We start from the raw sequence: 57671 nt of genomic DNA, 5'->3' as shown, positions 1-57671 counted from the left end.
AGCGGGCCGCGCTCACCTGGACCGAGGCTCTGACCGAGGTGACGCTCGGGATTTCCGACGACGATTACGAGGACGTTCGCGAGCATTTCTCGGAAGTGCAGCTGGCCCATCTCACCGGCGCCATCGCGCTGATCAACAGCTGGAACCGGATCTCGATCGCCTTCCGCTTCGCTCCCGAGCCGCCGGGGCCTCGGGCCGTGCCGAGCTGACCACGCCTCAGCCCGTCTCGCATGCCGCAGGCGCCCTTCCCGTAGCCCGGCTCAGTCGCTAGAGCGCTCTCCAGCGAATAGCAGCGGAAGTGGGAGGATGCGGATGACCGACGCCAAGCCAGTGACGGCGCTCTCCGTCGAGGACGGCATCGCGGTGCTCACGGTGGACTCGCCGCCGGTGAATGCGCTCTCGGCGGCCGTGCGGGATGGGATCGCGGCCGGCACCCGGCAGGCCTCGGCTGATCCGACTGCGAAGGCGATCGTGCTGATCTGCGCCGGCCGCACCTTCATCGCCGGGGCCGACATCTCCGAATTCGGCAAGCCGCCGAAAGGCGTGCCGCTCCTCGAGATGATCGCCATCATCGAATCGGCGCCGAAGCCGGTCGTGGCCGCGATCCACGGCACGGCGCTCGGCGGCGGGCTCGAGACGGCCCTCGGCTGCCATTACCGGGTCGCCGTGCCGAGCGCCAAGGTCGGGCTCCCCGAGGTGAAGCTCGGCATCGTGCCGGGTGCGGGCGGCACGCAAAGGCTGCCGCGGGTCGTCGGACCGGAACGCGCGCTCGCCATGATCACGTCCGGCGAGCATGTCCCGGCCGGGAAGGCCCATGAGGCCGGTCTGATCGACGAGATCGTCCCGGAGGGAGCGCTGCGGGAGGGCGCCATCGCCTTCGCCCGCAAGGTCGTGGCCGAGAACCGGCCGCTCCGGAAGGTGCGCGACCTCTCCGACAAGGTCGAGGCGGCGCGCGGAAAACCCGAGATCTTCGCCGATTTCCGGAAAGCGAATGCCCGCAAGTTCCGCGGCTTCGAGGCGCCCGAGGGCTGCATCCAGGCCGTCGAGGCGGCCGTGACCCTGCCCTTCGACGACGGCTTGGCGAAGGAGCGGGAAATCTTCCTCGGGCTCGTCAGCGGCACGCAGTCGAAGGCGCAGCGCTACGTCTTCTTCGCCGAACGCGAGGTGCGCAAGATCCCCGACCTGCCGGATTCGACGCCGACCCTGCCGGTCGAGTCGGTCGGCATCATCGGGGCCGGCACGATGGGCGGCGGCATCGCCATGAACTTCCTCAATGCCGGCATCCCGGTGACGATCGTCGAGGCGCAGAAGGACAATCTGGACCGCGGCCTCGGTATCATCCGCAAGAATTACGAAGCCACCGCTGCCAAGGGCCGCCTGAAGCCCGGCGACGTCGAGACGCGCATGTCGCTCCTCACTGGATCCCTGGATCTTGGGAGCCTTGGATCACAGGATCTGGTGATCGAGGCCATCTACGAAAACATGAATGCGAAGAAGGAAACCTTCGCCAAGCTCGACACGATCGCGAAGCCGGGCGCGATCCTGGCCTCGAACACATCCTATCTCGATGTCGACGAGATCGCTTCCGTGACCAGCCGGCCGGAGAGCGTCATCGGCATGCATTTCTTCTCGCCCGCGAACGTGATGCGACTGCTGGAGGTGGTGCGGGCCGAGAAGGCCTCGAAGGAGGTCGTCGCGACCGCGATGAAGCTCGCGCCGAAGATCGGCAAGCTCGGCGTGCTGGTCGGGGTCTGCCACGGCTTCGTCGGCAACCGCATGCTGGCGGAGCGCCAGCGCGAGGCGACCCGGCTCGTCGAGGAGGGCGCCATGCCCTGGGACGTCGACCGCGTCCTCTACGATTTCGGCCTGCCGATGGGGCCTTTCGCGATGAGCGACCTCGCCGGTCTCGATATCGGCTGGTCGCGCGAGACCTCGAAGGGCGAGACGATCAAGGACAAGCTCTGCGAGATGGATCGCCGCGGCCAGAAGACCGGCGCCGGCTTCTACGATTACGACGCGTCCCGCAAAGCGAGCCCCTCGCCGGTCGTCGAGGAGATGGTGCTGGCGCATTCGAAGGCGAAGGGCATCACCCGCCGGGCCATCGGGGACGAGGAGATCCTGCAGCGCCTCGTCTTCCCGATGATCAACGAGGGGGCCAAGATCCTGGAGGAGGGCAAGGCGCTCCGGGCCTCCGACATCGATATGGTCTGGATTGCAGGCTACGGCTGGCCGGTCTATCGCGGAGGCCCGATGTTCTACGCCGACACGGTCGGGCTGAAGACGGTGCTGGCCCGGATGGAGGAATGGGAGCGGAGCCTCGGCTCCGAGTTCAAGCCCTCGGAGCTGCTGCGCCGTAAGGCCGAGGCCGGTGACACGTTCACGGGAGCCGCGTGACGGTGATCCCGTCGTGGGTCTTCCAAAGCCGGCAACGCCTGTCTAGGTGAGTGACTTCGGCCAGGCGTTCCGGCTCGCGCTCGACCTCGTCGTGCGGCTCGACCCGGATTTCGTGGCCATCGTCGGTCTGTCGCTGCAGGTGAGCCTGACGGCAAGCGCGATCGCCTTCCTGGTCGGAACTCCCATCGGCGCGGCGCTGGCCGTCTATCCCTTGCCGGGCCGGGCTGCTGTCGTGGTGGTCGCGAACGCGCTTCTCGGCCTGCCGCCGGTCGTGGTCGGCCTCCTCGTCTACCTTCTCGTCTCGCGAGCGGGACCGCTCGGCGAGTTCGGAATCCTGTTCACCCCGACCGCCATGGTGATGGCCCAGGCGGTGCTGGCCCTCCCCATCGTGATCGCCCTCACGCACCGGGCCTGCGAGGCCCTGTGGGCCGATTACGGCGACGCGCTCGTGGTGGACGGCGCCTCGCGTCCGCGCGCCGTCCTGACGCTGCTGGCCATGGGCCGGACCGCGCTCGTGACGGTGTTCCTGGCCGCCTTCGGGCGCTCCATCGGAGAGGTCGGCGCCATCATCCTGGTCGGCGGCAACATCCGGGGCGTGACCCGCACCATGACGACCGCCATCGCGCTCGAGACGAGCCGGGGCGATCTCGCCCTAGCCCTCGCTCTCGGGCTGGTGCTGGTTGCCCTCACCCTCGCGGTGAGCGTGACCGCTTTCGCCCTGGCTCGTTTGAGCCAGCGCTGACGCGGCTAGTTCGTGACCCGGCCAGGCATCGGATAGAAAAGCTGCTCGCCCGCGATCCGGTAGCCGGCGATGGCGGACGATCCCGCCGGCGAGGTGAGCCATTCGTGCCAGGCGCGAGCGTCAGCTTCCTTGATCCGGCCCTTGGCCGGGTTCACCAGGATCGAGCCGTATGGGTTGAAGAGGGCGGGGTCGCCCTCGACCAGGAGGTCGAGATTCTGCCGGTTCCGGAAAGCGGCCCAAGTCGCCCGGTCGGCGATCGTGTAAGCGTCGAGTCCGGCGGCGGTGTTGAGCGTCGGGCCCATGCCCGATCCGAGTTCGCGGTACCAGCCGGCGGCGCCCGCGAGCTCGATCCCGGCAGCCGTCCAGAAGCGGCGCTCGGTGCGATGCGTGCCGCTGTCGTCACCCCGCGAGGCGAACGGCGCCCGGACGGTGGCTATTCTCGCGAAAGCCGCTTTCGCATCGCGCAACCCTCGGATGCCGGCCGGATCAGCCTTCGGGCCGACGATGACGAAGTCGTTATACATGACGTCCCGCCGGTCGAGCCCGTGCCCCTCGGCCACGAACTTGTCCTCGCCCGGCCGATCATGGACCAGGAGCGCGTCGGCATCGCCGCGCTGCCCGATGGCGATGGCCTGCCCGGTCCCGATCGCGACCACCCGGACCTCGATCCCGGTCGCCTGCCGGAAGATCGGCAGGAGGTGCCCGAAGAGGCCGGATTGCTCGGTCGAGGTGGTCGAGGCCAGCGTGATGAAGCGCTCCTGGGCTCGCGCAGGAAGCAGCGCGACCGCGACGCACATCGCGGCAGTCACCCAGGTTCCGAGCGTCGTGATCCGACCCATCGTGCTTCACCCTTGCACAGCGACCTGCGTGCCAGGATGCCTAGAGGCTCGATCTCGAAATCCCAACCGCGCGAGCGGCTGCCTACGAAAAACCCGTCTGTGGGGGTTAGCGTCAGGCCGCCTGAAGCAGCTTCTCGACCTCGTTGACGAGATCCCTGAGATGGAAGGGCTTCGACAGCACCTTGGCGTCACGCGGTGCGCGCAGGTCCGGGTTGAGCGCCACGGCCGCGAAGCCGGTGATGAACATCACCTTGATGTCCGGATCGAGTTCCGTCGCGCGACGGGCCAGTTCGATCCCGTCCATCTCGGGCATGACGATGTCGGTCAGAAGAAGCTCGAAGGGTTCCTCTCGGAGACGATTGTAGGCGGAGGCGCCGTTGTCGAAGGACGACACGTCGTAGCCGGCGCTTTGCAGCGCCTTGGCCAGGAAGCGACGCATGTCGTTGTCGTCTTCAGCCAGGAGGATCTTCATCGCCGCGCTTGTCCGGGGAAACCGCGAGTTGCGGTTCTCTCATAAAGGCCGGGCAGGGTAAACAAGTGGTGAAGAGCCGCGTCGCGGGCGGGACCGTGCCGGTGGACATGGCCGCCACCGCCCGCCACATTGCGCCATGATCGACCTCTCGCCCTCCCGACGGCGCGACCCTTGACCCTTCCGGATTCCGAGAGCGCCTTCGACCCGCCCTTCGTCGTGGTGGAGCCGGCGCCGCAAACCGCGGCTTTCGTGTTCAACGCCCCGCATGCCGGGGACGTGTACCCGCCCGCCTTCCTGCGCTCATCCCTACTGCAGCCGGCGATGCTGCGTCGCTCGGAGGACGCCTTCGTTGATCGCCTGTTCGCAGGCGTCGTCGCGTCCGGCGCGCCGCTGATGAGCGCCCGCTTTCCCCGCGCCTATCTCGACCTCAATCGCGAGGCCTACGAGCTCGATCCGCGCATGTTCGAGGGTCGCCTTCCGGCCTTCGCCAACACGCGGTCGATGCGGGTCGCGGGCGGGCTCGGCACGATCCCGCGCGTGGTGGCCGACGGGCACGAGATCTATCGCGGCCGGATTTCCGTCGAAGCGGGGCTGCGGCGGATCGATCATCTCTACAAGCCCTATCACCGGGCCTTGCGGGGGCTTCTCGACCGGACGCTGGACCTGTTCGGCCATGTGGTCCTGATCGATTGCCATTCGATGCCGTCCTCGAGCCTCGGCCGCGATCAGGCCGAGAAGGCCGACATCGTGCTGGGCGACCGCTACGGCACGAGCTGCGCGGGCCTTCTCGTGGACCTCGTCGAAGCCGCCCTCCGCAATCGCGGCTACACCGTGATTCGCAACAAGCCCTATGCAGGCGGCTTCATCACGGAGCATTACGGGGCGCCGCTCGCCGCGCGGCATGCGCTGCAGATCGAGGTCAACCGGGCGCTCTACATGAACGAGCGCAGCCTGGCGCCGAATGCCGGCTTCACGCGGCTCGCCGGCGATCTCCTGTCGACCTTTACCGAGGTCATGGGGCAGGTGGATGCCGACCTCGTCCCCCGTCGCATCGCGGCCGAATGAGGGTCCCAAACGAAAAGGAGCCGCCCCGAAGGGCGGCCCAAGTCTAGGGAGGAAACGCCCAACGTGGGCAACAGCGCCGCAAGCGACGCTGCGATGCACAATGTAGATTGCGCCGCACAAAAAGCAAGGGCCTCGCCGTCGCATCCGCCGTAGGCGGGGGCCGCCCCTCCGGAGATCAGGCAAATATGGGTCCGGTCGACCTCTCAGCTTTCGTCCATGAACTCGCGACCGTGTCGGGCCGGGCGATCCTGCCCTTCTTCCGAACCGCGCTCACGGCCGAGAACAAGGCGCGCGGCGGCCTCTTCGACCCGGTGACGGAGGCCGACCGTGCGGCGGAGGTCGCGATGCGTCGGCTCATCCTTCAGTCCTTCCCGGAGCACGGCATCGTCGGCGAGGAATTCGGGACGGAGCGGGGCGATGCCGATCTCGTCTGGGTTCTCGACCCGATCGACGGAACGCGCGCCTTCATGTCCGGCCTCCCGCTCTGGGGCACGCTGATTGGGCTCCTCAGTTCCGGGCGGGCGGCCTACGGGATGATGCATCAGCCCTTCATCGGAGAGCGCTTTTTCGGGGATGGTCACCGGGCCGGCTACGAAGGACCGCATGGCAGTCGCGTGCTCCGGACACGGCGGTGCGACAACCTCGGCCAGGCGACCCTGTCCACGACGAGCCCAAACATCTTCGAGCCGGCGGAGGGGGCAGCCTACGGCCGGGTCGAAGCCGAGGTCCGGCTCACGCGCTATGGCTGCGATTGCTACGCCTATTGCATGCTGGCGGCGGGTCACATCGACCTCGTCGTCGAAGCCGGACTCAAGCCCTACGACATCGTCGCACTCGTCCCGATCATCGAAGGCGCCGGGGGCGTGGTTACGACCTGGGACGGGGGACGGCCGGAGTCAGGCGGCGCGATCGTCGCCTCGGGCGATCCACGCCTTCACGCGACCGTGCTCGACATCCTGCGCGGGTGATCGTCAGCGGTCGCGGTCGCGGTCCCGTCCACCATGAAGGCGTCGAAGGCCCGCCAGAAGGCCGCCCGGAGGGAGTCGGTCTCCATCAGGCTCTCGTGTCGCGAGCCCAGGACGGTGACCAGCGTTCCGTTCGGGAGTTCGCGCGCGAACCGCTCGATGGCCGGCGTGGAGCAGATCGGGTCGTCGCCGCCCGCGACGACGAGGACCGGCATCTGGATCGATGCCGCGACACCCGGCGCCGAGATCCGGTCCATGGCTTCGTTCGCGGCCAGGTACCATCCGACGGTCGGAGCGCCGATCGCGCACCAACCGAGCGCGGTCGCGACGAGCGCGTTCCGCTCGTAGCGGCCGCGATCGGTGCAGAGACGGTTGCCTTCGAAGGGCAGGGTCGAGATCGAGCGGGCCGGCCCGCCGGGCACGAACAGGGTCCCGAACCCGATACCGGCCAGGATGCGGGCCAGCGCACGCGCGAGACGCGGCCGCCGAACGAGGCTGAGCCGGATCATCGGGCTCGTCGCGACCAGGCGGTCGACCGCGAGCCAACCCTCCTGCGCCCCGATCAGCGCGATGCAGCCTCCCATGGAGTGAGCAAGCCCGTAGACAGGCCCGGCCGCCGCGCCGGGCGCGCAACTCTGTCGGACTGCCTCGAAATCCAGGCGGAAATCCTCGAAATGCCGAACATGACCGCGATGGCGGTCCGGCAGCGCGCGATCGGAGCCGCCCTGGCCACGCCAGTCGAAGGCGACGACGGCGAAGCCGCGCGCCCGCAACTCGCCCACCACCTCGAAATACTTCTCGATGAACTCGGCGCGACCCTGGAGGATGATGACCGTACCGCGATCCGGGCCTGCCGGCGCGGCCCAGGACGCGACCCGGAGCGAGACGCCGTCGCGGGTCCGGACAACCGTGACCTCCGCACCGGACGGGATGGGGTTCGAGGCCGTCTCAAGAAGCTGCATGGGACCCGTCGGCAAGGTGGGACGCGAAGGCAAAAACTAATCCGGGGATCTTGAAGGGAAGGTGAAGCAAACTAGATCAGCCCCGCGCCGGCCCATTGCGGCGGCGCAGCTTTCCGGCCTCTTCGGCGGAAGGCGTTCCTGCATGTTGCTTCAAGGAGAATATGCCATGCGCCAGTACGATCTTGCTCCCCTCTATCGCAACACCGTCGGCTTCGACCGTCTGTTCTCGATGCTGGACCAGCTGGGCGGCGTCGAAGCTGCTCCGAGCTACCCGCCCTACAACATCGAACGAACGGGCGAGACGTCCTACCGCATCTCGATCGCGGTCGCGGGATTCACCCAGGATGACCTGAATATCGAGGTGAAGGAAAACGCGCTGACGGTCCGAGGCGACCGGAAGACCGAGGCCAGCGACAACAAGGCCGACGTCCTCTACCAGGGCATCGCCGCCCGCAGCTTCGAGCGCCGCTTCCAGCTTGCCGATTACGTGCAGGTGACGGGGGCCTCCCTCGAGAACGGGCTCCTGCATCTCGACCTGGTTCGCGAGATCCCGGAGGCCAAGAAGGTTCGCCGGATCGAGATTGGCGGCGGTCGCGCGTCGCCGCGGATCGAGTCCAAGCTCGCGGCCTGATCAAGCGCCGCGAACCGGCCGACGGTGAACCCGTCGGCCGCCTCTCGCGCCCCGGCTTGGCCGGGGCGTCTCGCGTACGGTTACTGAGCCTCTGGCGACGGCACCGACGGGGGCTCGGGCAGGTTGTCGAGCTGAGCGACGCCGGAGGACGGGCTCGCGCCCATCGGGGTTACGCCCTCGATGACGCGGACGGGCCGGTTCGGCCTCGGCTTCGCGTCGGCCGTGCTCTGACCCGTCGGCGCATCGGCTTTCGGCGCGGAGTCGACCGGCGCGGCGGGTGATGCCGCAGGCTTCCGAGCCTCGTCCGCGGCGGGGTTCTGCGGCCGGCGTGCCTGCTGTTCGGTCGGCTTGCGCTTCGTCGCCCGATCGGCGCCCTCCGGGTTCGTCCCATAGGGCTTCGTCGGCGTGGGCTCGGTGCGGGCCGCCTCGCGGCCGTTGCAGCTGCCCTCGAACGGCCTGTCCGCGCGGTCGGCCGGACCGGACGGCGCGAGACGCGGATCCGCCGGCGCTGGCAGCGCGCGGCCGGGACGGGCGGAACTATCGGGGGTCCGGGCCGCCTCGCGCCGGCCGCCCCGATAGGCCGGGTCCTCGTCGGGCCCGAACCGGGGCCGTGGCGCGGGGCCACGCTCGCCCGCATAAGGCAAGGCCTCGGATGGCGCGCCACCGAAGCGGCGCCGGAAGGATCGGTCCTCGTCGCGGTCGTCATCGTCGCGGTCACGATAGGCCGGGCCGCCGAGGGCCGTCCGGTTCAGGATCGCGCCCCGCACGGCGTCGACGACCAGACGCTGGCGCGCACCGCCCGGACCCGTCGCGTCGACGGTGTAGAGCGTGCCCGAGAAGTGGGGCCGGCCGATATCGTCGAACCCGAGATCCTCCAGCCGGTCGACGACCGCGCGCGGCGAGATGACCCGGGGTCCCGCATAAGGCCGCCCCTCGTAATAGGGTTCGGGCGGCGGCGGGGCATTGTAATAGCCGTAGGCCGGCGGATAACCGGCCGGCGGGTAGCCGCCATAGAACTGAGCCTGGGCGGCCGTTGCCGCGGACAAGGCCGCAAGACACAGGGCCGGTCGGGCCAGGAATGCGTGAAGGCATAGCATCGTCATGAGCCTGTGGCGTGGACCCGGTGTTGATGAAGACCGAATGGGGCGTCGCTGCGGCGGAGTGATTACGTTTTGTTCATGACTCGTGACATCACGGTCCGGAGGCGACCGTGAGAAGGTCGTCGACCGCCTCCCGTTTCGTGGCGAATGAGGCGACGAGACGGATCAGTTTCTCCCCCGGAGCAACTCCCTCGTCCGCGGACAGGGCGCGCGGCGACCAGGGATGGTAGGCCGCACCGCCCGCCTTCAGCCGGCGGTCGAGGTCGTCCGGGATGATGAGGAAGACCTCGTTCGCCTGGACTTCCCAGGCGAGACGCACGCCGGGCACGGCCGCGAGCCCGTCCGCGAGGCAGCGCGCCATCGCGTTCGCGTGCCGGGCATTCTGCAGCCAATGATCCTGCCCGAGATAGCCGGCGAATTGGGCGGCCAGGAAGCGTCCCTTGGAGAAGGTCTGGCCCGACCGCTTCCGGCGGTAGGTCAGCGTGTCGGCTAGGGAGGGATCGAAGACGACGATCGCCTCGGCCGCGAGGCAGCCATTCTTGGTCGCGCCGAAGGACAGGATGTCGACCCCGGCGCGCCACGTCATGGCGGCGGGAGACACGTCTTGGGCAACGAGGGCATTCGCGAAGCGGGCGCCGTCCATGTGGAGCCGCAACGCCCTCTCGCGGCAGACCTCCGCGATGGCCGCGATCTCGTCCGGCCGATAGACGAGCCCCGATTCCGTCGCCTGCGAGATCGAGACCGCCTGGGCCGGCATCTGCTTCTCGTGGGCCGAGAAGCCGTCGAGCGTCGCCCGCAGGGTCGCCGGATCGATCTTGCAGCCGACGCCCTTCAGGCCATGCAGCTTCGCGCCGTGGGTGAAGAATTCCGGCGCGCCGCATTCCTCGTCGATAACATGCGCCTCCTCGTGGCAGAGGCAGAGGCCCCAGGGCGAGACGAGGGTTGCGAGCGCGAGCGCATTGGCGGCCGTTCCGGTCCCGACCAGGAACACGGCCACCTCCCGTTCGAAGAGGTCGCAGAAGCTGCGCTCGACCTCGACCGTGAGGTCGTCGGCGCCATAGGCCGGCATGGCGCCGACGCTCGCCCGGACGAGCGCCTCGAGCACCGGGGCGCTTGCCCCCATCACGTTGTCGCTGGCGAAGTTCAGGTGCACCGGATCTGGACCCACGAAAATATCGTCCCGGCGGTTCTGCGGTAACGAGCGGACTGAGGCAATCGGCGGCGGCGCCCAGTTACGATCCTCTCGGGACCGGGCGGATAGCAGCCTTGAATGCCTCCAGGCTCCGCTTGTGCGGCCCTGCGAAATCTGGCACGTTTCGAAAGTAGGACAGTGCTGCTGTCCCACCTCCGCCGACCGTGACCGGCGAGCCGGGATGGAAGAGGGGACGACAGTGAATCTGGTGTCCAAGTCGAAACGAGACGTGACCGGTGCCCCGGACGGGGCATCGCGGGTGCGCGCGGCCTGATCTAGGCCACGACCAGCCCGCGAGATGCGGGCGCGACATTCGGATCGCGGCCGCTGGATGAGGCGACGTCGATCCGGCAGATAGCGTGCTTCCGGATCGTTCCGAGCCGTGATGTTGAACCCGCCGGGGCGGGCGCATGCGGGAGGATGTCATGGGCGGAAGCAGGGCCAGGGTCGACAGCGGATCGCAGGATCGTGCCCTCGCGCGCGTCACCGCCCGCGATCCCCTGATGCCCGGCGCCCAGGGCCTCTACGATCCGCGACACGAGCACGATGCCTGCGGTGTCGGCTTCGTGGCCGACATGAAGAACCGCAAGAGCCACGGGATCATCGAGCAGGGCCTCCAGATCCTGGCCAATCTCGACCATCGCGGCGCGGTCGGCGGCGACCCGACCATGGGCGACGGCTGCGGCATCCTCATTCAGATCCCGCACCGCTTCTTCAGCGAGGATTGCGCCGCGCTTGGCATCGCCCTGCCGGAGCCCGGGCAATACGGCGTCGGCCATCTCTTCATGCCCCGCGATCCGGAGAGCTGCCGGATCGTGGCCGAGATCGTCGAACAGGCGATCACGTCCGAGGGCCTCTCGCTCATTGGCTGGCGCGAGGTGCCGGTCCTGTCCGAGGACCTGAGCCCGTCGGTCCGGGCGACCGAGCCGCAGCAGCGCCAGGTCTTCGTTGGCTCGCCGAAGCCGATCGACGACGAAGAAGCCTTCGAGCGCCAGCTCTTCCTGCTCCGAAAGGTGATCTCGAACGCGGTCTACACCCGCCAGGACCCGCAGCTCTCCGAATTCTACCCGGTCTGCCTGTCGTCCCGGACGATCGTCTACAAGGGCATGGTGCTCGTGCATCAGCTCGGCCGCTATTACCGCGACCTTGCCGACCCGCGCGTCGAGAGCGCGCTCGCGCTCGTGCATCAGCGTTTCGCGACCAACACCTTCCCGTCCTGGCGCCTCGCCCACCCATACCGGTTCGTCGCCCATAACGGCGAGATCAACACGCTGCGGGGCAACGTGAACTGGATGGCGGCCCGCCAAGCCTCCGTCGATTCGGATCTGTTCGGCAACGACATCTCGAAGCTCTGGCCGATCTCCTACGAGGGCCAGTCCGACACGGCGTGTTTCGACAACGCGCTCGAATTCCTGGTCCGCGGCGGATACTCGCTGACCCACGCCATGATGATGCTCGTGCCCGAGGCCTGGGCCGGCAACCCGCTCATGGACGAGGACCGGCGCGCCTTCTACGAATACCACGCCGCCCTGATGGAGCCCTGGGACGGCCCGGCCGCGATCGTCTTCACGGACGGACGCCAGATCGGCGCGACGCTCGACCGGAACGGCCTGCGCCCCGCCCGCTTCCTCGTCACCGACGACGGCCTCGTCGTCCTCGCCTCCGAGATGGGCGTCTTGCCGATCCCGGAGGAATCGATCGTCGAGAAGTGGCGGCTGCAGCCCGGCCGCATGCTGCTGATCGACCTCGAACAGTGCCGCATCGTCGAGGACGAGGAGATCAAGCGCGATCTCGCGAATGCCAATCCCTACAAGGACTGGCTGAAGCGCACGCAGATCGTGCTCGAGGATCTTCGCAAGGTCGAGCCGCGGCAGCCGCGGAGCGACGTGGCTTTGCTCGATCGGCAGCAGGCCTTCGGGTACACGCAGGAAGACCTGAAGCTCCTGATGCAGCCCATGGCCGTCACCGGCCAGGAGGCCGTCGGCTCGATGGGCACGGACACGCCGATCTCGGCGATGTCGGACCGCTCGAAGCTGCTCTACACCTACTTCAAGCAGAATTTCGCCCAGGTGACGAACCCGCCGATCGACCCGATCCGCGAAGAGCTCGTCATGAGCCTCGTCTCCTTCATCGGGCCGCGGCCGAACATCCTCGACCTCGAAGGCGCAAGCCGCAAGAAGCGGCTCGAGGTGCGCCAGCCGATCCTGACGAACGAGGACCTGGAGAAGATCCGCTCGATCGGCCATTTCGAGGACCGTTTCGACACGAAGACCCTCGACATCACCTACCCGTCCGAACTCGGGGCGGCGGGGCTGGAGGGCGCGCTTGGACGCCTGTGCGACCGAGCCGACGCGGCCGTCCATGGCGGCTACAACATCATCGTCCTGTCGGACCGCGCGGTCGGACCCGACCGGATCCCGATCCCGGCTTTGCTCGCGACGGCGGCGGTGCACCATCACCTGATCCGGAAGGGCCTGCGGACCTCGGTCGGTCTCGTGCTGGAAACGGGCGAGGCCCGCGAGGTGCACCATTTCGCCTGCCTCGCCGGCTACGGCGCCGAGGCGATCAATCCCTATCTCGCCTTCGAGACGCTGCTCGACATGAAGGACGAGATGCCGCCGGAGGTCTCCGAGAGCGAGATCGTCTATCGCTATATCAAGTCGATCGACAAGGGATTGCTGAAGGTGATGTCCAAGATGGGCATCTCGACCTATCAATCCTATTGCGGCGCGCAGATCTTCGACGCGGTCGGCCTTCGGTCCGACTTCGTCGAGAAGTACTTCTTCGGCACCGCGACCTATATCGAAGGGATCGGGCTCGACGAGGTCGCCGAGGAGACGATGCGTCGCCACCGCGACGCGTTCGGCAACGCGCCCATTTATCTCAATGCGCTTGATGTCGGCGGCGAATACGCCTTTCGGCTGCGCGGCGAGGAGCATGTCTGGACGCCGGAATCGGTTTCGGCCTTGCAGCATGCCGTGCGGCTCAACGCGCAGGATCGCTACGCCGAGTTCGCGCGTCTGCTGAACAAACAGCAGAACCGGCTGAAGACGCTCCGGGGCCTGCTCCGCATCCGCGGTGCCGAGGAACTCGGCCGCGCCCCCGTGCCCCTCGACGAGGTCGAGCCTGCCTCCGTCATCGTGAAGCGCTTCTCGACCGGCGCCATGTCCTTCGGCTCGATCTCGAAGGAGGCGCACGAGACGCTCGCGCTCGCCATGAACCAAATCGGCGGAAAGTCGAATACCGGCGAGGGCGGCGAGACGGCCGAGCGCTACCGGCCGATGGCGGACGGACGCTCCAAGCGGTCGGCCATCAAGCAGGTCGCCTCGGGCCGCTTCGGCGTGACGACGGAATACCTCGTCAATTCCGACATGATGCAGATCAAGATCGCCCAGGGCGCGAAGCCCGGCGAGGGTGGCCAATTGCCCGGCCACAAGGTCGACGCCAAGATCGCTAAGGTCCGGCATTCCACCCCCGGGGTGGGTCTCATCTCGCCGCCGCCGCACCACGATATCTATTCGATCGAGGACATCGCCCAGCTCATCTTCGACCTGAAGAACGTCAATCCGGATGCTTCAGTCTCCGTGAAGCTCGTCTCCGAGGTCGGCGTCGGCACGGTCGCGGCCGGCGTCGCCAAGGCACGGGCGGACCACATCACGATCTCGGGCTTCGAGGGCGGCACGGGTGCGGCGCCCCTAACCTCCATCAAGCATACGGGCAGCCCCTGGGAGATGGGCCTTGCCGAGACCCAGCAGACGCTGGTCCTGAACAAGCTTCGCGGCCGGATCGCGCTGCAGGCGGATGGCGGCATCCGGACCGGTCGCGACGTCATCATCGCCTTCCTGCTCGGCGCCGACGAGATCGGCTTCGCGACCGCGCCGCTGATCGCGGCCGGCTGCATCATGATGCGAAAATGCCACCTGAACACCTGTCCGGTCGGCGTCGCGACCCAGGACCCCGTGCTGCGCAAGCGCTTCGCGGGCCAGCCCGAGCACGTCATCAACTACTTCTTCTTCGTGGCCGAGGAGCTGCGCGAGCTCATGGCATCCGTTGGGGCCCGGACGGTCGACGAGCTCGTCGGCCGCACGGAGCTGCTCGACCAGGGTGCCGCGATCGAACACTGGAAGGCGCGGGGCCTCGACTTCTCAAAGGTGTTCTACAAGCCCGAGGTCGGCCCCGACGTCGCGACGCGCCACGTCGAGTCGCAGCATCATCCGATCAACGACGTTCTCGACCGCTCCCTGATCGAGGGTGCCCGGGCAGCAATCGAGACCGGCACGCCCGTGACGCTGCAGGCAACGGTGAAGAACGAAAACCGGACGGTCGGCGCCATGCTGTCCGGGATGGTGGCAAAGGCCCGCGGCAATGCGGGGCTGCCCGACGATACGATCACGGTCCGGCTCACCGGCACGGCCGGCCAGAGTTTCGGTGCCTGGCTCGCAGCCGGGGTGACTCTCAACCTGACGGGCGACGCGAACGACTATGTCGGCAAGGGCCTGTCGGGCGGGAAGCTGATCATCCGGCCCTCGCCGAATTCGAGGGCGGTCGCCGAGAACTCGATCATCGTCGGCAACACTGTCCTGTACGGGGCGATCGCCGGCGAATGCTACTTCCGGGGTGTCGCGGGCGAGCGTTTCGCGGTGCGGAATTCCGGGGCGATCGCGGTGGTGGAAGGCGCCGGCGATCACGGCTGCGAATACATGACCGGCGGCGTCGTCGTCGTGATCGGCCCGACCGGCCGCAACTTCGCGGCTGGCATGTCGGGCGGCATCGCCTATGTGCTCGATGAGGACGGCAACTTCGCCAGGCGCTGCAACCTCTCCATGGTCGATCTCGAGCCGGTCGAGGAGGAGGAGGACCTGATGCAGCGGATCCACCATTCCGGCGGCGATCTCGAATTCAAGGGCCGGATCGACGTGCTGGCCGACATGACCGGCGGCGACGAGGAGCGGCTCCTCGCCCTCCTCCAGAAGCACCTCGCCTATACCGACTCGGCCCGCGCCAAGGCGATCCTCGACAATTGGGCGGAGTACCGGCCGAAATTCGTGAAGGTCATGCCCGTCGAGTATCGCCGCGCCATCCGGGAAATGGGACGTGACCGCCTGCCCCAGGCAGCGGAGTGAGCATGTATCGCCAGAACGCGGGTAGGACACGGATCGATGGGTAAGGTCACCGGGTTCCTGGAGATCGATCGGCGTGACCGGAAGTATCTTCCGGCGTCGGATCGCATCCGGAATTATCGCGAATTCGTCATCCCGCTGGGCGAGGAGGGGACGCGCGACCAGGCGGCCCGCTGCATGGATTGCGGGATCCCGTTCTGCCATTCGAGCTGCCCGGTCAACAACCAGATCCCGGACTGGAACGACCTCGTCTACAATGCCGATTGGCGCGAGGCGCTCCGCAATCTCCAGTCGACCAACAACTTCCCGGAATTCACGGGCCGCATCTGCCCCGCGCCCTGCGAGGCCTCCTGCACGCTGAACCTGGAAGACACGCCCGTCACCATCAAGACGATCGAGAATGCGATTGCGGATCGCGGCTGGCAGGAAGGCTGGATCATTCCCGAGCCGCCGTCGCAACGGACCGGCAAGCGCGTCGCCGTGGTCGGGTCGGGGCCGGCCGGTTTGGCGGCCGCCCAGCAGCTCGCCCGTACCGGGCACGAGGTGCATGTGTTCGAGAAGCAGGCCCGGGCCGGCGGCCTTCTTCGCTATGGCATCCCCGATTTCAAGATGGAGAAGCACCACGTCGACCGGCGGGTCCGGCAGATGGAGGCAGAGGGCGTCACCTTCCATTACGGCGCCCATGTCGGCGAGACGATGCCGGCGGCCGAGCTCGTCGAGGAGTACGACGCCGTGCTGCTGACGGGCGGGGCGGAGAAGCCGCGCGACCTGCCGATCGAGGGCCGCGATCTCGACGGCGTCCATTTTGCGATGGATTTCCTGCCGCAGCAGAACCGCCGCGTCAGCGGCGAGAATACCGGCATCCCGAAGCCCATCCTGGCTGCCGGCAAGCATGTCGTCGTCATCGGCGGCGGCGATACCGGGTCCGATTGCATCGGAACTTCGGTTCGACAGGGCGCACTCTCGGTGAAGCAGTTCGAGATCATGCCGCTGCCGCCGACCCGCGAGGACAAGCTCGCGACCTGGCCGAACTGGCCCCTGAAGCTCCGCACCTCGTCCAGCCACGAGGAAGGCGCCGAGCGGGAATTCTCGGTCCTGACCACGCGCTTCGAAGGCGCGGGCGGCAAGGTCGTGCGCCTGCACGGCGTCCAGGTGGATGGCAGCTTCAAGCCGGTTCCGGGCACCGAATTCGAGATGCCGGCCGATCTCGTGCTCCTCGCCATGGGCTTCGTCGCGCCGGTCCAGGAGGGGTTGCTCACGGAACTCGGCATCTCGCTCGACAAGCGCGGCAATGTCGCAGCCGACACCGACAGCTACCGGACCTCGCAGGACAAGGTTTTCGCGGCCGGCGACATGCGGCGCGGCCAGTCGCTCGTCGTCTGGGCGATCCGCGAGGGGCGGCAGGCCGCCCGGGCGATCGACGAGGCCCTGATGGGCGCCTCCGTCCTGCCCCGATGACGGACACCGTCTTCGGGCCGGAAATCAAACCCCGCCTGCGCGCCGTCGCCGAAAACCAGCCGGCCTTTTCGGAGCTGATCGGCTTCCGACTGGTCAGCGTAGCGCTGGACAAGGTCGTGGCGGAGTTCCGGGTCGCGGAGGAACTCGGCAACCGGAACGGCGTCCTGCATGGGGGCGCCATCATGGCCTTCGCCGACAATCTCGGCGGCACGGCGGCGACGATCAATCTGCCGGAAGGCGCCTCGACGACCACGATCGAGAGCAAGACGAACTTCTTCGCCAGCATCGCGATCGGCGAGATCGCACGCGGGGAATGCACGCCGCTTCATCGCGGCCGCACCACCATGGTCTGGGAATCGCGGATCATCCGGGCGGATGGCAGGCTCGCCGCACTCGTGACCCAGACGCAACTCGTGATGGCGAAGCGCTGACGAGCTACTTGTCCCTGAGCGCCCTCAGGACGGCGACATCCGCGTAGCCGTCGGCGACCAGACCCGACCGACGCTGGAATTCGCGGATCGCCTCCCGGGTGCGCCCGCCATGGCGGCCGTCCGCCTCCCCCTTGTAGAGGCCGAGCTTCGCGAGGCGCTTCTGCACTTCCTCCTTCTCGGGATGGCTGAGCGCCTTTTCCGAGATGGGCCATGCCCGGGCGAGCGCGCCGCCGCCGCCGATGCGGTTCGCCAGATACCCGACCCCGAGCGCATAGGCGTCGGAGGAGTTATAGGCCCGGATCACCTCGAAATTGTCGCCGACCAGGAAGGCCGGGCCGCGGATGCCCGTCGGCATGAACAGGGAGGCCTCTCCGCTGCCGGGCAAGCCCTCACCGTCGGTGCGCCTGACACCCATCGACGCCCAATCCGCGAAACCGCGCCGGTTCACGCGAAGGTCGATCTGGCCCGGTACGGCGACCTCGACGACCCAGGGCAGGCCGGGCTTCCAGCCTTTCTGGCGCAGGTAGTTCGCGGTCGACGCGAGGGCGTCCGGGACGGAGGTCCAGATGTTCGGATGGCCATCCCCATCCTGGTCGATCGCGTAGGCCGCGTAGCTCGACGGCATGAACTGGGTCTGGCCCATGGCGCCGGCCCAGGACCCCTTCAGGCTGTCGCGGGTCGCGTGGCCGTCCTGGATGATGCGAAGCGCCTGGATCAGCTCGTCGCGAAAGAAGTCCCCGCGATAGCGCACATAGGCCAGCGTCGCGAGCGAGCGGATGACGGAAAGCCCACCGGTATTCGAGCCGAAGCCGCTCTCCATGCCCCACACCGCGAGCACGACCTCACGAGGAACCCCGTAGGTTCGCTCGATCCGGTCGAAGGTCGAATCCCACTCCGCCGAGGCAGCACGGCCCTTGGCGACCCGCTGCCCGGAAGCCGCTCCGTTCACGTATTCCCAGATCGGACGGGAAAACTCGGATTGCTTCCTAGTCAGCGCCACGACCTTCGGGTCGGGCGTCAGGCCCTGCAGGGCCGCGTCGAACGTGGCGCGAGCGATGCCGGCATCCCGGGCGACCGGCCAGAGATCGGCCAAGAAGCGGGCGAAGTCGCCGTGGCTCTTCGAAGCCCCGCCTTCGGCTTTCGGGGACGGTTTCGCCTCCGGTCCGGCCTCGAAGACCGGCGCCGCGAACCAGGCCGCCGCGATCGCGACGAGGAGCCTAAAAGACCGGCGAAGAGCCAGGCGAGAATGTTTCGTCATGAATGGCCTCAGAGAAATTCGCCTAGGAGGCGGCCATGGCTTCATTGCGGCGGGATTCCTCGCCGCCGGCCAGGTGCCGCTCCCAGGCGAGCGCACCCCGGACGATCCCCTCGAGATCGTCGCGGCTCGGACACCAGCCGAGTTCCGAGCGGATGCGCTCCGCCCGGGCCACGATCGCGGGCGGATCGCCCGGCCGGCGCGGCGACAGGGTCACGGGGAAATCCACCCCCGAGACGCGCTTCACGACCTCGATCACCTCGAGCACGGAATAGCCGCGGCCGTAGCCGCAATTCAGCGTCAGGCTCGCGCCGCCGCCGCGGAGATGGTCGAGCGCGACGAGATGGGCATCGGCAAGGTCGGAGACGTGGATGTAGTCGCGGAGGCAGGACCCGTCATGCGTCGGGTAGTCGGTCCCGAAGACCTCGAGCCGCGGCCGCTGCCCGAGCGCCGCCTGGGCCGCGACCTTGATCAGGTGGGTCGCCGCCGGTGTCGACTGGCCCGACCGGCCGGCCGGATCGGCGCCCGCCACGTTGAAATAGCGGAGCGCGACGTAGCGCAGGTCATGCGCGACGGCCGCGTCGGCCAGCATCCATTCGGTCATCAACTTGGAGCGGCCATAGGGCGAGACCGGCGCCGGCGCGACATCCTCGCCGACCGGCTCGCTCGAGGTCTCGCCGTAGACGGCGGCGGTCGAGGAGAAGATCATCTGCCTGACGCCCGAGCGGATGGCGGTCTCGATCAGGGTCCGGGATTTCGCGGTGTTGTTCAGGTAATAGCCAAGCGGGTCCGCGACCGATTCCGGCACCACGATCCGGGCCGCGAAATGGGCGAGCGCCTCGACCTTTTGGTCCGCCATCGCGCGCCCGACCAGGTCCGGATCGCCCATGTCGCCGACCACGAGGTCCACGCCGTCCGGCACGGCCGAGGCGAAACCGGTCGAGAGGTCGTCCAGGACCACGACGCGCTCGCCGCGATCGAGAAGCGCCAGCACCATGTGGCTGCCGATATAGCCGGCGCCTCCCGTGACCATCACCGTCATCGACCATTCCCCGCTTCGTTCAGCATCATGACGGAAAACGCTTCACGAGCCGTGAAGCTTTGACTTTTGCGGGCGTCCGACCAAGGTAGCGATCCGCGCCCCCCGGCGTGCGATTCAGATCAACAACACGCGAGGGAGCCGGAACGCCCATGAAGCGCATCCGCAAGGCCGTTTTGCCTGTCGCGGGCCTCGGGACGAGGTTCCTGCCGGCCACGAAATCGATCCCCAAGGAGATGCTGACGGTCGTCGACCGGCCCGTGATCCAGCACGTCGTGGACGAGGCGAAAGAGGCCGGCATCGAGCATTTCATCTTCGTGACGGGCCGGAACAAGGGCGTGATCGAGGACCATTTCGACATCGCCTTCGAGCTCGACCGCACGCTGCATGAGCGCGGCAAGCTCAAGGAATACGAGGCCCTGAAGGCCGATCTGCCTGCTGCCGGCCAGACGAGCTTCACGCGCCAGCAATCCCCGCTCGGGCTCGGCCACGCCGTCTGGTGCGCGCGCGAGATCGTGGGCGACGAGCCCTTCGCCGTGATCCTGCCCGACATGCTGAGCCGCGGCTCCATGACCCAGATGCTCGCTGCGTACGAACGGCATGGCGGCAACATCATCGCGGTCGAAGAGGTGCCGCCGGAACAGACGCATCAATACGGGATCGTGGCGATCGGGGAGGATTTCGGCCAGACTTTCGAGATCACCGCCATGGTCGAGAAGCCGCCCCAGGGAACCTCGCCCTCGAACCTGATCATCTCGGGCCGCTACATCCTGCAGCCGGAGATCTTCGGCGTCCTGTCCGCGCACGAGACGGGCGCCGGCGGCGAGATCCAGCTCACGGACGCGATGAAGCGGCTTGCCGGCGAGCAGAGCTTCTTCGGCATGCGCTACGACGGCCGGACCTACGATACCGGCACCAAGATCGGCTTTCTCATGGCGAATGTCGCCTATGCCCTGCAGCGCGACGATCTTTCGGCCGCGTTCCGGGCCGAGCTCGAGATCCTCCTCGGTCGCTGAGCCGGTCTTGAGGTCCATCACGGGAGAGATCGAGATGGACCCGGCGATCACGGATGATCTCAGCTGCTGGGTCACGAAGGCCGGGCTGTCCGGCACGTCCGAGACCGAACTCCTGGAGGAGTTCTGCCGGCGTGGGATCGAGGCCGGCTTGCCGATCGACCGTGCGCTCGTCGTCGTCGACACTCTTCACCCTGTGCACGAAGGCCGCGTGTTCCGGTGGAACAGCCGCAACGGCGGCGAGAGCGAGGTGTTGGAATACGGCCGCACCAACCAGGGCGGCGAGGTCTCCGAGAATTGGCGGCGCTCGCCCTTCTACCAAATGCTCGAAACCGGGCATTCCTCGATGCGGCGCCGTCTCGACGAGTCCTGCGCAGACGAGTTCCCGCTGTTCCGCGAACTCATGGACCAGGGCCAGACCGACTGGGTGGCGCTGATCGACCGGTTCACGCCCGGGACAGAAATCGGTGAGATGGACTGCATCTACAGTTCCTGGACCACGGCGGCGCCGGACGGCTTCGGTGAGGACAGGATCCAGGCGCTGAAACGGCTCGTCCCCTCACTCGGCCTTTCCATCAAGAGCGCTTCGCTCGCGCGGATCGCCGAGACGCTCGTGGAAACCTATCTCGGACGGGACGCCGGGCGGCGCGTCCTGTCCGGGCGTATCGAGCGCGGCGTCGCGGACAGGATCGAGGCCGCGCTCTGGTTCAGCGATCTGCGGGGCTACACCCGGATCACGGGCGAGGCCGATCCCGGGCAGATCATCCCATTCCTGAACGATTACGCGGAAGCCGTGATCTCGGCCGTGCACGAAGCCGGAGGCGACGTGCTGAAGCTGATCGGCGACGGCGTGCTCGCGATCTTCAACGAGGCGTCGCAGGCGGAGGCGTGCCGGTGCGCGCTTCGGGCGGAGGCGCTCGCGCGGGAACGCATCGCGGAGGTCAACGAGCGGCGCTCGGCGAAGGGCCTGCCGGTTACCCAGGCCTATATCGGCCTCCATGTCGGCGAGGTCTTCTACGGCAATATCGGATCGCGGGATCGTCTCGACTTCACGGTCGTCGGGCCTGCCGTGAACGAGGCCAGCCGGATCGCAGCGATGTGCCGGTCGGCCGACCGCGACGTCCTGGTCTCGGACGCGTTCTGGGCGGCGGCGTCGGACGAGGACCGCGAGCGCCTCGTCTCCGTAGGGCGTTATGCGCTCCGCGGCGTCGAGCGTCCGGCAGAGCTGTTCACGCTCAATCTGTGGTCCGAACCCGATCCTGCCGCCTCATGACCCCGGTTGGGATCGGCCGTCAGGGCTGGAGCCGGATTCCGAGCAGGAACACGTTCGTCGAGTAGCTGGATCCGGCCACCGTGCTGCTCAGGGTCTCGTAATTGTAGCTCGCCCGAAGCGCGACCTGCCGGTTCAGGCGGTAATCGGCCCGGAGCAGGGCGCCGAAGCTCCGCTCGTTGATGCTGACGCCCTGATATTCGTAATCGGACCCGGTCAGGCCCGCGGTCACGGTCAGGTTGCGACGGAAGTCGTGCGAAACCTCGAGCGTTCCGCGTGCGGTCCGGATGCCGGTTGCGTTCGGAACCGTGGTCTCGTCGACGCCGAGTTGCACGCCGGCCCGCACCGTCGTGATCGGCGAGAAGGCATAGGCGAGCGACGCGTTTGCGACCGGGCTCGTCAGCTCGCGCAGGCGAGCGTCCTGATAGCTGCGCTGCGTCGCCCCCGCGGAGACCTCGCCGGTCAGAAGGCGCGTCAGCTCGAAGGTCGTCCCGATCGCCCCCCCGATCCCGTCCGAGCTCCGGGCGAAGCCGGAACTGTCGATCTTGCGGTCGTATCGGCGCGTGTCGGCGAATGCCTCCGCGAACGGCATGAGGCCGGGGGTCACTTCGTAGCCGAGCCGCCCGCGAACCCCGAAGGAGGTCAGGTTGCGATCGCTCTGGTCGATGGTGGTCCCGTTGGTCAGCTTCGCGTCGTCGTAATCCGCCCGGTCGATCGTGCCCCGCAGGCTCGCGATGACCCGGTTGAAGCGGTGCGTCACCCCGGCCGAGGCACCTTCCGTGTAGACGATCGGCCGTTCCCGCACGACCGCGTTCAGGTCGGGACTGCCGGGACGCTGCGTGTCGATCTGGTAATGGCCCTCGACGTCGAACTGCGTATCCCGCGACGCATCCACCCGGTAGGCGAGGCGCCCGGCGCCTTCGGGCCGGCTCGCCTCAGGGTTCGACGGATATTCGTTGTAGGCGCCGCGGAGAAAGCCCGAGAGCTCGTTGTTGGACCAGTCGCTCTGGACGCGAAGCTCGCCCTCGGTCTGGGACACGAAGGAGCCGCGCCGATTGATGTCGGTCCGGTTCGGGTTCGAATCGTAGCCGATCGCCTGCCCGATGACCGGGAAGAGGTTGATGTTGCCGACCCGGATCCCGAGCGGTGCATACGGATCGTCGGCAGGCGGCCGCCTGCGGGCCGGCACCTCGGGAAGCGCCGGGTCCGGCAACCCGGTCTGGACGGGCTGCACGTTCGCGGCCACCTCCGGAGCGATCAATGTCGACCGGAACGCGCCCTGGACGGGCGCCACCGCCGGAAGGCGCGACCTGCGGCCGCGATTGTCGCGCGGGCCGGGCCGCTTCGCCGATCCGGTTGTCGGTGTGGCCGTCGTTGCGGGTGCGGACCCGGCAGCCGTCCCGTTTCCGGTGAGGCCGGGCGGAAGCCGAAGTCCGGGCTCGGCAACGGCCGACCCTGCGCCTGAACCGGTTTCGCCGAAGGGCCGGCGCGACGGCCCCTCCGATTCCTGTCCGGAGGCGACCCCGGCGAGCCCGAACGCCAGCGCCAGCGCCGAGGCGCCGAACAGCAAGGGGCGGGATGGGACGAAGCGGGTCAGGGCGCACCTCTCCCGGGCCGTGCAGGCGGTCCGGATGGTTAACGGAGGTACAACCCGGATGGTTAACCGGGGGTAAGCGGCCGCGCCTTTCCGGCGTCAGACCTCGTTGCGGCCGAACACGATCTCGGTCGCGCCATAGAGGCGCCGCTCCTGCTCCGCGATGCCTGGCAGAAAGGCGAAGGCCGCCTCCGCCGCTTCCTCGACGACAATGAGGGCATCGGGCGCGAACCAGCCTCCAGCCCGGCACACGGCAAGGGCCGGAGCGCCGAGCCCGCGACCATAGGGCGGATCGCAGAAGACGAGCGAGAAGGGCGGCAGCGGCTTGGCCGGGCCCATCCTGGCAACGTCGCGCTGGAGGAGCGTCATCCCGCCCCCGCCATATTTCGCGAGGTTGCGGCGGATCAGGGCTTGGGCGTCCGGCCCGTTGTCGACGAAGGTGGCGAAGGCCGCGCCGCGGGACATCGCCTCGAGGCCGAGCGCGCCCGTCCCGGCGAAGAGATCGAGCACGCGGGCGCCCTCGACAGGGTCGCCGTAGCCATGCGCCAGGACGTTGAAGATGGCCTCGCGCAGACGATCGGAGGTCGGCCGGATCGAGACGTCGCCGCTCTCGGGCGACGCCAGCACCAAGCCTCGCCGGGCTCCGCCGACGATCCGCACGGGCTTTGGGTCCTAGCTCTCGCGCCCGCGCGGTCCGGCGCCCGGCCGTCCGCCGCGGGGCGGTCCGGCCTTGAAGGGCGGCTTTCCACCCGGACGACCCCCACCAGGCGGCCGGCCACGCGGCGGACCGTCGCCGCGGGCCCGATCTCCGCCCGCAGCCGCGCGGGCACCGAAGGCGGGCTTCGGGCCTGCGCCCGCCCGGGGGCCGAAGCCCGGCTTTCCGCCGACGCTCTTGCCGGCCCCACCGCGACCTTCCGTGCGAGGACCGCCGCCGAAACGCTTGCCGGCGCCGGAATCCGGACGGGGACCGTCGAAGGAGCGCGACGGCCGCCGCTCCCGCGCCTCGCCGTCATTCCTGCCACGCGGAGGCGGCCCGCCCTCGTCCCGCGGGCGTCGCCCGGCGCCGTCGCGCCGGTTCGGACCGGCATCATGTCCGGGAGCCGGCGCCACGCGCTCGACCAGGACGCGCCGGCCCTCGCCCGACTGGATCGCCGCGACGCGGGTCCGGGGCCGTTCCGCTGACGCCGCGCGGTCGGCGCGAGGATCCTCGCGCGGGGTGTAGCGCTTGGGACGGCTCGGGCCATCTTGATCGCTCGCGCGCCAGGCTGTCTCTTTCGGGGCGAAGCGGTCCGGGCGTGCCGGCCGCTCCTCGCCGGCGCGAGCGGGACGGGCCGCACCCGCCCGCATCGGCCGGTCACCGGACGGAGGACGACCCGGGCGGTCGCCGCCCGGGCGGCCAGGACGGTCTCCGCCGGGTCGGGAACGCTCCCCGCCGGCACGGTCGCTGTATCGTGCGGGCCGGCTGCCCGGTCGGTCGGACTCGCTGGCGCGGCGCGGCTCCGGCATCCGGGCGGGCCGGCCAGGAAGGGTCGCGCCCTCCGAGCGGCCGAAGGGCGCGATCGGCTCGCGGACCGGGCTCTCGAAATCGACGCCGGCTTCGGTCGCAAGCGTCTTGCCGAGCTGATCGCGCAGGATCTTGGTCTTGACCTCCTCGACGAGGCCCGATTCGAGGTCTCCGAGCTGGAAGGGACCGAAGGAGAGGCGGATGAGCCGGTTCACCTGAAGCCCGAGATGTTCGAGGATTCGTTTCACCTCGCGGTTCTTGCCTTCACGCAATGAGAGCGTGAGCCAGGTATTGTCGCCCTGCTGTCGGTCGAGCGTCGCCTCGACCGGGCCGTAATCCATCTCGTCGACGGTGATGCCGTTGCGGAGCTTGTCGAGTTGCTCTTGCGTGACCTCGCCGCGCGCGCGGACGCGGTAGCGGCGCGTCCAGCCCGTTTCGGGATGGGCGATGACCTTGGCGAGCCCCCCGTCATTCGTCAGCAGCAATAGCCCCTCGGTATTCATGTCGAGCCGGCCGATGGCGACGACCCTGGGCATCTCCTCCGGAAGCGCCTCGAAGACGGTCGGGCGCCCTTGCGGGTCGCGGAAGGTGGTGACGAGGCCGCGCGGCTTGTGGAACAGCCAGAGTCGGGTCCGCTCCCGGAGCGGCAGCGCCTCGCCGTCGACGGTGATCTGGTCCTCGGAGCCGACATTCAGGGCGGGCGACGTCACGGCCTTGCCGTTCAGCGTCACGCGGCCGGCATCGATCATGGCTTCCGCATCGCGGCGCGAGGCGATCCCAGCCCGCGCGATTACCTTGGCGATCCGCTCCTCGGCCGGCAGGACCTGGGCGGGCTCAGGGGCCTCGTCCCGCTCGGCGCGAACCGGTTCCCGGGCCGGACGGTCGTCGCGGCTCCGCTCGGGCTTCGCGAAGCTCCGGCCCTTGCCGCCCGGAGGACCGCTTCTCGGCGGTCGGGTGTCGGTGGGCCGATCGCGTCCGGTCTCCCCGCGCGCACGTCCGGGCCCCCGCGAGCCGGGCCCGCGCATGTCGTCTCTGTTGTCGGTCATACGGTGCTGATAGCAGAGCGCCCGTGCGAGGGCGAGGAATGGTTGACCCGATGGGGCTGGCGCTCGACGCCGCCCGCGACGCGGCAGAGGACGGAGAGGTGCCGGTCGGCGCCGTGCTCGTCCGGGATGGGACGGTGCTGGCCACCGGCCGCAACCGGCCGCGGCGGGACAGCGATCCGACCGCCCACGCCGAGATCGTGGCGATCCGGGCGGCCGCGCTCGCGCTGGGCAGCGACCGCCTGCCCGGCTGCGACCTCTACGTCACGCTCGAGCCCTGCGCGATGTGCGCGGGCGCGATCTCCTTCGCCCGGATCCGGCGGCTCTATTTCGGCGCGCCCGACCCCAAGGGCGGCGCCGTCGAGCACGGCCCGCGCTTCTTCGCCCAGCCGACCTGCCACCACGCTCCGGAGGCCTATGGCGGCCTGCGCGAGGCGGAATCGGCCGCGCTGCTTCGCAGCTTCTTCGCCGAGCGGCGTTAGACTAGCGGCTGAGACGAGCGCGGACGAAGGCCGGGTAGTCGTCCGTGAGGTCCCCCTCGACGATCTCGTCGATGTCGGTGTCCAGCCCTGGGTCGATCGTCGCGACTTCCACCGGCTCGAGGCAGGAGAAGGCGAAGCCGGTCGCGGCCGCGACGGTGTCGCGCGTCTCGCCCGGGGCGAGCCCGGCAAGGGCGAACCGTCCGAATTCGCCGGACCAGCGGAACACCGCCCGGCCGGTCACGAGCGCATGCGGACCGTCGTTGCGGTCGCCCCGCTCCGCGGAGCCGGGCGCGGCGCTCACGAAGTCGACCGCCTCGACCAGGATCCGCGGGCTATGCGCCTCCCGGAAAAGGATCACGCGGGGGACGAGAGGATAGAGGAAAGCCGAGCCGAAGCTGCCCGGGAAGCGGGCCTCCGTGCGCGGATAGGGGCCCGTGCCGACGAGGTTGATGCGACCTCGCGCATCGATCTGCCCGCCCGACAGGAAGAAGGCGTCGATCCGACCCTGTGCGGCGCAATCGAACAGCTCGCGGTTGCCGTCGGTGAAGACGTTGTGGCGGGCCGAGCCGAGGAGCGACACCCGCATGGCGGGATCGCGCCGGCGCGCCAGCAAGGCGGCCGCGGCCGGGATCGGCGAGGTCGAGCCGACCGCGACATGGCCGATCCCGGCGAGCATCTTCGCGATGGCCGCGATCATGAAGGTCTGGCGCGCGCGGCTCGCCGCCCGTCGGTCCGGAGCCGACGCGACATCGCTCGCCGTCATCAGGCCGCCCGGCTGGCGTGGCTCATGCGCGACTGAGCGAGATAGGCCGTGATCGCGGCCTCGTCCGCTTCGTATTCGCCTCGAAGACCGAGCGGGCGCGCGCCGAACCGAGCGACCGCGACGGCCTCAACATAGAGGGACGGGATCGTCCCGGCCGCCGTCGTGTCCTCGGCCAGGAGGTCGTGATCGACGATCCGCTCCACCGTGACGAGGGTTTTTCGCGACGCATGCGCCATGGTCATCAGCTCGCGCCGAACACCGATCCAGACATTGCCGGAGCGGTCAGCCACTGGAGCGTGGAAGAGGGCGACATCGGGCCGGATCGCCCGCACATGCACCGTCTCGTGCCCCGTGAACGGGTCCGGCACGACCACCCAGTCACCGGCGCGATGCCGGACAAGGTCCGACCCGACGATGCCGGCGACCGGCATCGAATCCACCCCGCGCTCCGCAGCCTGCAGCCCGGCATGGATCGCCGGACAGGTGGCGTCACGCATCGCGATCCGGCCCTCGCGGATCGCGGCCTCGAAGGCGGGCGCGCCGCCGCGCTCGCCGAGACCGACCGCCGCCGCTTCCACGATCGCGACCGCGCCGGCCGCGATCAGCATGTCGCCCTGAAGGCCGAGGCTCGGGACGCCGACGAGATGCAGACCGCGAGGGCCGCGCGCGATCAGCGCCGCGACGGCTGCCATGGCGCAGCCGGAATAATCCGGCGGCAGGGCGAGGACGCTGCCGTCCGGGATCTCCGCCACGAGATCATCCACGGAGCCGACGATGCGGGCCATGCGCCTCCCCAACATGTCCGAGGAGATTAGGCCGGGACGCGGTCGATGGCGAGACGGTGTCGCCTCACCACTCGTACTGGCCGCCGATCCCGACGGACGAACTCCCGCCCGCTCCGACATCCGCCTGAAGGCGGATCTCGTCGGTGATGCGGACATCGATCCCGAGACCGGTATCGGCCGCGGAGACTCCGCCCTTGATGCCGACGCTCACCCGGTCGCCGAACGCGCGCTGCAGCCCGGCGCCGATCCCCCCGGAGGCGCCAAGCCCGACATCGAGGCCGCTCAGCCCGAGCGAACGCCGGAGCCCCTCGAAGGCGTCGCCTCCCTCCCCGCCCGAGAATTGCGCGGCCGCCTGGGCCAGCGCGATCGCCTGGAAGGCGGAGAGCTGGCCGGAGGGCGAGTTGAACAGGAGGCGCGACAGCACCTCGTCCTGCGGCAGGTCCGGGCTCGACGTGAAGGCGAAATTCGGGTTGTTCGCCGGCCCGTTCACGGCCACCTGGATGGCCGCCCCGCCGGAATTCGTGGAGGCGACGAAGTCGAGTTCGGGGGTGAGGTCCCCCGAGAAGGTGAGGCGGCCCCGGCTGAAGTCCAGGCGCGACGTGACGATCTGCAACGTCCCGCGCTGGAGGTTGAAGGCCCCGTTCGGGACCGGTTTCGCCAATGTCCCGGTCAACCGGAGCCTGCCGCCGAGTTCGGCATTGAGGCCGCGGCCCCGCACGACGATCCGTCCCGGCGCATTCAGCGTGAGGTCGAGGATGGCGTCGAAGGGCGGAGCGGCGCGTCCACCCTGCCCCTTGGCCTTGGCATCGACGGCGAGCCGGGCCGTCGTAGTCCGGGTGGGGTTGCGGTGGCGGGTATTCGGGAGCGGCTTCTGGGTGGCGGACAGGTTTTCCGGCACGGCAACGTCGGCCGAGACGAGGTCGACCCGACCCGCGACCCGGGGATTGCGAGCGAGTGCGCCCGAAATGCCGAGATTGAGATTGGCGACCGCGGTCACGATTCCGCTTCGGACGAGTTCGGCATTCTGGCCGGCGATCCGGATCTCGCCCGGGAAGCCCGCGCCGGGGTCGAGCCGGACGCGGCCCGACGCCGTGAGGGAGCCGCCATTCCGGGTCGAGGCGCGGCCGCCCTCGATCGTGACCTCCTGGCCCCGGGCCACGATCCGGGCCCCGATATTCGTGAACTGGATGCCCTGGCCCGCGTCCGAGAAGGTGCCGCCGGCGAGATTGGCCGACCCGCTCGCCTCCGGCGCCGACAGCGTGCCGCCGACGCGCGCGTCGACATCCACCCGCCCGGTGAAGCGGCGCCCGCCCGAGGCCAGGAGCCCGGTCGTTGCGCTGCCGGCATCGATGTTGCCCCGGATCGTGAGGTCGAGAGCGCCGGCGCCGCCGGCCGGGAGCGAGCCGCCGATCCGGAGCGAGCCGGCGCGGCCGGCCGCGACAAGCGCGTCCAGGGTGGCGCGGCCGGAGGCGAGGCGTCCCGAGGCCGTCACGTCGATGCGGGGCAGGCCGAGGCTGCGTGTCTGCGGGGCGGTCAGGCCGTCGATCTTGGCCCGGTATTCGCCCGTCGGCGCCGAGGTTGTCCCGGCGATCTGGGCGGTCCCCTCGAAAGTGCCGGCGAGGCCGAGGCCCGGCGCGAAAGCGTCGGCCGCGGAGAGCGGCACGTCGCGGGCTTCCGCCCGGAGGTCGAGCCGGGAGCCGACGATTCCGTTTAGCGTCACGCGCCCTGTGCCGAGCGCGAGCGCGACGTCCCGGAGATCGGCCCCGCCCGGCACGATCGTGACCGTGGCCGGATTGGCCAGCGCGAAACGCTGCCGGTCGCGGGTCGCGGCGAGCCGGCTGATCTCGATCCGGGTACGGTCGCCCGGGACGATGCGGGCGGCGGCATCGAGGTCGAAGCCCCGGGCCGCGGCCTTCAGCGTCACGTCGGAGCTTTGCGGCGTGCCGCGGGCATCGAGCCGCACGCGCGAGATCTGCTCGCCCGCGACGGTCGCCTCGTCGACCCGCGCCTGTCCGGAGACGATCGGGCGGCGATAGATGTCGGTCAGCGTCAGGTCGGCCTCCGCCTTCTCGACGGAAGTTCCGTAGACGCTGACCCTGGTCGCGTTCGCCTTGACCCGGGCATCCTGGCCACCGCCCTCGCCTCCGAGCGTGACGTCCGCGTCGAGCGTACCGACGACCTTGGTGAGGAGGAGCGGCGAGAGATCGTCGAGATTCGGTGCGTTCACCGTGAGGCGGCCGCGGGCGATGTTCGCGGCATCCAGCGTCACGCCGCCCTGCGCCCGGACCGAGCCGATCGTGACGTCCAGGCCTTCGAGCAGGGCCGAGCCGTCCGGGCGTCGCGCCGCGTGCAGGGTGCCGCGAGCCGGTCGCCGGTCGATCTCGCCGTCGAGGGTGACGCGGGCGTCGACCTGCCCCAGGAGATCGCGGGCCACGGCCTCGAGCACGAGCCGCGGAACGGGGCGGCCGAGCGCCGTCGCATTCGTGACCGAGATGCGGAGGTCGGCATCGGGCCGGGCGAGCGTGCCGGTGATCCGGGCGGTCGCTTCGGCCGCGCCGGTCAGCCGTGAATCGGCGCGGGCGAGGTCTGGCGCGGCGACGGTCGCGACGAGGTTGGCCTGATCGGCCGTGACCGCGCCGTCCACACGGGCCGTCGCGGCCGCGCCGGTCAGGCGTAGGTCGTCGAAGCGGTAGCCGCCGGCTGGCGGGATGCTCACGCGCCCGATCAATGTGGGGCGGGCGCCGAGCAGGCCGTCGGCGGCGGCGAGCCCGGTCGCGAACCGGGCGGCCTGCGCGTTCAGCGCGACCTCCGGGGCGGCGAGCGTGCCGCCGACCTTGGCGTCAAGATCGACCGCGCCGGCGAGCCGGACGGTCGAGCCACCGAAGAACCCGTTCGCGGCGGCCGCGTCGACCTGCCCTTTCACGGCGAGATCGAGCAGGCCGGTGGCCGCGAGCGGCGCGGAGCCGTCGATTCTGAGATCGGCGGAGCGGCCCACCGAGACGCGGCTGCCTTCCAGCAAGACGCGGCCGCCCGCGAGTTGGCCGGCAAGAAGCGCCTCGATCGCCGGAAGAGCGGCCGCCCTGGTCTGCGGGGCCGTGATGCCGGCCGCCGTGAAGCGGAACGCGCCGGTCGGCGCGAGCGCCGTTCCGGTCACCCGGGCCTGGCCGTCCAGGGTTCCGGCCAGGCCAAGGCCGGGGCTGGCGAGTTCCGCGGCAGCCAGGGGAACGCGGCGGGCCTCGACCGTGAGGTCGAGCTTGGTGCCGGCCGTGCCGCGCACGAGGAGCCGCCCTTGGCCGAGCGCGACCGCGAGGTTGCCGATCTCGACCCCGCCTCCGACGACGGTCAGGGTCGAGGGTTCGGCGAGGCCGATGCGCTGGTCGCCGCGCCGGGCGTCGAGCTTCGAGAGCTCGATGCGGGTGCGGTCGCCCGGTACGACCCGGGCCTTGGCGTCGAGGTCGAAGCCGCGCGCGACGGCCGTGAGGGAGATGTCGCTCTCATCCGGCCTCCCGGTCGCGTCAAGCCGGACGCGGGAGATCGTCTCGCCTGCCGCGACGACCTCGTCGATCGCGGCCCGGCCGGCGAGCGCGACGCGCCCGTAGAGGTCCGTGAGCGAGAGATCGGCATCGAGCCGCTGCAGGCTCGCGCCATAGGCCGAGGCGGGACCGCCGCGGGCCTGGATGCGGGCATTCTGTCGAGCGCCCGTCGAATCGAGCGCGACGTCGGCGGCGAGCGAGCCGGAGGCCGGCGTGAGCAGGAGAGGCGTGAGGTCGTTCAGGTCGCCGGCATCCAGCGTGACCCGGCCAAAGGCGAGGTTGCGGGCGTCAAGCGAAAGCCCGCCACGCAGCGCGACGGAGCCGATGGCGAGGTCGAGGGCGTCGAGCCGGTAGCCGCCGGCCTCGGGCCGCGCGATCCGGAAGCCGCCGCGGGCCGGCTTGCCGTCGACGATGCCGTCGAGCCGGATCGTGCCGTCGAGGGCGCCGGTCGCGTCCTTGACGTCGACGCCGAGCGCGAGCCGCGGGACGGCGCGGCCGAGCGCGGTGGCCTCGAGGAGGGCGAGTTCGGCGACGACATTCGGCCGCTGCAGCCCGCCGGTGACATCGGCCGTGAGCGTGGCGCGGCCGGTCAGCCGCTCGTCCGCTCGGCCGAGATCCGGGAGGATCGCCGAGACGCGAAGGCCGGCGCTGTCCTGCGCGACCCGGCCATTCACCTCGGCGCTCGCATGCTCGCCCGCGAGCCGGAGCGTCTCGAAACCGTAGCCGCCGGTGGGCTCGACCCGAACCGTTCCAGTCAGGCCGAGCCGGCCGCCGAAGAGGCCGTCGACCGCACCGAGCCCGGTCGCGAAGCCGGCGATGCGCCCGTCCACCGTCGCGTTCACCCGGTTCGCGCGCGGCGTGCCCTCGATCTCGGCCGAGACATTGGCCTGCCCGGCGAGCGCGAGGCCTGCGATTCCGCTGAACGGCCGCAGGGTGGCGGCCTCGAAACCGAGCCGGCCGCGAACCTCGTCGGAGCCGAGGCGGCCCGCATAACGCGCCGTCAGGGTCGGTGTCGTGACGTTCAGGGTCTCCACATCGAGTACGGCCTTGGTCGTGGCCATCCCTCGCAACGTGAAAGCGACGGTCTCCCCGATGGCGCGTGCGAGAGCCGGGTCGAAGGGCGCAAGCCCACTCGCCCGGGCGTCGCCCGTGATCGCGAGCTGGGTCGCGCCGCTCGGCGCCACGCCGGCCGTCGCGGCCCGGAAGGTCGCATCGAGCCGGGCGAGCCGGCCCGCCGGCGTCCGGGCATCTTCGAGCGCCAACGTCGCGTCGACATTCGGTGCCGTCACAGGGCCGGTGACGCGGCCCTGGAAGGCGAGCCGGCGGATCTCGGTCGGGCCCGTGACGGTCCGGCCCTCCGTGGTCGGGACATTCGCGGCCGCGATCGTCAGGTCGGCGATCCCGTCGCGGCTGATCGTGCCGGCGATGTCGAGCCGCGCCGCCGCTGCCGCGAGATTGATGCCCGTGAGCGTGATCGTGCCGTCATCGGCGAAGCCGGCATTGCCGGTAAGCCGGGTCGTGCCCGCGAAGACGGGGGCGGCAGCCTCGGGAAGCAGACCTTCCACCTTGGCCTGGAGATCGAGCGCGAGCCGTCGGACCGCGCCCTGACGGGAGAGGTTGGCCGACCCGTTGGCGCCGAGGCCGTCACCGGCGTCGAGCGCGAGCCGGGCCGCGAAGGCGTCGAGCGTGCCCTCGCCGTCGAGGTTGAACTTGACGGGAGGCTGGCCCGGGAGACTGGCGGCACGGGCCAGGATGCCGCCGGCCGGCTCGTCCACCTTCAGCATCAGCGTCAACCGCTGGCCCTGCGGCACGAGTCCGAGCCGCGCGGCGAGCGTGCCGGGCTGGTCGAGGCGGCGCGCGTCGAAGGTGAGGTCGAGCCCCTCCTGCAGGTTGTTGCTGAGCCTCGCCGCGCCGGTCGCCGTGACGCGGGCCTCGGTGCCGAGAAGCGGTTCCCCAACCTGCAGTTCGGCGAGGTTGAAGGCCTTGATCTCCACCTTGACGGGCAGTTCCGGCAGGATCGGCTGGTCCTCGCCCGCCACCTGGCCCTCCGCCGGGATCGGACGACGGCGGATGTCGAGAATTCCGACCTCGAGCCGGTCGATCTCGAGCCGGCGCTGCAGGAGCGCGAGCCGCCGCCAGACGATGCGGGCACGGTCGAGCCGCAGCCAGACGCCGTCGCGGTCGGAGATCTCGATATTCCGAACCGTGGCATCCGAAGACAAGGCACCCTCGACATCGCCGATCGAGACCCGGGTCGCCGGGGTGGAGAGCGCGCGCGAGATCAGGCCCGCGAGCACGCCCTTGTCGCTGTCACCGGAGCTGCTGCCGAAGCCGAATTGCGCCAGCGCGCCGGCGGAAGCCGTCGCGATCCCGGCCGCGAGCAGGAGGCCGGCAAGGGTTCGTCGAAGGGTCATCAGAAGGATTGCCCGATCGAGACGTAGAGGACGACGGGCTGGTCGCCGGGCCGCGGATTGAGCGGAAACGCGACGTCGAGCCGCAACGGGCCGATGCCTGTGTAGTAGCGCAGCCCGAGCCCGGCCGACATCTGGACGGCATCCTTGAGGCCGAGCTTCGGGACGGTGGACGCGAAGGCGCCGCCGGCATCGAAGAAGGGCACGACACCGATCGTGTCCGTCACCTTGATCCGCACCTCCAGGCTCCCTTCGAAGAGCGAGCGCCCGCCGACCACGAAGCCGAACGGGCCCTGCGGAGCGATCGTCTGGTAGCGATAGCCCCGGACGGAGCCGCCGCCGCCGGTGTAGAAGCGATAGTTCGACGGGATCTCCCGCAGATCGCTCGGCGCGTCGAGCAGGCTGCCCAGGCCCACGCGGCCGGCCAGAATGTAGTTCGCGTCCTCGTCCAGGGCGTAATAGGTCGAGGCGTCCGCCGTCGCCCGGGTGAGCCCGACCGAGGAGCCGAGCGCGGTCGGATAGGGCGTGATCGTGGCGTTGATCCGGAAGCCGGTGGAAGGATCGAGCAGCTTGTCGGTGTTGTCGAACTTCACGCCGAGCGGGATGCCGACGAGCTGGTAATCGACATTCGAGATGACGTCCGAGGTCTGCCCGCGCTCGTATTTGACGCCGAAATTGGCCGAGAGCGTCTCGTCGATGCGGTAGCGGAACCCGGTCGTGGCTCCGCCGAGCCGATAGGTGTAGCCGCCGAAGCGCGGGCTGCCGACACGGTTCCGCTCGACGATGCCGTCGAACGTATAGTCGAAGCGGCTTCCGAGGAGCGCCGGCTTCAGGAAGCTCGCGGTGAAGCGGGCACCGATATCGGAGGGCTTGAGGTCGCCCGGATCCTTGATCCGGGTGCCGTTGTTCCTGGGCGCGAGGAACGCGGCGCCTTCGAGCCGCAGGCGCTCCGCCTCCCCGAAGAGGTTGCGGTGCTCATAGAAGAGCCGTCCCGTCGGCCCGTCCACGGTCGAGTAGGCTGCCGAGAACCCGACGAGATTCGGGGCCCTGTCCGTGACGTCGACGAAGATCGGCAGGTTGCCGGCGCGGTCGAGGCGGTCGCCCTCGCGGACCCGCACCGATCCGACCGCCGGGATCGTGGCGACGGCCTTCCTCGTATCGTCGAGGCGTTTTGGCGAGTAAGGCTCGCCATAGTCGAGGTAGATGAAGGATCGGACCACGGATTGCGGGAAGGTCTGCGGGCCCTTGATCGAGACTTCGCCGATGCCGGCCTTCGGTCCTGTATCGACCAGGAAGGCCACGTCCATGGTCAGGGCGGCATGGTCCACGACCGGCGCGGGAGCCGGCACCTTCACGAACGGGTAGGATTGCTGGCGAAACCAGTCGCTGATCCGGGCGATGGCGGCCCGAATATCGGCGGTGCGGGCGGGATCGCCCGGCCCGAGCTTCACGATCCGGGGTGGCAGCAGATCGGGCGGGACGGGGAGCCGCGTCGCCGCGTCGAGGACCTGCACGTCCCGGAGCCGGAAGAGCGGGCCGGTCTCCGCCGTCACCGTGACGGGAATGCGGGCGCGGCCGCGCAGCGCGCCCGCCGCCCGCGCCGCCGCACCCTCACGGTCGAGCCCGATCTCGAGCGGCTGGCCCGCGACCGAGATCACCAGGCGGGCATTGTAATAGCCGGTGCTCCAGAGGGAATCGATCAGGGGCGCGAAATCCGCCTGCGCCCGCTGCACGAGGCTCGCGCCGTCCGGCGGCGCATCCCGCCGCAGCTTGTAGAGATTCGAGACCTGCTGGAGGGAATCCTCGACGCTGTCGTCCCCGGTCACCTGAAAGGTCAGGTCGTAGGGCAAAGCGGTGGCGCTCGGCTCGGGCGCCTCGTCGCCGCCGAACAATCCGAAAAAGTCGAACGCCATCGCAGGCCCGCCGCACGCGGCGGTCAGACTCGTCAGGACAAGGAGAACCAAGGCCCAACTCCTGGCCCGGTCCCGACACACTGAACTCATTCACCCTCCAGGCGGGCCGTACTGCCTTCTGGCCGTCGCCGCGCCGCGTCCCAAGAAGTCCTTCATCCCTGAATGCGTCGAGGTTAACCTGCCGGCCCTTCGGCGGCCATTCCGGCCGGACGATCTCCGGGCGGTATGTCTGATTGACAACACATAGAGGACGCCGGATCGGCTAATTTCTCGCAAACGACCCGCGCAGCGTGTGGTCGCGAACCATGGCATCAGGATGGCTGAGAAGGGGATGGCCGAGGCGCGCGACTGGCGTGCGGAGGTCGATCGGCGGGACGAAGCCGAACCCAGCAGTGGCGATCTCGCAAGGGCGACGGAGCCGGGGCGGGGCCGCGAGGCCAGCGAGCCGCCCGAGATCCCGATGCGGGGCTGGATGGACATCGCGTGGCGCGTGGTGCTGTCGATCCCGCAGGATCGCATCCTGGCGACCGCCGGCAGCGTCGCCTTCTTCGCCCTCCTCGCCATCTTTCCCGCCATCGCCGTCGTGGTCTCGCTTTATGGGCTCGTGACCGACGTCCGTACGATCGGCGACCATCTGGCCCTTCTCGCCGGAATTCTGCCCGAAGGCGCGCTGGTGCTCATCCGCGACCAGATCGGCGTGATTGTCTCGAAAGAGACGAAGACGCTGTCCTTCGCCTTCCTGGCCGGGTTCGCCACGGCGCTCTGGAGCGCGAATTCCGGCATGGGCGCGCTCTTCGACGCGCTGAACGTCGTCTATGGCGAGAAAGAGAAGCGCTCGCTCTTCGCCTTCTACGCGACCACCTTCCTGTTCACGCTCGGGGCGGTGTTCTTCGTGCTGCTCGCGATCACGGCCGTCGTGGTTCTGCCGATCGCTCTCCGGGTCGTCGGAGTGTCGATCTCGGGCGAGACGATCCTGTCGATCGCGCGCTGGCCTTTGCTCCTCATCGTGGTGATGTTCGGCCTTGCGGCCGTGTACCGCTACGGTCCGAGCCGGGCGAATGCCCGTTGGGGCTGGGTTTCGCTCGGCAGCGTGGCTTCTTCGATCCTCTGGATCGCGGCCTCGATGGCCTTCTCTTGGTACGTGTCGAGCTTCGACAGCTACAACAAGGTCTACGGCTCGCTCGGCGCCGGGATCGGCTTCATGGTCTGGATCTGGATCTCGGTCGTGATCGTGCTGGTCGGCGCCGAACTCAACGCCGAGATGGAGCACCAGACCGCGCGCGACACGACCACCGGGCCGGAACAGCCGCTCGGCGTCCGGGGCGCGACGATGGCCGACCATGTCGGCCCGGCCCAGGCGTGAGGCCGGCACGAGCCTTGCTGCCGTGACGGACTCCAGTGCCGCTTGACGGCGGCCCGTCCGGAACACGACACTCCGGCTCCTCAACTCGGCAGGACGATATGCGACGCACGCTCGGTGCCCTCCTCCTTTCGCTCGCTGTCGCGGCATCGCCCGCGATGGCCGACAAGGCCTCGAACTCGATCCGCTTCGCCTACGACCAGGTCCCGGAGAACGTGGACCCGTATTTCAACAATCTTCGGGCGGGCGTGATCATCAGCCAGCACGTCTGGGATACGCTGATCTATCGCGACCCGACCACCGGCGAATACAAGGGACAGCTCGCGACGAAATGGACCATCGTCAACGACACCACGTTGGAATTCGACCTCCGCAAGGGCGTCAAGTTCCACGACGGTAGCGATTTCACGGCAGAGGACGTGGTCTACACCTTCACCTACGTGTCCAAGCCGGAATCGAGGGCGACGACGCAGGCCAACGTCAACTGGATCGACAAGGTCGAGGCGCTCGATCCCTACAAGGTCAGGCTGACGACGAAAACACCGTTTCCAGGCGCGATCGACTACCTGTCCGGACCTCTCGTGATCCATCCGGCCAAGTATTACGAGAAGGTCGGCCCGAAAGGGATGAACGAGAAGCCGGTCGGGTCCGGCCCGTTCCGGGTGTCGAGCCACGTGATCGGAAAGTCGCTGACGCTCGAGCGCAACCCGGACTATTTCAAGGACTCGCCGAAGCCGCTCGCGAAGGTCGGCAAGGTCGAGATCCGGTTCATCCCGGACCGGCAAACGCAGATGGCCGAGATCATGGCCGGCGGCCTCGATTTCATCATGAACGTGCCGAAGGACCAGGCCGACCAGATCGGAGCCGTGCCGGGCTATCAGGCGGTCTCCGGCGAGACCATGCGGATCGCCTTCCTGCATTTCAACGCCCTTCCAGAGACCCCCACGGCCGCCTTCAAGGACGTGAGAGTTCGGCAGGCCATCAACCACGCGATCAACAAGGACGCGCTGGTGAAGGAGATCGTGGGCGGAGGCTCGCGGCCGCTCGTCACGCCCTGCTTCTTCACCCAGTTCGGCTGCACGGCCGAAGGGGCCACGGCCTATCCGTACGACCCCGCCAAGGCCAAGGCTCTCTTGAAGGAGGCCGGATTCGGAAATGGTCTCTCGTTCGACTTCTACGCCTACCGCGAACGTCAGCAATCCGAGGCGATCATCAACGACCTCGCCGCGATCGGGATCAAGGCCAATCTCCGCTTCCTGCAATATGCGGCCATGCGGGATCAGATGCGGGGCGGCAAGGTCGGCTTCGCGTTCCAGACCTGGGGGTCGAATTCCGTCAACGACGTGTCGGCTTCGACGCCCGTCTACTTCGGTGCAGGCAGCGCAGACGACGTCAGTCGCGATCCCGAGATCCAGTCGTTTCTGAAGACCGGAGACACTTCCGTGAAGCCCGACGACCGCAAGTCAGCCTACCGGAAGGCCTATGCCTTGATCTCGGAGCGGGCCTACACGGTGCCGCTCTACACGGTGCCTACGTATTACGTCGCGCCGGCCGCCCTGACCTTCAAGGCCTATCCGGACGAATGCCCGCGTTTCTGGGAGATGAGCTGGAAGTGATCCCCCCGGACGGGGCGCTCTCGTCGTGCGTTCCAGGTCGGCGTAGGCGTGAGGGCCGGCGCGGCTGCCGGCCCTCCTCTTTCATCTTAGCCTTGGGCACCGCCCATCTGGGCCTGCATGCGGGCCAATTGGGACAGGTGCAGCTTGATCAAGGGGATCGCGTTCCGCGCAACCCGACGCAGCACCGGGTCGTCCCCGCTCTGCGCATAGCTGCCGTGGATCCCGTAAGCTTCGTTGTGGCCGAGGATCTGGGCGTTGACGAAGGCCAGATCGTAGCCGGGACCGCCCGGCATGGACTGGATGCGGGCGACCATATCGGCCTTCTGCGCGTCGGATGTCATCGGGACGCCCAGAATGGATTCCACCGCACCGAGCACCCCGCCCGCCACCGCGAGAGGGGCTGCCACGAGACCCCCGACCACGCCTCCGGGCGCCGAGCCTCCGGCAGCGCCGCCGGTCGCGCCGTTGAGCTTGGCCGTCAGGGTCGCCTGCTCGTTGACCTCCGCGAGGGCGAAGCGACGGACCATCGGGTTCTGCGATTTGTCGTAGGCATCGCGCGCCGTGGAGTAGAGGAACGAACTGCCCTTCGAGGCCATGGCGAGATATTGCATGGCCGGAATGGCCCCGGGCGCGGTCTGGGCGACCGCCGTGCGGGTCAGCGCCATCGGCGCCGTCGCAGCGAGGAGAGCCAAAGTAAAGTTGCGACGATCCATCATGAAAACTCCCGGGTTCGAATTCACCGGAAAGCCTCGTCGGCGCTCTCTCGTTCCGGGCCGTCCCGCGTGAGTTCAGCTTCGGACCGTCCACGCAATCGTGAACAATCGACGGAGAACAGAGCGGCGCGAGGACAGGAGGCATGACGACCTTCATCCTGAAACGGCTGGCTCTCGCGCTGCTCGTCGGCCTCGCGGTCTCGATCCTGTCCTTCGCGCTCGTGCGGCTCACCGGAGATGTCGCGACCGCGATTGCCGGCGAGGGCGCACGGGAAGAGGACATCCGGGCCGTGCGCGAGAGCTACGGCCTCGATCGCCCGATGATCGTCCAGTACGGCGCCTGGCTCTTCGGCCTGCTTCGTGGCGACTTCGGCACCTCGTATTACTTCCGGACGGATGTCGCGGCGCTCGTCGCCGACAAGCTGCCCGTGACGCTGATCCTCGGAGCGCTCTCGCTCGTCTTCGCGCTCGTCATCTCCGTGCCGCTCGGCGTGCTGGCCGCGCTGCGGCCGAACAGCTGGATCGACCGGGTCGCGCTCTCCGTCGCGGTCGCCGGGCAGGCGCTTCCGAACTTCTTCTTCGCGCTTCTCCTCATCATGCTGTTCTCGATCACGCTGCGCTGGCTTCCGGTCTCCGGCTCGGGCACCTGGCTGCATTACGTGATGCCGACGATCGCGCTCGGCTATTACGTGACGCCGGCCTTCATGCGGGTGATCCGCGCCGGCATGATCGAGACGCTCGCCTCCGATTACATCCGAACGGCGCATGCCAAGGGCCTGTTGCGCTCGGCGGTCGTCATCCGGCACGCGCTCCGCAACGCCCTCGTTCCGGTGGTCGCGCTCGCCGTCGTGCAGCTCGGCTACCTGCTCGGCGGCTCGGTCGTGATCGAGACCGTGTTCGCGCTCGATGGGCTCGGCTACCTTGCCTATGAATCCATCACCCATAAGGACCTGCCGGTGATGCAGGTCGTCGTTCTTCTCCTTTCGGTCCTCTACGTGCTCCTGACACTCTTGGCCGACATTCTGAACGCCTGGCTCGATCCGCGGCTGAGGGCCTCGATGTGAGCGCCATCGTCACCGAAGGCGCGCCGCCGGTCCTGATCGCGCCGGGACGGCCGTCGTCCGGACCGCGGTCCTGGCTCCGGCACCGAAGCCTCGTCTTCGGCGGGGGCGTGCTTCTCTTGATCCTCGTCGTCGCCGTGCTGGCGCCTCTCTTCGCGCCGCACGACCCCTATATCCAGAACTTGGCCCGCCGGACGGTCCCGCCCGTCTGGTACGCGCGAGGCGACTGGGCGCACCCGCTCGGCACCGATGCGCTCGGGCGCGACTACCTGTCCCGAACCATCTACGGCGCCCGCATCTCTCTCCTGATCGGCTTCTCGGTCGCGGCCCTGTCCGGGCTGATCGGCACGGTGTTGGGCGTCGCCGCCGGCTATTTCGGCGGCCGAGTCGACCTCGCCGTCACCTTCCTGATCACGGTGCGGCTGGCGCTGCCCGTGATCCTCGTCGCGCTCGCCTCGGTTGCGGTCATCGGCGGCTCGCTGCCGCTCGTCATCCTGGTCCTCGGCCTCCTGAAATGGGACCGTTTCGTCGTCGTGATGCGGAGCGCGACCCAGACCGTCCGCAACCTCGACTTCGTGCAATCGGCCCGGGCCGCCGGCGCCTCGACGCCCCGCATCATCCTGCGCGAGATCCTGCCGAACGTGATGCCCTTCCTGATCGTGACCGCGACCCTCGAGGCCGCGAGCGCGATCCTGCTCGAGGCGGCGCTCTCCTTCCTCGGCCTCGGCGTGCAGCCGCCCCTGCCCTCCTGGGGGCTGATGATCGCGGAGGCGAAGCCGTACATGTTCTTTTCCTTCTGGCTGATCGCGATCCCGGGCGCGTGCCTCGCGATCCTGATCCTGGCCATCAACCTGTTGGGCGACGGCCTCCGGGACGCGATCTCGCCCGACGCGAGAGGCGCACCATGACCCGCGAAGCCGCGATCGCCCATGTGCTCGACCATTTCGAGTCGGGCGCCTTCAAGGCCGACGTCGCCCGCCGCGTCGCGATCCCGACCGAGAGCCAGAATCCGGACCGGGCCGCCGATCTCCGCCGCTATCTCACCGACGAGATGATCCCGTCCTTCGAGCGGCTCGGTTTTGCGACCCGGATCATCGAGGAATCGCGGGCGAAGGGACCCTTCCTGTTCGCGGAGCGAATGGAGGATCCGGCGCTGCCGACCGTCCTCGGCTACGGCCATGGCGACGTCATCCGGGGCCAGGACGAGCAATGGCTGCCGGGCCTCTCGCCCTGGACCCTGACCGAGCGCGGCGACCTCTGGTACGGGCGCGGCGTCGTCGACAACAAGGGCCAGCATTCGGCCAATCTAGCCGCCCAGGCCTCCGTCATCGCCACCCGTGGCAGGCTCGGCTTCAACGCCAAGTGGCTGATCGAGATGGGCGAGGAGACGGGCTCGCCGGGCCTGCGCGAGGTCTGCTCCGCGCACCGGGACCTGTTCCGCTCCGACGTCCTCATCGGCTCGGACGGGCCGCGGCCCGACACGCGCCGGCCGACGATCTATCTCGGCACCCGCGGCGGCGCCTCGATCGACATCACGATCGACGCGCGCGCGGGCGGCCACCATTCGGGCAATTGGGGCGGGCTCCTGTCGAGCCCGGCAATCCAGCTCGTCCATGCGCTCTCGACCATCACGGGCCCGACCGGCGAGATCCTGATCCCGGAATGGCGACCGAAGGGCGGCCTGCCGGACAAGGTGCGCCAGGCCCTGGCCGGGCTCGAACTCGACATGGGCGAGGGCGCGCCCGCCATCGATCCGGATTGGGGCGAGCCCGGCCTCTCCGGGCCAGAGAAGGTGTTCGGCTGGTCCTCCTTCGAGATCCTGGCGATGGAGAGCGGCCAGCCGCGCGGTCCCGTCAACGCCGTGCCGCCGCGGGCCTGGGCCCGCTGCCAGCTCCGCTACGTCGTCGGCGTCGAGATGGACGACATCGTCCCGGCGCTCCGCCGCCACCTCGACCGGCACGGCTTCGGCTTCGTCGAGGTCGAGCCCGCCCGCGAGGAGGTGTTTCCGGCGACCCGCCTCGACCCCGACAACCCCTGGGTCGGCTGGGCGCTCGATTCGATGCGGCGCTCGAGCGGCAAGGAGCCGGCGCTCCTCCCGAATTTAGGCGGTTCGCTCCCGAACGACGCCTTTTCCGAGATCCTCGCCCTGCCCACGATCTGGGTGCCGCATTCCTTCAACGGCTGCTCCCAGCACGCCCCGAACGAGCATTGGACCGCCGACCTCGCCCGGGAGGCGCTGGTCGTGATGACGGGCCTGTATTGGGACGTGCCGGAGAGCGGGATCCCGCTCCGGCGCTGACGTCCGTCATTCCGGGGCCGCGCAAAGCGGACCCGGGACCCACGAAAGCGCGCCAGACCTGAAGCGGTCCATAGCGGTCCATAGTGGTGCAGCCGGTGGGTCCGGGTTCTCGCTCTGCGAGCCCGGGAATGACGTCGACGGCCCTGGACTACGTCTACGAAACGGACGGACCACCCCGGAACTTGGAGCTGCCAAGCAAACGCGCCCGTCCTTCGGGCGACGTGGACATCAATACACATGTGTCACAGACTTACGATAGTGCACGAGGGCAGGCGCAGCCTCACTGCGTCATGACAAGGCCGCCTTGATCGGCCTAGATCTGGACGGAGGGAGAACCATGGGATTTCTGCAGATCGCCAGCTGGAATATCGAGCATCTGAGCGGGCAGCCCCGCGCGCAACGCAAGCAAAGCGCCTACGCGCTCGCTGATCACATCGAAATGTCTGGAATTCATGTTATCGCCTTGCAAGAGATCTACGTCACGGAGTCGGACGAAGAGGTGCGGATGACGGACAACCAACCCGTCATACCGAGCCATGCGCGAGGAGCACGCCGCAACTCCGACCTCGATATCGTCTGCCATCTGCTCGAGGAGCATCTTGACGATGCATGGCAATACGAGATCCTCGAGAACCGTCAGGCAGGGGACAAGTCGCAGCTCTGCGCCGTGATGTGGAATACGAAGCGCGTCACGCTCGATGCGTCGATGCCTCTCCCCGTGTCCCACAAGGATGGCGACGATAACCTCTGGGACCGTAAGCCCCACCTCCTGAGCTTCACCTCCGAGCACAAGGTCTGGCGTCGTGATGCCAATGGCGAATGGCAGCAGGAGAATGAACGCCGCCGGTTCAGCCTCGTGCCCCTACACATGAAATCCAATTACGGCGGCGTCACGGAGAATCGGCGCGTCCGCGCCAAGGAAGCGGTCACGCTCTGCGCTGCGCTGAAGGGCATGGATGGGCGATTCGACCCATCCCTCATCCTGATTGGCGATACGAATATCCTGTCGAATACCGAGCCGGCGATCGACACCTTCATCGATCACGGCTTCATCGACCTCAACAACAACGACAGCGCAACCTATTGGAGCCTGCAGTACAAGGAGGCGCCCTTCGACCGCGCCTTCATTGCCAAGGGCCGCGACGAGTTCAAGTATACGCGACAATACGTACTACGCTCCTCGGACCTGACGGCGCACGATAAATTTCTATCGGATCACTACATGATCAAGATCAGCGTCAAAGACTATGTCGACGACGCCGATCCTCGCTGATCCCGCGCTATCCTCGTAGCCGCTGACCGTGGCGAGCCGGCAGGGTCGCCACGGTCATGCGCTTCGGGCACCGACACGACCACTCGGGCGCGACCAGCACGTCCTCACCGCTGCGGCATCCCGATCTGACCGACAACGCGGCGTGACGTCTCGCTTTTGGCCAGCCCCGGTCGCACGACAGTGAGCGACGTCGGTTCTTTCACCCGGGTTTGAGCTGGCCCTGGGCCATCGACCTGTTGACGAGCACCGTGACGCCCCAGAGCAGAATACCGATACCCAGCAGGATCCCGGCGATCGTGTATTGGACCGGGTCGCGCCCGGTCCAGGGTCCCGTCAGGAAGGCGCAGGTCAGCGCGCCGAGGATGGGCAGGAGCGTCGGGGTGCGGAAATGGTCATGTTCGACCGGGTCGCGCCGGAGCACGAGCACGGCGACATTCACCACGGTGAAGACGCCGAGCAGCAGGAGGGCCGTCGTACCGCCGAGCGCCGGCACCTCGCCCACGAAGGTGATCAGCGCGAAGGCGAGGAGCGTGGTGAAGCCGATCGCGACATAGGGGCTTCGTCGCGTCGCATGCACCCGTCCCAGCACGGTCGGAAGCACGCCCTCGCGGCTCATCCCGTAGACGAGCCGGCTCGCCATGAGCATGTTGATCAGCGCCGAATTCGCGACCGCGAACATGGTGATGAAGCCGAAGATCCAGAGCGGGAAGCCGGGAGCTCCGGCCTGCACCACCTTCAGGAGCGGCGTCTCGCCCTCCCCCAGCTCCTCCGGCGTCACGAGCGTGATGGCCGAGATCGAGACGAGAACGTAGATCGTGCCCGTGATGAGCAGACCCGCCAGAAGCACCGTCGGGAAGATCTTCGACGGGTGGTGGCATTCCTCGGCCATGTTGACGGAATCCTCGAACCCGACCATCGCGAAGAAGGCGAGCGTCGATGCGGCGATGACCGGCCAGAACAGGCCTCCGTCGCCCGTCGCCTTGAACTGAGTGACCCGCGAGACGTCGCCCTCGCCCGCCATGATCGCCCAGAATCCGACGACGATGACGATCAGGAGGCCCGTCAGCTCGACGCAGGTGAGGACCACATTCGCCTTGACGCTCTCGCCGACGCCCCGGAAGTTCACGACCGCGACGAGCGCCATGAAGCCCAGGCCGACGAGGGTGATCCCGATCCCGCCCGCGAGCTGGAGACCGAAGGCGCCCGACAGGTTCGCGGCGAAGGCCCGCGAGGCGGTCGACGCGGAGGTGATGCCCGAGCACATCACCGCGAAGGCCACGATGAAGGTCACGAAATGGATGCCGAACGCCTTGTGGGCGTAGAGCGCCGCGCCGGCCGCCCGCGGGTATTTCGTGACCAGCTCGAGATAGCTGAAGGCCGTGATGAGGGCGATGATGAAGGCTACGACGAAGGGCAGCCAGACCACCCCGCCCACCTGCTTCGCGACCTGGCCGGTGAGGGCGTAGATCCCGGTGCCGAGAATGTCGCCGACGATGAACAGCAACAGCAGCCACGGGCCCATGACCCGATGCAGGTTCGGCTCGGCCTCGGCCGAGGGCGCGGCGCCGTCGGAGCGTTGATTCGACATCGAGCTGGTCCTTCGATGGGAGACCCGGAGCCTTTGTGGCGCGGACGGGACGAGCCCGCAATCACCCCCGTCGGAACAAGCCGGGATGAGCCAGCGTACCTTCGCACGAGAGTTCCGGGAGAATACGGGATCGACGCCGCTGCAGAACGTGCAGCGCTTCAACTCGCCTTAGCAGCCCTGACCACATCACGGCACTGCTTCACGCCTGTCACCGTTGGCCTACAACGATGGTGGTCGCCCGCCTCAGGCGGGCGCCACCCCGGTCCACAAGCCCAGCAGCAGCGTCGCCCCGACCGCCGTCACGAGCGCCGCCGCCAGCACCTCGAAGGCGGCGAGCGCGCGGGTGTTGCCCGATGTGACCGAGGTCGCGGTACGTTTCACGAGGACCGCGAGGGCGGCGAGGGCACCGGTGGTGATGGCGGTCCCGAGCGCCATCGCAAAGGTCGCCGCGACCCCGGCCGCGAACATGCCCTGGGCGGTCGCGAAGACGAGGAGGATGAGGGCGCCCGAACAGGGGCGCGCCCCGGCTCCGACCACCACGGCCGCGGCCTCGCGCAGCGAGGAGAGCCGCGCCACCTCCGCGCCGGTGGGAATGTGGGCGTGGCCGCAGCTCTCGCAGGCTTCGCCATGCGCGTGATGATGGGCGTGGTCGTGGTGGGCGTGATGATGATGGTGCGCGTGGCCGGGCACCGCCGGGACGAGCGCCCCGGTCTTCCGCCACAGGAGCGCCAGCCCGACGCCAACCAGGATCGTGAAACTCGCGATCTCGACCGCGCCCGCCGTGGCGCTGATGGTCGCGGCCGTGGCGCCGACGAGTCTGGCGAGCACGAAGACCAGCGTCACGGCGACGAGCGCCTGGAGCAAGGCGGCCGCGAGAGAGAGCGCGAGCCCGATCGCGAGCGTGCGGCGGGTCGCGAGCAGGTAGCCGGCGACGACCGCCTTGCCGTGGCCCGGACCCGCGGCATGGAAGACGCCGTAGAGGAAGCCGATACCGATCAGGAGCGGGAGCGCGCTGCCGTCGCGCTTGGTGGCCGAGATCGCAGCCGTTAGGGAGCGGTAGAATTCGGCCTGCACGGCGAGCAGATAGCCGCCGATCCCGCCCGGGGCGGGTCCCGCCTCGCGGAGGCCGGCCCCGAACGGGCTCGCGACGGGGCTCGGCGCGGCGCCCCCGATGACGAGCGAGACGAGCCATAGCGCCAGGCCTGCAGCGGCGAGCGCCAGGAGGGCTACGAGGAGCCGCCGCGCAGTCCGGCTCGGCCCCGAGGCCGGCGCGGCGATCGCCGCCTTCACGGACATGCGACGAGCACCCGCGGCGAAACCGACGCCCCGACATTGTTGGCCGCCGTAAGGGCGTTGAAGAACGTCTCCGACATGGATTGCAGCTCCTGCTGGGCTGCCGGCTTCGGCCGCGTGACGTTGAGGACGCATCCAGTGGGCGCGCCCGCGAGCGTCACGGCGTCGGCATCCCCGGCCATGGCGAAATCGACGAAGAAGGTCGGGTCGTAGACCTGGAGCACGAGTGCCTTGGCGGCCTTGGCCGGCGCCTTCAGCGGCAGGTCGAAATGCAGGACGAGCCGGCCGCTCTCGACCTCGAGGAGCGGATTGGCCGGTTCTCCGAAGGCCATCTTGGCGCCATTCGCCTTGGCGGAGGTGAAATAGGCCTGGTCGGCGAGCGAGGTCACATTCGTCCGGGCGAGCGAATCCAGGCTCTCGCGCTTCGGCTTTCCGTCGGCGCCGGTCTCGAGCCCCTGGACCGCGTAGGCCGAATAGCCCTCGTCGAAGGTCCAGCGATGACGGATGCCGGTCATCAGCCCCGACGCGTCATATTGGATCGTGGCCCGGGCCACGATCCAGACATGCGGGTGGGCCGCGGCCGGGAGGGGAGCGGCGGTGAGGAACGCACCGACGAGGGCGCAGATTCGGAGGAAGGTCATGTCGATGCGTAGCAGACTCGGCCAGAAGATCGGCCGAAATGCGACGCAGCCTGCCCGGGCCATTCGAGGTGGCGACGGGGCATGGCGCGATCCTGAACCCGGGCCAGCATCATCGTGGGCCGCTGCTTGTCAGCTCTTCCGCGTCCGGAGCAGCTGAAACATAACTCATCTGCACGAAAATCAGGCACCAGCCTGCATCCTGAGCAGGGCCGCCTCCGGTCGCCGCCCGACGAGGCAAACCCTGCTTGGTTCGACGCCTTCCTTCGCTGGCACACCCTTTGCGCAACCTCCTCCGGCTGCAACGTCGGCCGCGCATTCCGGAGAGGCACAGATGAAATTCACGAGACGGGGAGCCGTCGGCGCGCTTGCGGGCGCGGCCATGCTGGCGGGCGCGGCCGCCCAGGCACAGGCGCAGGAGACGATCAAGGTCGGCATCCTGCATTCGCTCTCGGGCACCATGGCGATCAGCGAGACCACGCTGAAGGACGTCATGCTGATGCTGATCGAGGAGCAGAACAAGAAGGGCGGCCTCCTCGGCAAGAAGCTCGAAGCCGTCGTCGTCGATCCGGCCTCGAACTGGCCGCTCTTCGCCGAGAAGGCGCGCGAGCTGATCGCCCAGAACAAGGTCTCGGCCGTGTTCGGCTGCTGGACTTCGGTCTCTCGCAAGTCCGTCCTGCCGGTCTTCAAGGAGCTGAACTCGATCCTGTTCTACCCCGTCCAGTACGAGGGCGAGGAGAGCGAGCGAAACGTGTTCTACACCGGCGCCGCTCCGAATCAGCAGGCGATCCCGGCCGTCGACTACCTGGCCAAGGACGAGAAGGTGCAGCGCTGGGTCCTGGCCGGCACCGACTACGTCTATCCCCGCACGACGAACAAGATCCTCGAAGCCTATCTGAAGTCCAAGGGCGTCAAGTCCGAGGACATCATGATCAACTACACGCCCTTCGGGCATTCCGACTGGCAGACGATCGTCTCCGACATCAAAAAGTTCGGCTCGGCCGGCAAGAAGACGGCGGTGGTTTCGACCATCAACGGCGACGCCAACGTGCCCTTCTACAAGGAGCTCGGCAACCAGGGCGTCAAGGCGACCGACATACCGGTCGTAGCCTTCTCGGTCGGCGAGGAAGAGCTGGCCGGCATCGATACGAAGCCGCTCCTCGGCCATCTGGCCGCCTGGAACTACTTCGAGTCGATCAAGACGCCGGCGAACGACGAGTTCATCGCCAAGTGGAAGGCCTTCACCAAGAACCCGAAGCGGGTGACGAACGACCCGATGGAGGCCCATGTCATCGGCTTCAACATGTGGGTGAAGGCCGTCGAGAAGGCGAAGACGACGGATGTCGACAAGGTCATCGAGGCGCTGCCCGGCACGGAGGCCCCGAACCTCACCGGCGGCATGTCGAAGATGCTGCCGAACCATCACATCACGAAGCCGGTCTTCATCGGCGAGATCAAGGCCGACGGCCAGTTCGACGTGGTGTGGAAGACGGAAGGTCTCGTGGCCGGCGACGCCTGGTCAAAGGAGCTCGAGGGCTCGAAGGACCTCGAAGCCGATTGGGTGACGAAGAAGTGCGGCAACTTCAACACCAAGACGGGCAAGTGCGGCGGCGCCTGAGCGCCTGACCCTCCGCTCACACCGGCGCAAGCCGGTGCCCGGTCCTCTGGATCCCGGCTTTCGCCGGGATGAGAGGAGGGCCTTGGCTGCCCGGGCTTGTCCCGGGGATCCTCGCTCCCCTCCTCTTGCTGAGATGGCAGGCGAAGCCGGCCCTCGAAGCACGCACAGCCGTGGTGCGTCCTTCGAGGTCGAGCTTTCGCTCGGCACCTCAGGATGAGGAGATCCGTGTCCATCCGAGCCCAATGATGCATCTCTGCCGTGCCCTTCTTGCGTTGCTCCTGATCCTCGCCCCGGCGATCGCGCGCGCCGACACCTATACGGACGCGCTCGGCCGTTTCGCGGCCGACAGGTATCCGGAGACGGAAGCCGCGATCGAGGGCGTGGCCGCGAGCGGCAACCCGCTTGCCGAGACCGTGATCGGAGCCCTGCGCGAGGGCCGCCTGCTCGTCCGGGCCACTGACAAGGCCATCTTCATCCGCGAGACGGGCGGCGCGCTCCGAGATGCCCGCACCGGTGCGCCCGCGACCGCCGATGCGGCGGGGCTCGTTCCCGTCCGGCTCAACAACCGCGTCCGGCGCGCCGTCGACGCGGCGCTCGGAACCCTAACCCTCCGGTCGCCGGATCCGCGCCGCCGCGAGGCCGCGGCGCAGGCCGTGTTCAAGTCGCGCGACCTCGCCGCCTTGCCCGCCCTCGACGCCGCGATCGCGGCCGAGACCGAGGCCCTGCTGAAGCGGCTGTTCCGGGAGGCCCGCGCTTCCGTCATGCTGGCCAAGCCCGACGTGACCCCGGCCGAGATGAGCGACGCCATTACGGCGCTGCGCGCCCGCGGCGACCAGGACGCGCTCGGCGTGCTGCGCTCGCTACCCACCTCCGTCACGCCGGCCATCCGCCAGATGGCGGCCGACGCGGTCGCCGCGATCGAGGGCCGGATGGCGCTCCTGAAATCGGTCCAGGACGTGATCTACGGCGTGAGCCTCGGCTCCGTCCTCCTCCTCTCGGCCATCGGCCTCGCCATCACCTTCGGCGTGATGGGCGTCATCAACATGGCGCATGGCGAGATGGTGATGATCGGCGCCTACACGACCTTCGTCGTGCAGGAGTTGATCCGCACGCGGGCGCCGGGCCTGTTCGACGCCTCCCTCTTCATCGCGCTGCCGCTTGCCTTCCTGGTCGCGGGTGCGATCGGGGTCCTGATCGAACGCAGCGTGATCCGCTTCCTCTACGGGCGGCCGCTCGAGACGCTGCTCGCGACCTGGGGCATCTCCCTCATCCTGCAGCAGGCGGTGCGGACGATCTTCGGGGCCAACAACCGCGAGGTCGGCAACCCGGCCTGGATGTCGGGCGCCTTCGATCTCGGCGGCCTGACGCTCACCTTCAACCGCATCGCCATTATCGGCTTCGCGCTCGCGGTCTTCGTCGCGCTGCTGCTCGCGCTGAAGAAGACCGCGCTCGGTCTCCAGATCCGGGCCGTCACCCAGAACCGCCGCATGGCGGGCGCGATGGGGATCAAGACGGACTGGGTCGACGCCATGACCTTCGGCCTAGGCTCCGGCGTCGCCGGCATCGCGGGCGTGGCGCTCTCCCAGATCGACAACGTTTCGCCCAATCTCGGCCAGGGCTACATCATCGATTCCTTCCTGGTCGTGGTCTTCGGCGGCGTCGGCAATCTCTGGGGCACGCTCGTCGGCGCGATGTCGATCGGCGTTGCGAACAAGCTGCTCGAGCCGCTGGCGGGCGCGGTGCTCGGCAAGATCCTGCTCCTCGTCGCCATCATCCTGTTCATCCAGAAGCGCCCGCGCGGCCTGTTCGCGCTCAAGGGCCGGTTCGTGGAGTCGTGAGGGTGGACGCAATCCTGGCCGTGTGCGTGCTTCGAGACGCGCCTCCGGCGCTTCTCAGCATGACGCCCGGAGAGTACCGGACCAGCAAACATGGACAATCCACCCACGGCCTCACGCTGAGGAAGGCCGCGCAGTGGCCTGTCTCGAAGCACGCACGATGACCTCCGACCGCCTCCTCAACCGCACCGGCATCGTCTTCCTGGCCGTCGTCCTCGGTGTCGCCGTGCTGGTCCCGGCGCTGAACCTCTGGACAGCCCCGGGCTCGACCTTCCACGTCGCCGACTACCTGATGCCGCTCCTCGGCAAGTACCTCTGCTACGCGCTGCTCGCGATCTCGGTCGACCTGATCTGGGGCTATGCCGGCATCCTGTCGCTCGGCCACGGCGCGTTCTTCGCGCTCGGCGGCTACGCGATGGGCATGTACCTGATGCGCCAGATCGGCACGCGCGGCGTCTACGGAAATCCGGTCCTGCCCGACTTCATGGTCTTCCTGAACTACCGGGAGCTGCCCTGGTTCTGGCTCGGCTTCGACCATTTCGCGGTCGCGGCCGTGATGGTCGTCCTGGCGCCCGGCCTCCTCGCCTTCGTCTTCGGCTGGTTCGCCTTCCGGTCGCGGGTGACGGGCGTCTATCTCTCGATCATCACGCAGGCGATGACCTACGCGCTGCTGCTCGCCTTCTTCCGCAACGACATGGGTTTTGGCGGAAATAACGGGCTGACCGACTTCAAGGACATCCTGGGCTTCCCCGTCCAGGCGCAGGGGACCCGGGCCGCGCTGTTCGCAGCCTCCGCCATCGCGCTCGCGGCGGGCTATCTCGTCTGCCGCTTCATCGTGACCTCGAAGCTCGGCAAGGTGCTGGTCGCGATCCGGGATGCGGAGAGCCGGACCCGGTTCATCGGCTACCGGGTCGAGAGCTACAAGCTCTTCGTCTGGGTCGTCTCGGCGATCCTCGCCGGGATCGCGGGCGCACTCTACGTGCCGCAGGTCGGGATCATCAATCCGGGCGAATTCGCGCCCGCGAACTCGATCGAGACCGTGATCTGGGTCGCCGTCGGCGGCCGCGGCACGCTGGTGGGCGCGGCGCTCGGCGCGGTCGTCGTCAATGCCGGCAAGACCTGGTTCACCGGCATGCTGCCGGAATTGTGGCTCTTCGCGCTCGGCGCCATCTTCGTCCTCGTGACGCTGTTCCTGCCGAAGGGCATCCTGGGCTCCCTCTACGAGATCGCCGGCTACCGCCGCCGCCGGCCCGCCCCCGAGATCGTCGACTCGGACGGTGTCGTGCGGCCGGCGGACCGCGCTGGATCCGCCTCTCCCGCGCCGGCTGCCGCAGGATGAAACCCCCGAAGCCCGTCACGTCGGCGCTCCTCTATCTCGATGCCGTGTCCGTCGTCTTCGACGGCTTCCGCGCCCTGAACGAACTCTCGCTCACCATCGGACTGCACGAGATGCGGGCGATCATCGGCCCGAACGGGGCCGGCAAGACGACGATGATGGACGTGATCACCGGCAAGACGCGGCCGACCGCCGGCGGCGCCCTGTTCGAGGGGGTCCACGACCTGACCCGGCTCGACGAGGCCGAGATCGCGGAACTCGGCATCGGCCGCAAGTTCCAGACACCGACCGTCTTCGAGATGCACACAGTCGAGGACAACCTGCGCCTCGCCCTGAAGGCGGACCGCTCGCCCTTCCCGACGCTCTTCGCCCGGCGCTCTGCGGCCGAGCGGGAGCGGATCGAGTCGCTGCTCGAACGCATCCGCCTCGAGGATTCGCGCCACCGCCCGGCCTCGGAACTGTCCCACGGCCAGAAGCAGTGGCTCGAGATCGGCATGCTGCTCGCCCAGGAGCCGAAGCTGCTCCTCGTCGACGAGCCCGCCGCCGGCATGACCGACCAGGAGACGGCCGACACGGCCGATCTCCTCCGCGAGATTGCGACCACGCGCTCGGTCGTCGTGGTCGAGCACGACATGGTCTTCGTCCGCGACCTCGGCGTCCGGGTCACCTGCCTGCACGAGGGCTCGGTCCTCGCGGAGGGCACGCTGAACCAGGTCTCCGCGAACGAGCGGGTGATCGAGGTGTATCTCGGGCGATGAGGGACGTGAGCCTTTCACGCGCGCCAACCCTCCCCGCAAGGGGAAGGGCAAAGGCGAGGCGGGAGCCTGTGCCATGCTGAACGTCCAGAACCTCTCCCTCTTCTACGGCGCCGCCCAGGCGCTGCGGGGCGTCTCGGTCGAGGCCAAGGTCGGCGAGGTCACCTGCGTGCTGGGCCGCAACGGCGTCGGCAAATCCTCGCTGCTGCGGGCGATCGTGGGCCACCGGCCGATCTCGGCCGGCTCGGTCACGCTCGACGGCCGCGAGATTTCACGGCTCAAGCCCTATGACCGCGCCCGGAGCGGCATCGCCTACGTCCCTCAGGGCCGCGAGATCTTCCCGCTCCTCACAGTCCGGGAGAATCTCGAGACCGGCTTCGCGCCGCTGAAGCGCAAGGACCGGCACGTCCCCGAGGAGGTCTTCGAGATCTTCCCCGTCCTGAAATCCATGCTGAACCGGCGCGGCGGCGACCTGTCCGGCGGGCAGCAGCAGCAGCTCGCCATCGGCCGCGCGCTCACGACGCGGCCGCGGCTCCTCGTGCTCGACGAGCCGACCGAGGGCATCCAGCCCTCCATCATCAAGGATATCGGCCGGGCCATCTCCTACCTGCGGGGGCGGGGCGACATGGGGATCCTGCTCGTCGAGCAATATTTCGAATTCGCCCGCGACCTCGCCGACCGGTTCATCCTGATGGAGCGCGGCGAGGTGGTCGTCGCCGGCGGCCGCGCCGAACTCGAAGGGGACGAGGTCCGGGCCCGGATGGCGATCTGACCGAGTCTAGAGGAAGCTCTCGCGTCACTCGGCACAAATCTGGCCCTCACCGGTTCTTCGGTCTAGACAGTGGTTGACCGGAGCGGTGAGCGATGGACGTCAAGGAAGCCATTTCAACAGCCAAGTCTTACGTGAAGGACGTGTTCTCCGAGGACGAGCCCATCTCAAATTTGGGTTTAGAGGAGGTCGAATTTGATCATCGTCGAGAAGAATGGAAGATAACGCTTGGATTCTCCAGACCTTGGAGTACACCAAGAACGCGAGCGCGTGAGATATTCGAGGGAATGGGAGGAACTATCACCCCACACAAGCGGGTTCAGAAAGTCCTGACTGTTTCGGATTCCGACGGCCGTGTCCTGGCAATGAAGAATCGGGAGACGGAAGCGTGAGCAGCGCATGGCTTCAGTCCTAATCGATACGAACTTGCTTCTTCTCCTGGTCGTGGGATCGGCAGACCCCTCGTACATAGCTATGCACAAACGGCTTTGTGATGACTATTCAAAAGCCGACTTCGAACTCATTGCTAGCGTCGCATCAGATTACGACGAGATCGTAGTGCTGCCTCACATACTATCTGAGGTCTCTAGCTTCGTTCGCATGATCGGAAACCCTGCGCGGGACGCTATTCAAACCGTATTTAGCCGGTTGATCCAGTCGACCTTAGAGGAGATGCCGTTGGAGAGTGCTTCTGCTTGCTCTAGAGCCGAATTTCTCGACAGAGGCCTCACTGATTCAGTGATCCTGAACGCATGCGCCCTTCTGGGCGAAACGGAGGTCGGGCTGGAGCTCCTGACCGCTGACGAGCCATTATACAACAATGCCCTTGCGCTCGGGTATCGCGCAACGCTCTATTGAAGTCATCTTTCGACGACCGGCGCTCGGCCGAAAACGTGCTACGTCGCCAGCGCGCCGAAGGCCGCGTTCTCGTCGAGGTGGAGCGGATGGGCGCGCGGTCGGGCATCCGGCGCCTCGCCGAATCCGGCTCCGCGCGGCTCCGGCTGCCGACCATCCGCGAGGGCGCGCCGGAGGCCGTGCTCATCAACACGGCCGGAGGGATCGCGGGCGGTGACCGCTTCTCGACCACCGCCGTGCTCGGAGCGGGCGCCGAACTCGTTCTGACGACGGCCGCGGCCGAGAAGGTATACCGGTCGGAGGGCCGAACTTCGGAGATCGCGACGACGCTGTCGCTCGGGCCCGGCGCCCGGGTCGAGTGGCTGCCGCAGGAGACGATCCTGTTCGACCGCGCGCGGCTCGTCCGGTCGCTCGACGTCGACCTCGATCCCACCGCCGCCGCCCTCCTGTTCGAGGCGACGGTGTTCGGACGCGCGGCCATGTCGGAACAGGTGCGAGAGGGCGTCTTCCGGGACCGCTGGCGGGTGCGTCGTGGCGGCAGGCTTGTCTATGCCGACACGCTGCAACTCGAGGGTCCCATCGCGGAGCGACTGGCGCGGCCCGCCGTGGCCAACGGGCGGAGGGCATGGGCGACGCTCCTCTACGTCGCGCCCGACGCCGAGGCGCGGCTCGACGAGTCGCGCGAACACCTGGCCGGCGCCGCATCGGAATGCGGCGCCTCGGCCTGGATGGGCCAGCTCGCTGCGCGCTGGCTCGCGCCCGACATCGCCACGTTGCGCCGGGACGTGGCACGCTTCATGACTGCCTTCCGGGGCCGACCCTTGCCCCGCGTCTGGTATCTGTGACGGAGCGCCCATGAACCTCACGCCCCGGGAGAAGGACAAGCTCCTCGTCGCGATGGCCGCGATCGTCGCCCGCAACCGCCTCGCCCGCGGTGTGAAGCTCAACCACCCGGAGGCGATCGCGCTGATCACCGATTTCGTGGTCGAGGGGGCGCGGGACGGCCGCACCGTCGCCGAGATGATGGAGGCGGGCGCGGGTGTGCTCACCACGGACGAGGTCATGCCGGGTATTGCCGAGATGATCCACGACATCCAGGTCGAGGCGACTTTTCCGGACGGGACGAAGCTCGTCACGGTGCATCACCCGATCCGCGGCCCGGCCTCCGAGGACGTGCCCGGCACCGTCACCACCCGCGAGGGCGACATCGTCTTCAACGAGGGCGCCGAGCGTGTCGTGATCGAGGTCGCGAATACCGGCGACCGGCCGATCCAGGTCGGCTCGCATTACCACTTCTTCGAGACCAATCCGGCCCTCCGCTTCGCGCGCGAAAAAGCCCGCGGCATGCGGCTCGACATCGCCCCCGGCACGGCCGTTCGGTTCGAGCCGGGCTCGACCCGCGAGGTGTCGCTCGTGCCGTATGGCGGCAAGCGCGAGGTGTACGGGTTCAGGCAGGACGTGATGGGGAGCTTGTGATGGGAGCGCCCGTCTCTTCTAGCCAGTGAGTTCTCGACATGCCCGCCAACGACCGCCCGCCCGCCTCCCTCCCCCGCGCCGCCTATGCCGACATGTTCGGCCCGACCACCGGGGACCGGATCCGGCTCGCGGACACCTCGCTCGTGATCGAGGTCGAGCGCGACCACACGACCTATGGCGAGGAGGTGAAGTTCGGTGGCGGCAAGGTGATCCGCGACGGCATGGGCCAGTCACAGGTGACGAATGCCGACGGCGCGGTCGATACGGTCATCACCAACGCCGTGATCCTCGACCATTGGGGGATCGTGAAGGCCGATATCGGCCTCAAGGGCGGACGCATCGCGGCGATCGGCAAGGCCGGCAATCCGGACGTGCAGCCGGGCGTCGACATCATCATCGGGCCCGGCACCGAGGTGATCGCCGGCGAAGGAAAGATCGTCACGGCGGGCGGCTTCGACAGCCACATCCATTTCATCTGCCCGCAGCAGATCGAGGAGGCGCTCATGTCCGGCGTGACCTCGATGCTCGGCGGCGGCACGGGCCCGGCGCACGGCACCTTCGCGACCACCTGCACGCCCGGGCCCTGGCATCTCGCCCGGATGATCGAGGCGGCGGATGCCTTCCCGATGAATCTCGGTTTCACGGGCAAGGGCAACGCTTCGCAGCCGGCCGCGCTCGAGGAGATGGTCCGGGCCGGCGCCTGCGCGCTCAAGCTGCACGAGGATTGGGGCACGACGCCCGGCGCGATCGATTGCTGCCTCGACGTCGCCGACCGCTACGACGTCCAGGTGATGATCCACACCGACACGCTGAACGAATCCGGCTTCGTCGAGGACACGATCGCGGCCTTCCGGGGCCGCACCATCCACGCCTTCCATACCGAGGGCGCGGGCGGCGGGCATGCGCCGGACATCATCAAGGTCGCGGGCCTGCCGAACGTACTGCCCTCCTCGACCAACCCGACCCGGCCCTATACCCGCAACACCATCGACGAGCATCTCGACATGCTGATGGTGTGCCATCACCTGTCGCCCTCGATCCCGGAGGATCTCGCCTTCGCCGAAAGCCGGATCCGCAAGGAAACGATCGCGGCCGAGGACATCCTGCACGATCTGGGCGCGCTCTCGATGATGTCCTCGGATTCGCAGGCCATGGGCCGGGTCGGCGAGGTCATCATCCGGACCTGGCAGACGGCCGACAAGATGAAGCG

46 protein-coding genes (1 of these 46 running past the window's edge) are annotated in these 57671 nt (G+C 68.6%); 28 read left to right on the top strand and 18 right to left on the bottom strand.

Annotated features, from left to right (window positions below; genetic code table 11):
• The 3 genes from ACFE87_RS14425 to ACFE87_RS14415 form a co-directional block, all read left to right on the top strand.
• Window positions 1–209 carry the 3' portion of a carboxymuconolactone decarboxylase family protein gene (locus tag ACFE87_RS14425; protein ID WP_375460337.1) on the top strand. 271 nt of this gene lie to the left of the window's left edge, so the window shows 209 of its 480 coding nt (coding positions 272–480); its start codon lies off the left edge, out of view; its stop codon occupies window positions 207–209.
• A gap of 103 nt (window positions 210–312) precedes the next feature.
• Window positions 313–2394, top strand: coding sequence for a 3-hydroxyacyl-CoA dehydrogenase NAD-binding domain-containing protein (locus ACFE87_RS14420; protein ID WP_375460336.1), 2082 nt, complete (start codon window positions 313–315; stop codon window positions 2392–2394).
• Window positions 2395–2440: 46 nt separating this feature from the next.
• Window positions 2441–3136 (top strand): ABC transporter permease, encoded by a 696-nt coding sequence (locus tag ACFE87_RS14415; RefSeq protein WP_375460335.1) that lies wholly within the window; start codon window positions 2441–2443, stop codon window positions 3134–3136.
• A 5-nt stretch (window positions 3137–3141) separates the two neighbouring features.
• Here ACFE87_RS14415 and ACFE87_RS14410 read toward each other — a convergent pair whose 3' ends face one another.
• A complete protein-coding gene (locus ACFE87_RS14410) occupies window positions 3142–3933 on the bottom strand; it encodes a substrate-binding domain-containing protein (RefSeq protein WP_375460349.1) in 792 nt (263 codons plus the stop codon).
• Window positions 3934–4087: 154 nt separating this feature from the next.
• Window positions 4088–4447, bottom strand: a complete 360-nt coding sequence (gene cpdR / locus ACFE87_RS14405; RefSeq protein WP_375460334.1) for a cell cycle two-component system response regulator CpdR — start codon at window positions 4445–4447, stop codon at window positions 4088–4090.
• A gap of 171 nt (window positions 4448–4618) precedes the next feature.
• Between cpdR and ACFE87_RS14400 the strand changes: the two genes are divergently transcribed.
• Window positions 4619–5512, top strand: a complete 894-nt coding sequence (locus tag ACFE87_RS14400) for an N-formylglutamate amidohydrolase (protein ID WP_375460333.1) — start codon at window positions 4619–4621, stop codon at window positions 5510–5512.
• 185 nt (window positions 5513–5697) lie between these two features.
• Window positions 5698–6480 (top strand): histidinol-phosphatase, encoded by a 783-nt coding sequence (gene hisN, locus ACFE87_RS14395; RefSeq protein ID WP_375460332.1) that lies wholly within the window; start codon window positions 5698–5700, stop codon window positions 6478–6480.
• Here hisN and ACFE87_RS14390 read toward each other — a convergent pair.
• The gene (locus ACFE87_RS14390) at window positions 6447–7439 is read right to left on the bottom strand and encodes an alpha/beta fold hydrolase (protein WP_375460331.1); all 993 of its coding nucleotides are present in this window, start codon (window positions 7437–7439) and stop codon (window positions 6447–6449) included. The two genes, hisN and ACFE87_RS14390, sit on opposite strands and share 34 nt — an antisense overlap.
• Before the next feature lie 166 nt (window positions 7440–7605).
• Here ACFE87_RS14390 and ACFE87_RS14385 point away from each other — a divergent pair, with 166 nt between their 5' ends.
• Window positions 7606–8070 carry an Hsp20 family protein gene (locus ACFE87_RS14385; RefSeq protein ID WP_375460330.1) on the top strand — a complete coding sequence of 155 codons (465 nt, stop codon included), beginning with the start codon at window positions 7606–7608 and terminating at the stop codon, window positions 8068–8070.
• 80 nt (window positions 8071–8150) lie between these two features.
• Here the strand turns inward: ACFE87_RS14385 and ACFE87_RS14380 are convergent, their stop codons facing one another.
• Together ACFE87_RS14380 and ACFE87_RS14375 are read right to left on the bottom strand one after the other, a co-directional pair.
• Complete coding sequence (locus ACFE87_RS14380) at window positions 8151–9167, bottom strand: hypothetical protein (RefSeq protein WP_375460329.1); 1017 nt, start codon at window positions 9165–9167, stop codon at window positions 8151–8153.
• Window positions 9168–9261: 94 nt separating this feature from the next.
• Window positions 9262–10338: a threonine aldolase family protein gene (locus tag ACFE87_RS14375; protein WP_375460328.1), complete on the bottom strand. Its 1077-nt coding sequence runs from the start codon at window positions 10336–10338 to the stop codon at window positions 9262–9264.
• Window positions 10339–10865: 527 nt separating this feature from the next.
• Here ACFE87_RS14375 and gltB point away from each other — a divergent pair.
• Genes gltB through ACFE87_RS14360 form a run of 3 tightly spaced genes read left to right on the top strand, consistent with a single transcriptional unit; the run spans window position 10866 to window position 17371 of the window.
• Window positions 10866–15485 carry a glutamate synthase large subunit gene (gene gltB / locus ACFE87_RS14370; RefSeq protein WP_375460348.1) on the top strand — a complete coding sequence of 1540 codons (4620 nt, stop codon included), beginning with the start codon at window positions 10866–10868 and terminating at the stop codon, window positions 15483–15485.
• A 36-nt stretch (window positions 15486–15521) separates the two neighbouring features.
• Complete coding sequence (locus ACFE87_RS14365) at window positions 15522–16940, top strand: glutamate synthase subunit beta (protein ID WP_375460327.1); 1419 nt, start codon at window positions 15522–15524, stop codon at window positions 16938–16940.
• Window positions 16937–17371 carry a PaaI family thioesterase gene (locus ACFE87_RS14360; RefSeq protein ID WP_375460326.1) on the top strand — a complete coding sequence of 145 codons (435 nt, stop codon included), beginning with the start codon at window positions 16937–16939 and terminating at the stop codon, window positions 17369–17371. The genes ACFE87_RS14365 and ACFE87_RS14360 overlap by 4 nt, the downstream gene beginning before the upstream one ends.
• Before the next feature lie 4 nt (window positions 17372–17375).
• Here the strand turns inward: ACFE87_RS14360 and ACFE87_RS14355 are convergent, their stop codons facing one another.
• Window positions 17376–18629 carry a lytic murein transglycosylase gene (locus tag ACFE87_RS14355; protein WP_375460325.1) on the bottom strand — a complete coding sequence of 418 codons (1254 nt, stop codon included), beginning with the start codon at window positions 18627–18629 and terminating at the stop codon, window positions 17376–17378.
• Between the two features lie 22 nt (window positions 18630–18651).
• Window positions 18652–19668 carry a UDP-glucose 4-epimerase GalE gene (gene galE, locus ACFE87_RS14350; RefSeq protein ID WP_375460324.1) on the bottom strand — a complete coding sequence of 339 codons (1017 nt, stop codon included), beginning with the start codon at window positions 19666–19668 and terminating at the stop codon, window positions 18652–18654.
• Between the two features lie 149 nt (window positions 19669–19817).
• Here galE and ACFE87_RS14345 point away from each other — a divergent pair, with 149 nt between their 5' ends.
• Window positions 19818–20681 carry a UTP--glucose-1-phosphate uridylyltransferase gene (locus ACFE87_RS14345; RefSeq protein WP_375460323.1) on the top strand — a complete coding sequence of 288 codons (864 nt, stop codon included), beginning with the start codon at window positions 19818–19820 and terminating at the stop codon, window positions 20679–20681.
• A gap of 34 nt (window positions 20682–20715) precedes the next feature.
• Complete coding sequence (locus ACFE87_RS14340) at window positions 20716–21951, top strand: adenylate/guanylate cyclase domain-containing protein (RefSeq protein ID WP_375460347.1); 1236 nt, start codon at window positions 20716–20718, stop codon at window positions 21949–21951.
• A gap of 19 nt (window positions 21952–21970) precedes the next feature.
• Here ACFE87_RS14340 and ACFE87_RS14335 read toward each other — a convergent pair whose 3' ends face one another.
• From ACFE87_RS14335 to ACFE87_RS14325, 3 genes are all read right to left on the bottom strand, one after another.
• Complete coding sequence (locus tag ACFE87_RS14335) at window positions 21971–23518, bottom strand: outer membrane beta-barrel protein (protein ID WP_375460322.1); 1548 nt, start codon at window positions 23516–23518, stop codon at window positions 21971–21973.
• A 123-nt stretch (window positions 23519–23641) separates the two neighbouring features.
• The gene (gene rsmD / locus ACFE87_RS14330; RefSeq protein ID WP_375460321.1) at window positions 23642–24202 is read right to left on the bottom strand and encodes a 16S rRNA (guanine(966)-N(2))-methyltransferase RsmD; all 561 of its coding nucleotides are present in this window, start codon (window positions 24200–24202) and stop codon (window positions 23642–23644) included.
• A 12-nt stretch (window positions 24203–24214) separates the two neighbouring features.
• Window positions 24215–26092, bottom strand: a complete 1878-nt coding sequence (locus ACFE87_RS14325) for a pseudouridine synthase (protein ID WP_375460320.1) — start codon at window positions 26090–26092, stop codon at window positions 24215–24217.
• Between the two features lie 38 nt (window positions 26093–26130).
• Here ACFE87_RS14325 and ACFE87_RS14320 point away from each other — a divergent pair, with 38 nt between their 5' ends.
• Window positions 26131–26571, top strand: coding sequence for a nucleoside deaminase (locus ACFE87_RS14320; protein ID WP_375460319.1), 441 nt, complete (start codon window positions 26131–26133; stop codon window positions 26569–26571).
• Between the two features lies 1 nt (window position 26572).
• On the opposite strand, the gene ACFE87_RS14315 is transcribed toward ACFE87_RS14320, so the two are convergent.
• The 4 genes from ACFE87_RS14315 to ACFE87_RS14300 all read right to left on the bottom strand — a co-directional run bounded on the left by ACFE87_RS14315 (window position 26573) and on the right by ACFE87_RS14300 (window position 35976).
• Complete coding sequence (locus tag ACFE87_RS14315; protein WP_375460318.1) at window positions 26573–27334, bottom strand: CoA synthetase; 762 nt, start codon at window positions 27332–27334, stop codon at window positions 26573–26575.
• Window positions 27334–28119 carry a CoA transferase subunit A gene (locus ACFE87_RS14310; RefSeq protein ID WP_375460317.1) on the bottom strand — a complete coding sequence of 262 codons (786 nt, stop codon included), beginning with the start codon at window positions 28117–28119 and terminating at the stop codon, window positions 27334–27336. The genes ACFE87_RS14315 and ACFE87_RS14310 overlap by 1 nt, the downstream gene beginning before the upstream one ends.
• 64 nt (window positions 28120–28183) lie before the next feature.
• The gene (locus ACFE87_RS14305) at window positions 28184–34066 is read right to left on the bottom strand and encodes a translocation/assembly module TamB domain-containing protein (RefSeq protein ID WP_375460316.1); all 5883 of its coding nucleotides are present in this window, start codon (window positions 34064–34066) and stop codon (window positions 28184–28186) included.
• Window positions 34066–35976, bottom strand: a complete 1911-nt coding sequence (locus tag ACFE87_RS14300) for an autotransporter assembly complex family protein (protein WP_375460315.1) — start codon at window positions 35974–35976, stop codon at window positions 34066–34068. The genes ACFE87_RS14305 and ACFE87_RS14300 overlap by 1 nt, the downstream gene beginning before the upstream one ends.
• A 316-nt stretch (window positions 35977–36292) precedes the next feature.
• Between ACFE87_RS14300 and ACFE87_RS14295 the strand changes: the two genes are divergently transcribed.
• The gene (locus tag ACFE87_RS14295) at window positions 36293–37339 is read left to right on the top strand and encodes a YihY/virulence factor BrkB family protein (protein ID WP_375460314.1); all 1047 of its coding nucleotides are present in this window, start codon (window positions 36293–36295) and stop codon (window positions 37337–37339) included.
• Window positions 37340–37437: 98 nt separating this feature from the next.
• Window positions 37438–38952: an ABC transporter substrate-binding protein gene (locus ACFE87_RS14290; RefSeq protein ID WP_375460313.1), complete on the top strand. Its 1515-nt coding sequence runs from the start codon at window positions 37438–37440 to the stop codon at window positions 38950–38952.
• Between the two features lie 86 nt (window positions 38953–39038).
• Here the strand turns inward: ACFE87_RS14290 and ACFE87_RS14285 are convergent, their stop codons facing one another.
• On the bottom strand, window positions 39039–39665 hold the full coding sequence (locus ACFE87_RS14285; RefSeq protein ID WP_375460346.1) for a DUF4142 domain-containing protein: 627 nt from the start codon (window positions 39663–39665) through the stop codon (window positions 39039–39041).
• 143 nt (window positions 39666–39808) lie between these two features.
• On the opposite strand from ACFE87_RS14285, the gene ACFE87_RS14280 reads away from it, so the two are divergent.
• From ACFE87_RS14280 to ACFE87_RS14265, 4 genes are all read left to right on the top strand, one after another.
• Complete coding sequence (locus ACFE87_RS14280; RefSeq protein ID WP_375460312.1) at window positions 39809–40729, top strand: ABC transporter permease; 921 nt, start codon at window positions 39809–39811, stop codon at window positions 40727–40729.
• 5 nt (window positions 40730–40734) lie between these two features.
• A complete protein-coding gene (locus ACFE87_RS14275; protein ID WP_375460345.1) occupies window positions 40735–41634 on the top strand; it encodes an ABC transporter permease in 900 nt (299 codons plus the stop codon).
• Entirely contained in the window at window positions 41631–43025 is a 1395-nt protein-coding gene (locus ACFE87_RS14270; RefSeq protein ID WP_375460311.1) for a M20 family metallopeptidase, read from the top strand. The genes ACFE87_RS14275 and ACFE87_RS14270 overlap by 4 nt, the downstream gene beginning before the upstream one ends.
• A 337-nt stretch (window positions 43026–43362) precedes the next feature.
• A complete protein-coding gene (locus tag ACFE87_RS14265; RefSeq protein WP_375460310.1) occupies window positions 43363–44298 on the top strand; it encodes a hypothetical protein in 936 nt (311 codons plus the stop codon).
• Between the two features lie 199 nt (window positions 44299–44497).
• On the opposite strand, the gene ACFE87_RS14260 is transcribed toward ACFE87_RS14265, so the two are convergent.
• From ACFE87_RS14260 to ACFE87_RS14250, 3 genes are all read right to left on the bottom strand, one after another.
• Complete coding sequence (locus tag ACFE87_RS14260; protein ID WP_375460309.1) at window positions 44498–45886, bottom strand: APC family permease; 1389 nt, start codon at window positions 45884–45886, stop codon at window positions 44498–44500.
• Between the two features lie 243 nt (window positions 45887–46129).
• Complete coding sequence (locus ACFE87_RS14255) at window positions 46130–47182, bottom strand: nickel/cobalt transporter (protein ID WP_375460308.1); 1053 nt, start codon at window positions 47180–47182, stop codon at window positions 46130–46132.
• Window positions 47173–47820: a DUF1007 family protein gene (locus tag ACFE87_RS14250; protein WP_375460307.1), complete on the bottom strand. Its 648-nt coding sequence runs from the start codon at window positions 47818–47820 to the stop codon at window positions 47173–47175. The genes ACFE87_RS14255 and ACFE87_RS14250 overlap by 10 nt, the downstream gene beginning before the upstream one ends.
• A gap of 379 nt (window positions 47821–48199) precedes the next feature.
• On the opposite strand from ACFE87_RS14250, the gene urtA reads away from it, so the two are divergent.
• The 10 genes from urtA to ureC all read left to right on the top strand — a co-directional run.
• Window positions 48200–49435: an urea ABC transporter substrate-binding protein gene (gene urtA, locus ACFE87_RS14245; RefSeq protein ID WP_375460344.1), complete on the top strand. Its 1236-nt coding sequence runs from the start codon at window positions 48200–48202 to the stop codon at window positions 49433–49435.
• Window positions 49436–49677: 242 nt separating this feature from the next.
• Window positions 49678–51273, top strand: coding sequence for an urea ABC transporter permease subunit UrtB (urtB, locus tag ACFE87_RS14240; RefSeq protein WP_375460306.1), 1596 nt, complete (start codon window positions 49678–49680; stop codon window positions 51271–51273).
• 157 nt (window positions 51274–51430) lie between these two features.
• Entirely contained in the window at window positions 51431–52609 is a 1179-nt protein-coding gene (gene urtC, locus ACFE87_RS14235; protein ID WP_375460305.1) for an urea ABC transporter permease subunit UrtC, read from the top strand.
• Window positions 52606–53364, top strand: coding sequence for an urea ABC transporter ATP-binding protein UrtD (gene urtD, locus ACFE87_RS14230; RefSeq protein WP_375460304.1), 759 nt, complete (start codon window positions 52606–52608; stop codon window positions 53362–53364). The genes urtC and urtD overlap by 4 nt, the downstream gene beginning before the upstream one ends.
• Window positions 53365–53437: 73 nt before the next feature.
• A complete protein-coding gene (gene urtE, locus ACFE87_RS14225; RefSeq protein ID WP_375460303.1) occupies window positions 53438–54133 on the top strand; it encodes an urea ABC transporter ATP-binding subunit UrtE in 696 nt (231 codons plus the stop codon).
• Window positions 54134–54225: 92 nt separating this feature from the next.
• A complete protein-coding gene (locus ACFE87_RS14220) occupies window positions 54226–54522 on the top strand; it encodes a hypothetical protein (protein ID WP_375460302.1) in 297 nt (98 codons plus the stop codon).
• Window positions 54523–54529: 7 nt separating this feature from the next.
• On the top strand, window positions 54530–54988 hold the full coding sequence (locus tag ACFE87_RS14215) for a hypothetical protein (protein ID WP_375460301.1): 459 nt from the start codon (window positions 54530–54532) through the stop codon (window positions 54986–54988).
• A 35-nt stretch (window positions 54989–55023) separates the two neighbouring features.
• On the top strand, window positions 55024–55830 hold the full coding sequence (locus tag ACFE87_RS14210; RefSeq protein ID WP_375460300.1) for an urease accessory protein UreD: 807 nt from the start codon (window positions 55024–55026) through the stop codon (window positions 55828–55830).
• Window positions 55831–55840: 10 nt separating this feature from the next.
• Complete coding sequence (locus ACFE87_RS14205) at window positions 55841–56461, top strand: urease subunit gamma (protein WP_375460299.1); 621 nt, start codon at window positions 55841–55843, stop codon at window positions 56459–56461.
• 38 nt (window positions 56462–56499) lie between these two features.
• Window positions 56500–57671: urease subunit alpha (gene ureC, locus ACFE87_RS14200; RefSeq protein ID WP_375460298.1), on the top strand; the 1172-nt coding region annotated here is incomplete at its 3' end.

Origin of the sequence: uncultured Enterovirga sp. (genome assembly GCF_964242715.1) — a bacterium.
Classification (GTDB): Bacteria; Pseudomonadota; Alphaproteobacteria; order Rhizobiales; family Beijerinckiaceae; genus Enterovirga.
This window is presented reverse-complemented; position numbering and strand designations above follow the sequence as displayed.

Bases quoted from the DNA above. Each gene is read 5' to 3' on its own strand.
- ACFE87_RS14420 (WP_375460336.1), top strand. From the start codon at position 313: ATGACCGACGCCAAGCCAGTGACGGCGCTCTCCGTCGAGGACGGCATC.
- ACFE87_RS14410 (WP_375460349.1), bottom strand. From the start codon at position 3,933: ATGTGCGTCGCGGTCGCGCTGCTTCCTGCGCGAGCCCAGGAGCGCTTC.
- cpdR (WP_375460334.1), bottom strand. From the start codon at position 4,447: ATGAAGATCCTCCTGGCTGAAGACGACAACGACATGCGTCGCTTCCTG.
- hisN (WP_375460332.1), top strand. From the start codon at position 5,698: ATGGGTCCGGTCGACCTCTCAGCTTTCGTCCATGAACTCGCGACCGTG.
- ACFE87_RS14390 (WP_375460331.1), bottom strand. From the start codon at position 7,439: ATGCAGCTTCTTGAGACGGCCTCGAACCCCATCCCGTCCGGTGCGGAG.
- ACFE87_RS14385 (WP_375460330.1), top strand. From the start codon at position 7,606: ATGCGCCAGTACGATCTTGCTCCCCTCTATCGCAACACCGTCGGCTTC.
- ACFE87_RS14380 (WP_375460329.1), bottom strand. From the start codon at position 9,167: ATGCTATGCCTTCACGCATTCCTGGCCCGACCGGCCCTGTGTCTTGCG.
- gltB (WP_375460348.1), top strand. From the start codon at position 10,866: ATGCCCGGCGCCCAGGGCCTCTACGATCCGCGACACGAGCACGATGCC.
- ACFE87_RS14365 (WP_375460327.1), top strand. From the start codon at position 15,522: ATGGGTAAGGTCACCGGGTTCCTGGAGATCGATCGGCGTGACCGGAAG.
- ACFE87_RS14360 (WP_375460326.1), top strand. From the start codon at position 16,937: ATGACGGACACCGTCTTCGGGCCGGAAATCAAACCCCGCCTGCGCGCC.
- ACFE87_RS14355 (WP_375460325.1), bottom strand. From the start codon at position 18,629: ATGACGAAACATTCTCGCCTGGCTCTTCGCCGGTCTTTTAGGCTCCTC.
- galE (WP_375460324.1), bottom strand. From the start codon at position 19,668: ATGACGGTGATGGTCACGGGAGGCGCCGGCTATATCGGCAGCCACATG.
- ACFE87_RS14345 (WP_375460323.1), top strand. From the start codon at position 19,818: ATGAAGCGCATCCGCAAGGCCGTTTTGCCTGTCGCGGGCCTCGGGACG.
- ACFE87_RS14340 (WP_375460347.1), top strand. From the start codon at position 20,716: ATGGACCCGGCGATCACGGATGATCTCAGCTGCTGGGTCACGAAGGCC.
- ACFE87_RS14325 (WP_375460320.1), bottom strand. From the start codon at position 26,092: ATGACCGACAACAGAGACGACATGCGCGGGCCCGGCTCGCGGGGGCCC.
- ACFE87_RS14320 (WP_375460319.1), top strand. From the start codon at position 26,131: ATGGTTGACCCGATGGGGCTGGCGCTCGACGCCGCCCGCGACGCGGCA.
- ACFE87_RS14315 (WP_375460318.1), bottom strand. From the start codon at position 27,334: ATGACGGCGAGCGATGTCGCGTCGGCTCCGGACCGACGGGCGGCGAGC.
- ACFE87_RS14310 (WP_375460317.1), bottom strand. From the start codon at position 28,119: ATGGCCCGCATCGTCGGCTCCGTGGATGATCTCGTGGCGGAGATCCCG.
- ACFE87_RS14305 (WP_375460316.1), bottom strand. From the start codon at position 34,066: ATGACCCTTCGACGAACCCTTGCCGGCCTCCTGCTCGCGGCCGGGATC.
- ACFE87_RS14300 (WP_375460315.1), bottom strand. From the start codon at position 35,976: ATGGCGTTCGACTTTTTCGGATTGTTCGGCGGCGACGAGGCGCCCGAG.
- ACFE87_RS14295 (WP_375460314.1), top strand. From the start codon at position 36,293: ATGGCTGAGAAGGGGATGGCCGAGGCGCGCGACTGGCGTGCGGAGGTC.
- ACFE87_RS14290 (WP_375460313.1), top strand. From the start codon at position 37,438: ATGCGACGCACGCTCGGTGCCCTCCTCCTTTCGCTCGCTGTCGCGGCA.
- ACFE87_RS14285 (WP_375460346.1), bottom strand. From the start codon at position 39,665: ATGGATCGTCGCAACTTTACTTTGGCTCTCCTCGCTGCGACGGCGCCG.
- ACFE87_RS14280 (WP_375460312.1), top strand. From the start codon at position 39,809: ATGACGACCTTCATCCTGAAACGGCTGGCTCTCGCGCTGCTCGTCGGC.
- ACFE87_RS14270 (WP_375460311.1), top strand. From the start codon at position 41,631: ATGACCCGCGAAGCCGCGATCGCCCATGTGCTCGACCATTTCGAGTCG.
- ACFE87_RS14265 (WP_375460310.1), top strand. From the start codon at position 43,363: ATGGGATTTCTGCAGATCGCCAGCTGGAATATCGAGCATCTGAGCGGG.
- ACFE87_RS14260 (WP_375460309.1), bottom strand. From the start codon at position 45,886: ATGTCGAATCAACGCTCCGACGGCGCCGCGCCCTCGGCCGAGGCCGAG.
- ACFE87_RS14255 (WP_375460308.1), bottom strand. From the start codon at position 47,182: ATGTCCGTGAAGGCGGCGATCGCCGCGCCGGCCTCGGGGCCGAGCCGG.
- ACFE87_RS14250 (WP_375460307.1), bottom strand. From the start codon at position 47,820: ATGACCTTCCTCCGAATCTGCGCCCTCGTCGGTGCGTTCCTCACCGCC.
- urtA (WP_375460344.1), top strand. From the start codon at position 48,200: ATGCTGGCGGGCGCGGCCGCCCAGGCACAGGCGCAGGAGACGATCAAG.
- urtB (WP_375460306.1), top strand. From the start codon at position 49,678: ATGATGCATCTCTGCCGTGCCCTTCTTGCGTTGCTCCTGATCCTCGCC.
- urtC (WP_375460305.1), top strand. From the start codon at position 51,431: ATGACCTCCGACCGCCTCCTCAACCGCACCGGCATCGTCTTCCTGGCC.
- urtD (WP_375460304.1), top strand. From the start codon at position 52,606: ATGAAACCCCCGAAGCCCGTCACGTCGGCGCTCCTCTATCTCGATGCC.
- urtE (WP_375460303.1), top strand. From the start codon at position 53,438: ATGCTGAACGTCCAGAACCTCTCCCTCTTCTACGGCGCCGCCCAGGCG.
- ACFE87_RS14220 (WP_375460302.1), top strand. From the start codon at position 54,226: ATGGACGTCAAGGAAGCCATTTCAACAGCCAAGTCTTACGTGAAGGAC.
- ACFE87_RS14215 (WP_375460301.1), top strand. From the start codon at position 54,530: ATGGCTTCAGTCCTAATCGATACGAACTTGCTTCTTCTCCTGGTCGTG.
- ACFE87_RS14205 (WP_375460299.1), top strand. From the start codon at position 55,841: ATGAACCTCACGCCCCGGGAGAAGGACAAGCTCCTCGTCGCGATGGCC.